The organism is Cryobacterium sp. N22, from assembly GCF_002929555.1.
Lineage (GTDB): Bacteria > Actinomycetota > Actinomycetes > Actinomycetales > Microbacteriaceae > Cryobacterium.
Genome location: NZ_PJJP01000037.1, coordinates 228,049 through 274,795, shown reverse-complemented (window position 1 = coordinate 274,795; position 46,747 = coordinate 228,049). Strand labels below are relative to the sequence as shown.

General features: G+C 68.9%; 44 protein-coding genes (1 of these 44 cut by a window edge). 12 read left to right on the top strand and 32 right to left on the bottom strand.

The window, feature by feature from the left end; all coding sequences use genetic code 11:
* On the bottom strand, positions 1–2,707 hold a 2,707-nt coding region (locus CXY76_RS19275; protein WP_199190311.1), incomplete at its 3' end, for a lamin tail domain-containing protein.
* 176 nt (positions 2,708–2,883) lie between these two features.
* Between CXY76_RS19275 and CXY76_RS13920 the strand changes: the two genes are divergently transcribed.
* A complete protein-coding gene (locus CXY76_RS13920) occupies positions 2,884–3,546 on the top strand; it encodes a histidine phosphatase family protein (protein WP_104165490.1) in 663 nt (220 codons plus the stop codon).
* 192 nt (positions 3,547–3,738) lie between these two features.
* Here the strand turns inward: CXY76_RS13920 and CXY76_RS13915 are convergent, their stop codons facing one another.
* From CXY76_RS13915 to CXY76_RS13870, 10 genes are read right to left on the bottom strand one after another with little or no spacing between them, the layout of a single operon-like run.
* A complete protein-coding gene (locus tag CXY76_RS13915) occupies positions 3,739–4,731 on the bottom strand; it encodes a DUF4862 family protein (RefSeq protein WP_104165488.1) in 993 nt (330 codons plus the stop codon).
* Positions 4,728–5,714 (bottom strand): sugar kinase, encoded by a 987-nt coding sequence (locus tag CXY76_RS13910; protein WP_104165485.1) that lies wholly within the window; start codon positions 5,712–5,714, stop codon positions 4,728–4,730. The genes CXY76_RS13915 and CXY76_RS13910 overlap by 4 nt, the downstream gene beginning before the upstream one ends.
* Positions 5,711–6,412: a bifunctional 4-hydroxy-2-oxoglutarate aldolase/2-dehydro-3-deoxy-phosphogluconate aldolase gene (locus tag CXY76_RS13905; protein WP_233199848.1), complete on the bottom strand. Its 702-nt coding sequence runs from the start codon at positions 6,410–6,412 to the stop codon at positions 5,711–5,713. Before CXY76_RS13905 ends, CXY76_RS13910 begins: the two co-directional genes overlap by 4 nt.
* An 11-nt stretch (positions 6,413–6,423) precedes the next feature.
* Complete coding sequence (locus CXY76_RS13900; protein ID WP_104165480.1) at positions 6,424–7,086, bottom strand: DUF624 domain-containing protein; 663 nt, start codon at positions 7,084–7,086, stop codon at positions 6,424–6,426.
* Positions 7,083–9,104: a DUF4962 domain-containing protein gene (locus CXY76_RS13895; protein ID WP_104165478.1), complete on the bottom strand. Its 2,022-nt coding sequence runs from the start codon at positions 9,102–9,104 to the stop codon at positions 7,083–7,085. The genes CXY76_RS13900 and CXY76_RS13895 overlap by 4 nt, the downstream gene beginning before the upstream one ends.
* Positions 9,101–10,975 carry a heparinase II/III family protein gene (locus CXY76_RS13890; protein WP_104165476.1) on the bottom strand — a complete coding sequence of 625 codons (1,875 nt, stop codon included), beginning with the start codon at positions 10,973–10,975 and terminating at the stop codon, positions 9,101–9,103. Before CXY76_RS13890 ends, CXY76_RS13895 begins: the two co-directional genes overlap by 4 nt.
* On the bottom strand, positions 10,972–11,781 hold the full coding sequence (locus CXY76_RS13885) for an SDR family NAD(P)-dependent oxidoreductase (RefSeq protein ID WP_233199846.1): 810 nt from the start codon (positions 11,779–11,781) through the stop codon (positions 10,972–10,974). The genes CXY76_RS13890 and CXY76_RS13885 overlap by 4 nt, the downstream gene beginning before the upstream one ends.
* A 46-nt stretch (positions 11,782–11,827) precedes the next feature.
* Positions 11,828–12,763: a carbohydrate ABC transporter permease gene (locus tag CXY76_RS13880; RefSeq protein WP_104165474.1), complete on the bottom strand. Its 936-nt coding sequence runs from the start codon at positions 12,761–12,763 to the stop codon at positions 11,828–11,830.
* Positions 12,760–13,716, bottom strand: coding sequence for a carbohydrate ABC transporter permease (locus CXY76_RS13875; protein WP_104165472.1), 957 nt, complete (start codon positions 13,714–13,716; stop codon positions 12,760–12,762). The genes CXY76_RS13880 and CXY76_RS13875 overlap by 4 nt, the downstream gene beginning before the upstream one ends.
* Before the next feature lie 2 nt (positions 13,717–13,718).
* Positions 13,719–15,089, bottom strand: coding sequence for an ABC transporter substrate-binding protein (locus CXY76_RS13870; RefSeq protein WP_104165469.1), 1,371 nt, complete (start codon positions 15,087–15,089; stop codon positions 13,719–13,721).
* Positions 15,090–15,371: 282 nt separating this feature from the next.
* Here CXY76_RS13870 and CXY76_RS13865 point away from each other — a divergent pair, with 282 nt between their 5' ends.
* Entirely contained in the window at positions 15,372–16,445 is a 1,074-nt protein-coding gene (locus CXY76_RS13865; RefSeq protein WP_233199844.1) for a LacI family DNA-binding transcriptional regulator, read from the top strand.
* A gap of 103 nt (positions 16,446–16,548) precedes the next feature.
* The gene (locus CXY76_RS13860) at positions 16,549–17,730 is read left to right on the top strand and encodes an MFS transporter (RefSeq protein ID WP_233199857.1); all 1,182 of its coding nucleotides are present in this window, start codon (positions 16,549–16,551) and stop codon (positions 17,728–17,730) included.
* A gap of 14 nt (positions 17,731–17,744) precedes the next feature.
* Here CXY76_RS13860 and CXY76_RS13855 read toward each other — a convergent pair whose 3' ends face one another.
* From CXY76_RS13855 to CXY76_RS13835, 5 genes are all read right to left on the bottom strand, one after another.
* On the bottom strand, positions 17,745–18,104 hold the full coding sequence (locus CXY76_RS13855) for an MmcQ/YjbR family DNA-binding protein (RefSeq protein WP_104165465.1): 360 nt from the start codon (positions 18,102–18,104) through the stop codon (positions 17,745–17,747).
* A 71-nt stretch (positions 18,105–18,175) separates the two neighbouring features.
* Complete coding sequence (locus CXY76_RS13850) at positions 18,176–19,174, bottom strand: LLM class flavin-dependent oxidoreductase (RefSeq protein WP_104165462.1); 999 nt, start codon at positions 19,172–19,174, stop codon at positions 18,176–18,178.
* Positions 19,175–19,215: 41 nt separating this feature from the next.
* Entirely contained in the window at positions 19,216–19,677 is a 462-nt protein-coding gene (locus CXY76_RS13845) for an isoprenylcysteine carboxylmethyltransferase family protein (RefSeq protein ID WP_104165460.1), read from the bottom strand.
* A gap of 148 nt (positions 19,678–19,825) precedes the next feature.
* Positions 19,826–20,752, bottom strand: coding sequence for a hypothetical protein (locus tag CXY76_RS19435; RefSeq protein WP_158253910.1), 927 nt, complete (start codon positions 20,750–20,752; stop codon positions 19,826–19,828).
* Between the two features lie 391 nt (positions 20,753–21,143).
* Entirely contained in the window at positions 21,144–21,641 is a 498-nt protein-coding gene (locus CXY76_RS13835; RefSeq protein WP_104165458.1) for a nitroreductase family deazaflavin-dependent oxidoreductase, read from the bottom strand.
* 162 nt (positions 21,642–21,803) lie between these two features.
* On the opposite strand from CXY76_RS13835, the gene CXY76_RS13830 reads away from it, so the two are divergent.
* Positions 21,804–22,976 carry a globin domain-containing protein gene (locus tag CXY76_RS13830; RefSeq protein ID WP_104165456.1) on the top strand — a complete coding sequence of 391 codons (1,173 nt, stop codon included), beginning with the start codon at positions 21,804–21,806 and terminating at the stop codon, positions 22,974–22,976.
* Between the two features lie 9 nt (positions 22,977–22,985).
* Here CXY76_RS13830 and CXY76_RS13825 read toward each other — a convergent pair whose 3' ends face one another.
* The 5 genes from CXY76_RS13825 to CXY76_RS13810 all read right to left on the bottom strand — a co-directional run bounded on the left by CXY76_RS13825 (position 22,986) and on the right by CXY76_RS13810 (position 27,939).
* Positions 22,986–24,647: an alkaline phosphatase D family protein gene (locus tag CXY76_RS13825; RefSeq protein WP_104165454.1), complete on the bottom strand. Its 1,662-nt coding sequence runs from the start codon at positions 24,645–24,647 to the stop codon at positions 22,986–22,988.
* A 95-nt stretch (positions 24,648–24,742) separates the two neighbouring features.
* Entirely contained in the window at positions 24,743–25,393 is a 651-nt protein-coding gene (locus tag CXY76_RS13820; RefSeq protein WP_104165452.1) for a PadR family transcriptional regulator, read from the bottom strand.
* 119 nt (positions 25,394–25,512) lie between these two features.
* Positions 25,513–25,674, bottom strand: coding sequence for a hypothetical protein (locus CXY76_RS19430; protein WP_158253909.1), 162 nt, complete (start codon positions 25,672–25,674; stop codon positions 25,513–25,515).
* Between the two features lies 1 nt (position 25,675).
* A complete protein-coding gene (locus CXY76_RS13815; protein WP_104165450.1) occupies positions 25,676–26,122 on the bottom strand; it encodes a DUF6325 family protein in 447 nt (148 codons plus the stop codon).
* Positions 26,123–26,250: 128 nt separating this feature from the next.
* Positions 26,251–27,939 carry a long-chain-fatty-acid--CoA ligase gene (locus CXY76_RS13810; protein WP_104165447.1) on the bottom strand — a complete coding sequence of 563 codons (1,689 nt, stop codon included), beginning with the start codon at positions 27,937–27,939 and terminating at the stop codon, positions 26,251–26,253.
* A 191-nt stretch (positions 27,940–28,130) separates the two neighbouring features.
* Between CXY76_RS13810 and CXY76_RS13805 the strand changes: the two genes are divergently transcribed.
* The gene (locus CXY76_RS13805; protein WP_104165445.1) at positions 28,131–28,952 is read left to right on the top strand and encodes an alpha/beta fold hydrolase; all 822 of its coding nucleotides are present in this window, start codon (positions 28,131–28,133) and stop codon (positions 28,950–28,952) included.
* 10 nt (positions 28,953–28,962) lie between these two features.
* Here CXY76_RS13805 and CXY76_RS13800 read toward each other — a convergent pair whose 3' ends face one another.
* Positions 28,963–29,763 carry a slipin family protein gene (locus tag CXY76_RS13800; protein WP_199190310.1) on the bottom strand — a complete coding sequence of 267 codons (801 nt, stop codon included), beginning with the start codon at positions 29,761–29,763 and terminating at the stop codon, positions 28,963–28,965.
* Between the two features lie 162 nt (positions 29,764–29,925).
* Between CXY76_RS13800 and CXY76_RS13795 the strand changes: the two genes are divergently transcribed.
* Complete coding sequence (locus CXY76_RS13795; protein ID WP_104165442.1) at positions 29,926–31,782, top strand: DEAD/DEAH box helicase; 1,857 nt, start codon at positions 29,926–29,928, stop codon at positions 31,780–31,782.
* 165 nt (positions 31,783–31,947) lie between these two features.
* A complete protein-coding gene (locus tag CXY76_RS13790; RefSeq protein WP_104165440.1) occupies positions 31,948–32,970 on the top strand; it encodes a TerC family protein in 1,023 nt (340 codons plus the stop codon).
* On the opposite strand, the gene CXY76_RS13785 is transcribed toward CXY76_RS13790, so the two are convergent.
* The 4 genes from CXY76_RS13785 to CXY76_RS13770 all read right to left on the bottom strand — a co-directional run bounded on the left by CXY76_RS13785 (position 32,967) and on the right by CXY76_RS13770 (position 35,370).
* Positions 32,967–33,242 carry a hypothetical protein gene (locus tag CXY76_RS13785; protein WP_104165438.1) on the bottom strand — a complete coding sequence of 92 codons (276 nt, stop codon included), beginning with the start codon at positions 33,240–33,242 and terminating at the stop codon, positions 32,967–32,969. The genes CXY76_RS13790 and CXY76_RS13785 overlap by 4 nt on opposite strands.
* Before the next feature lie 93 nt (positions 33,243–33,335).
* Positions 33,336–33,896 carry a hypothetical protein gene (locus CXY76_RS13780; protein WP_146073462.1) on the bottom strand — a complete coding sequence of 187 codons (561 nt, stop codon included), beginning with the start codon at positions 33,894–33,896 and terminating at the stop codon, positions 33,336–33,338.
* Positions 33,893–34,483 carry an RNA polymerase sigma factor gene (locus tag CXY76_RS13775; protein ID WP_104165434.1) on the bottom strand — a complete coding sequence of 197 codons (591 nt, stop codon included), beginning with the start codon at positions 34,481–34,483 and terminating at the stop codon, positions 33,893–33,895. Before CXY76_RS13775 ends, CXY76_RS13780 begins: the two co-directional genes overlap by 4 nt.
* Positions 34,484–34,683: 200 nt before the next feature.
* Positions 34,684–35,370, bottom strand: a complete 687-nt coding sequence (locus CXY76_RS13770; RefSeq protein WP_104165432.1) for a CoA pyrophosphatase — start codon at positions 35,368–35,370, stop codon at positions 34,684–34,686.
* A 114-nt stretch (positions 35,371–35,484) separates the two neighbouring features.
* On the opposite strand from CXY76_RS13770, the gene CXY76_RS13765 reads away from it, so the two are divergent.
* The gene (locus tag CXY76_RS13765) at positions 35,485–37,347 is read left to right on the top strand and encodes a glycoside hydrolase family 15 protein (protein WP_104165429.1); all 1,863 of its coding nucleotides are present in this window, start codon (positions 35,485–35,487) and stop codon (positions 37,345–37,347) included.
* On the opposite strand, the gene CXY76_RS13760 is transcribed toward CXY76_RS13765, so the two are convergent.
* On the bottom strand, positions 37,301–38,014 hold the full coding sequence (locus tag CXY76_RS13760; protein ID WP_158253908.1) for a CPBP family intramembrane glutamic endopeptidase: 714 nt from the start codon (positions 38,012–38,014) through the stop codon (positions 37,301–37,303). The two genes, CXY76_RS13765 and CXY76_RS13760, sit on opposite strands and share 47 nt — an antisense overlap.
* Positions 38,015–38,207: 193 nt before the next feature.
* On the opposite strand from CXY76_RS13760, the gene CXY76_RS13755 reads away from it, so the two are divergent.
* Complete coding sequence (locus CXY76_RS13755) at positions 38,208–40,574, top strand: arylsulfatase (protein ID WP_104165425.1); 2,367 nt, start codon at positions 38,208–38,210, stop codon at positions 40,572–40,574.
* Between the two features lie 27 nt (positions 40,575–40,601).
* On the opposite strand, the gene CXY76_RS13750 is transcribed toward CXY76_RS13755, so the two are convergent.
* A complete protein-coding gene (locus CXY76_RS13750; RefSeq protein ID WP_104165423.1) occupies positions 40,602–41,015 on the bottom strand; it encodes a Rid family hydrolase in 414 nt (137 codons plus the stop codon).
* A 134-nt stretch (positions 41,016–41,149) separates the two neighbouring features.
* On the opposite strand from CXY76_RS13750, the gene CXY76_RS13745 reads away from it, so the two are divergent.
* Positions 41,150–41,545, top strand: coding sequence for a DUF805 domain-containing protein (locus tag CXY76_RS13745; protein WP_199190309.1), 396 nt, complete (start codon positions 41,150–41,152; stop codon positions 41,543–41,545).
* On the top strand, positions 41,542–42,045 hold the full coding sequence (locus tag CXY76_RS13740; protein ID WP_104165419.1) for a histidine phosphatase family protein: 504 nt from the start codon (positions 41,542–41,544) through the stop codon (positions 42,043–42,045). The genes CXY76_RS13745 and CXY76_RS13740 overlap by 4 nt, the downstream gene beginning before the upstream one ends.
* An 18-nt stretch (positions 42,046–42,063) precedes the next feature.
* On the opposite strand, the gene CXY76_RS13735 is transcribed toward CXY76_RS13740, so the two are convergent.
* The 4 genes from CXY76_RS13735 to CXY76_RS13720 all read right to left on the bottom strand — a co-directional run bounded on the left by CXY76_RS13735 (position 42,064) and on the right by CXY76_RS13720 (position 45,823).
* A complete protein-coding gene (locus CXY76_RS13735) occupies positions 42,064–43,005 on the bottom strand; it encodes a pseudouridine synthase (protein WP_104165417.1) in 942 nt (313 codons plus the stop codon).
* Between the two features lie 52 nt (positions 43,006–43,057).
* A complete protein-coding gene (locus tag CXY76_RS13730) occupies positions 43,058–43,540 on the bottom strand; it encodes a heme-degrading domain-containing protein (RefSeq protein WP_104165415.1) in 483 nt (160 codons plus the stop codon).
* A gap of 70 nt (positions 43,541–43,610) precedes the next feature.
* Positions 43,611–44,810 carry an MFS transporter gene (locus CXY76_RS13725; protein WP_233199841.1) on the bottom strand — a complete coding sequence of 400 codons (1,200 nt, stop codon included), beginning with the start codon at positions 44,808–44,810 and terminating at the stop codon, positions 43,611–43,613.
* The gene (locus CXY76_RS13720) at positions 44,810–45,823 is read right to left on the bottom strand and encodes a zinc-dependent alcohol dehydrogenase family protein (RefSeq protein ID WP_199190308.1); all 1,014 of its coding nucleotides are present in this window, start codon (positions 45,821–45,823) and stop codon (positions 44,810–44,812) included. The genes CXY76_RS13725 and CXY76_RS13720 overlap by 1 nt, the downstream gene beginning before the upstream one ends.
* Before the next feature lie 131 nt (positions 45,824–45,954).
* Between CXY76_RS13720 and CXY76_RS13715 the strand changes: the two genes are divergently transcribed.
* A protein-coding gene (locus tag CXY76_RS13715; protein ID WP_104165412.1) for a helix-turn-helix transcriptional regulator crosses the window boundary here: on the top strand, positions 45,955–46,747 show its 5' portion. 74 nt of this gene lie beyond the right edge of the window; the window shows 793 of its 867 coding nt (coding positions 1–793); the start codon lies at positions 45,955–45,957; the stop codon falls past the right edge of the window.

Sequence of the window (46,747 nt, the reverse complement as noted above, 5' to 3'; positions counted from 1 at the left end):
GCACCGGCGTCGGCTCGCCCGTCGGCACCGGCGTCGGCGCGCTGGTCGGCACCGGAGTCGGCTCGCCCGTGGGCTCCGGCGTCGGCTCCGTCGGCGTCAGCGGCGTGCAGTCGATGCTGCCCACCCGGATCGCCTGGCCGCCGGTGTTGGAGTCATCGGCCCAGAAGACGGGCTTGGCTCCGGCGACGCAGGCGCTCTGCGGCGTCAGGGCGAATCCCTCGTTGTTGAGGTTCGGCATCGACGCCGGTCGTTCGTACACCGTCGTGACGCCGAAGCGCCCGTCAGTGGCGCCGGACTGCGCGATCTCCAGAACCGCGGAGCGGCCCGCACAGGTGTCGTCGCAGACGGCCCAGAACCGGCCGGTCGAGGCCTCGAACTCGAGGTCCATCACACCGGCGAATCCGCTGGCGAGCGTGGCGACGCGGGTGTACCCACCGGTGGCCTGGTCCAGCGCGTAGGCGTAGATCGCGCCGTTGGCCTCCAGGCCCACGAAGAACAGGCCGCTGCCGTGGCCGGCGTACACGGCCGGGTCGTAGGCGGCGTTGGTGCGCTCGTCGAGCATTCCCTGGGCCACCAGAAAGCTGTCCGGCACCCAGGCGATGGCCTCGAGGCCGGCGTTCGCGCCCACGACGGGCAGGTCGGCGGTGAGGTTCCACTCCATGCTCGCGGTGAGCTCGGCGCCGGTGGCGGATGCGTCGTAGCGCAGCACCGCGGGCCGGCTGACGCCGCTCACGTTGTTGTTGCGCTCGCTCGCGATGAAGAGCCCGCCGGCGGCCCCGGCCGAGGTCAACGTGACACCCTCGGCATCCACGTCGCCGGTGCCGTCGGTGTAGTGCAGCAGCTTGCCCGCACTCCAGCCGTTGCCGGTGTCCGGCGCCCAGCCGGCGCCGTCGGAGACGAGCCTGTGCAGCGCGCCGGGGCCGTTCTTGGCGGCCCAGAGCACATCACCGGCGCTGCCGGCGGCGCCCGCAGCCTCGTAGGCCAGTCCGCTCATGTTGCCGCCCAGCACGCCGGCGGGGTCCACCGTGCGCACGTCGGCCGAGCCGGGCCAGGCCGCGGTGACCAGGTCGCCGGCGCAGCTGTTGGCGGCGCCCTTGGTGGTCGCGGTCGTCGCGGCGAAGTCGCCGGTGCCGTCGGCGCACCGGCCGTAGCTGGTCGAGGCATGCGCGGTCCACGAGTAGCTGTCGAGCAGGGTACTGCCGTCGGCGGCGAAGAGGCGCGCGCTGTCGGCGCCGCCCAGGCCGAAACCGCCCGCGACGTCGACGTCGGCAGCCAGATAACCGCCGGCCGCGATGGTGGTGCCGGTGGGGAGAACCACGACGTGGCTGTCGTCGTTGTCCTTCAGCACGAAGCCGGAGACGTCGGCGACGGTGGCGCCGTTGTTGCGCAGTTCGATCCAGTCGCCGGGGGTTCCGCCGCTGGACTCGACCTCGTTCAGCCGCACCGGTGACCCGCAGTCGTTCGCGGCGGCCTTGGTCGACGACGTCATCTGCACCAGCTCGGTGCCGCCGGGGCAGATCCCCCAGGTCGTGGCCGCGTGGCTGGTCCAGCTCACCGAGGCGACGAGGGTGGATCCGTCGGGCGCGAAGAGGCGGGCCGAGTCGGCCGAACCCAGGCCGAAGCCGAGCATGCCCTCCTCCACGGTGAAGAAGCCACCGGCCGCGATCACGGAGCCGGCCGGGAGAACGGCGGTGTGGGTGTCGTCGTTGTCGCGCACGATCCAGCCGCTGAGGTCAACGTCGACGGTGCCGGGGTTCACCAGCTCCACCCAGTCGCCGGGGGTGCCGCCGCTGGACTCGGTCTCGTTGATGCGCACATCGGCCGTGGCGGGCACGACGCAGTCGTTGGCGGCGGCCTTGGTGGCGGTCGCCGTGTCGGCGAACGCGCCGACGCCGTCGGGGCAGCGGCCGTAGGTCGCGCCGGCGTGGGCGGTCCAGTCGTAGGCGTCGATCAGCGTGACGCCGTCGGTGCCGAAGAGGCGGGCGCTGTCGGCGCCGCCGAGGCCGAAGCCCAGGATCGGCGCCTCCACGACGAGGTAGGCACCGGCGGCGATCGTCGAGCCGGCCGGCAGGACGGCCGCGTGACTGTCGTCGTTGTCCTTCAGAACCAGGCCGGAGGCATCCACCGGCGCCGTGCCGATGTTGACCAGTTCGATCCAATCGCCGGCCGAGCCGTCGCTGGACTCCACCTCGTTGAGCCGCACGGTGTCGGCGGCCGACACGACGCAGGCGTTGGCGGCGCCGCGGGTGGCTGCCGTGGTCTCCCGGAATTCTCCGGTGCCGTCCGGGCAGCGTCCCCAGCTGGTGCCGGCGTGTGCGGTCCAGGCGTAGGAGTCGACCAGGGTGGTGCCGTCGGCGAGGAAGAGCCGGGCGATGTCGGCCTTGCCCAGGCCGAAGTTGGTGGCGCCGGCGCCGTCCACATCCACGGCGAGGAACCCGCCGGGCTCGATGATGGTGTTCGCCGGCAACGCGAAGGTGCGCTCGTCCTTGTCGTCCTTGACGACCCAGCCGGAGACATCCGCCGCCGCCTGGCCGGTGTTGGTCAGTTCGATCCAGTCGCCGGGCGTGCCGCCGTCGGATTCGACCTCGTTGATGCGCACGTCTGGAGCCTCGGCCGCCATGGCCGGGCTCAGGGTCGCGGCGAGTGGAACCGCCAGGGCGAGGGTGAGAATGGCGGCCAGGCTTGGCCGACGCCAGTGAGTGCGCACAGGGATGCCCCTTCGAGGCTGTGGGTGTCGAGCCTCGGATGGGCCCGGTCCACTGTGGCGATGCCGGGAAAACTCCCGGTGAACGGCGAACGAACGCTTTTGCTGGAGACCTCCGCACAATCGGCAAGGCCAACCGGCTATTGCTCCGAGCACCTCGTGCCTATGCTGGAACGACCATGCGACTCCTCCTGATCCGCCACGGCCAGACGCCCGCGAATGTACTCGGGCAACTCGACACCGCCCACCCGGGCCCGGGCCTGACCGAGCTCGGTGAACGCCAGGCCGCCGTCATACCCGAGGCGCTCCGGTTCGATTCGGTCGACACCATTTTCGCGTCCACGCTGCTTCGCACCCAGCTCACCGCCCGGCCGCTCGCGGTCGACCGGGGCCTGGACATCCAGGTGGCCGACGGCCTGCACGAGATCGAAGCCGGCGCGCTCGAGCGACGCAGCGATCACGCATCCATCCGCACCTACATGGAGACCGTGTTCGCCTGGGGAGCCGGCAACCTCGATGTGGGCATGCCCGGCGGGCCGGATGGGCACGCGTTCTTCGCCCGGTTCGACGCCGACATCGCCGTGGCCGCGGCCAGTGGAGCGACGGCGGCGGTGTTCAGTCACGGAGCGGCGATCCGGGTCTGGGCGGCGGCCCGCGCCACGAATGTGCCGCCGATGTTCGCCGGGCTGCACGACCTGGACAACACCGGTGTGGTCGAGCTGACGGGCTCGCCCGACGAGGGCTGGACACTGCTCTCCTGGGCGGGGGTGCCACTGGGCGGTATGCCCCTGGTCGACACGAATGCGGTGGACCCGACCGGCGAGGCACTCGACGCCTCGTAGTAGTCGTTCAGGACCCGCCGGCTGGCGACTCCGGCGGCGGTGACCAGCCCGCGCTCCTTCGTGGTGCAGAACCGCACCTCGATATAAGGAAGAAGTGCGTTGAGAAGGACGGAATTGGACGCAGCGTCCTTATTTCCGTCCGTTGTCCTGATAAACCGCCGCCGCTGGGGCCGTGCAGCCCAGACCGCGGAATCAGGACCCCGCCGGGGCCGCCTCGGTGAGCAGGGTGACGCTCTGCCGGATCATCGCCACCCGATCGGCGACCGACGCCTCGGCGGGCCGCCACGCGAACTTGATGCCGGAATAAAGCAGCCCGCCGGCTTCGAGGAGGGCACCGCGGGCCAGCCCGACGGTGAGCATCGAGGCCGGCTCGGAATACGCCGCGTGATCCGCCGCGTCGGGTTGCGGGGCGAACGGCAGGTGCGCATCCGCCCACGCGTCGCCGTAGGCACTCGGCCGGTCGGCGACGCCGGAGAACATCAGTGCGCGCAGCAGACCGGCGTCCCTCGCCTCCCTCAGGTGTTCGTGCACCCGGGACGACGAGCGCAGTTCAATGGCCGACCGCCCCCAGTTCAGGGCGACCCCCACCGGGGCGCCCGACGAGCGGATGGCGGCGATCTCGTCTCCGAGGGGCAGGAAGCCCTTGGCGTGGGCCTGGCCGGGCACCCGGGCGTCACAGTGCTCGAGCAGCACCGCGGCGCCCTCCCAGTTCCAGGCGCCGATCTCGGCCAGGGAGGTGGCGAGAGCGGCCGCACTGGCCGATGCGCTGTGGTGTGGCCCCGGGCCGGCCTGCAGTTCCACGGCCGTGACGACGGCGCTCCCGGCGGAGTCGTTGAGGCGGCGCACCCCGGCCAGCATCTCTGCCACGTTCGTCACGGCGGCGCGGCGGCCCCCGGCATCGTCGGAGGCCAGCCCGTGTGCGGGGTCCCTGGCCACCGCGGCAACGGTGTAGCCCACCGAGGTGAGCACCACCTGCCAGCCGGGCGGCAGGGTCGCCAGCAGCCAGGACTCGTCGTGCGGGTGCAGGCTGCCCAGCCAGGGCAGCTCGAGGCCCCGGATGCCGGCGACCCCGGCCAGCCCGTCGAGATACTCGCTCTCGACCGCCGGATCCCACCGCCCTGCCGTGGGGGAACCGGCATAGGCGCCGACGATGAAACCCGCATCCGCTTCGGCGGCCACCGTCATCGCGAGACCGGTTCGGTCGCGGCCAGGCCGGCCAGTTCGCTGCGGCGGGGCATGCCCTCCCAGTCGCCGGGAACCAGGCAGGCGTATGCGCCCACGGTCACGGCAGTGGTGAGGCGAACGGCCACGCTCTCCCCCGCCAGGTACTCGGCCAGGTAGCCGGCCACGAATCCGTCGCCGGCGCCGACGGTGTCGAGGGCCTCGACCGTGATGGCCGACCGCTGGTATTCCACGCCGTCGACCACGGCCACGGCACCGTGCTCGCCGAGTTTCACGATCGCCTGGCCGGCACCGGCGTCAACCAGGCGGTGCGCCAGATCCATCCCGCTGCCGCCCGCCGGCTGCTGGCCGGCGCCCACTGCGATTTCGGCTTCGCCGTCGCCGGCGAAGACCAGGTCGGCGAGCGGGATGAGCCGGCGGTAGACCTCGCGGGCCTCGGCGGCTGACCAGAGTTTGCCGCGGTAGTTCAGGTCGAACGACACCGGCACGCCGGCCTCCCTGGCCAGGTTCACCGCGGTGAAGGTGGCGTCGGCGGCGGATGGCGACAGGGCCGGGGTGATTCCAGTGACGTGCAGCAGCGCCGCCGACCGGATGGTGGCCGGGTCGATGTCGGCCGGGCAGAGCCGGGATCCTGCGCTGCCGCTGCGGTAGTACCAGACCCGGGTCTGGCGGCTGGTGCGGCGTTCCTTGATCATCACCCCGGTCTGCGCGTCCGGGTCGCGCACGGCGCACACCGCAACGCCCTCCGCCCCGATCTCGCGTGCCACCAGGTCGCCGAGCGAGTCCTCCCCGACCCGGCCGATCCACGTCACGTCCACGCCGAGCCGGCGCAGGGCGATGGCGACGTTGCTCTCCGAACCGCCGATGCCCATGGTCATTGCCCGGCTGTGCTGCAGTGGCCCGCAGGTGTCCGAACTCATCAGCGCCATGGTTTCGCCGAGGGTGACCACACCACCTCCACCACCACCTCCGCGAACCCCGTTCATGCCCCGCTCCCGGTCTGGCCGGGTTCGCGGCATTCCCGAACGATGTCGACGGCGCGTCTGGCCCGATCGGCCAGCGCGACCAGGGATCCCCCGGCGAGGGCGTCACCGAGCAGTGGGCCACCGAGGCTCACGGCCACGGCCCCGGCCCGCAGCCAGGCGGGCACGTCGGCCAGGCCGACCCCGCCGGACGGCAGGAATTGAAGGTCGGGAAACGGGCCCCGCAGGTGCGCCGCGTAGGCGCTGCCCACGGTCTGGGCGGGGAAGATCTTGACCGCGGTGACGCCGGCCGCCCACGCCGAGTACAGCTCGGTCGGCGTGAGTCCGCCCGCATAGATCGGTGTGCCGGCACGCACCGCCAGGTCGATGACCTCGAGGTCGACGACCGGGGTCACCAGGTAGCCGGCACCGGCATCGATCGCGCGGCGGGCCTGGTCGGTGGTCACGATCGTGCCGATACCGATCTCGACGCGCTCACCCAGGCTTTTCTGCAGGGCCGGTAGATGCTCGAAGGTGCCCGGTGTGCTCAGGGTCAACTCGATGGAGCGCACACCGTTGTCGGCGAGCACCGCGGCGACGCGGTCGTAGTCGGTCGCCCGCCCGGCGCGCAGCACGGCGATCAGCGGGTTCTGCCCGAGCAGGGCCGACGGGGTACGGCGGGCGGATGCCGCTGGTGCGGGCGCGACGGGGGTGCGGGTCATGGATGCTCCGGTCATGAGGATGTGCCGCCCGTGTTCCGGCCCAGGGTGACGAGGGCGAGGTAGACGGGCAGGGAGAGGCCGAAAAACGGCACCAGGGTGGGCAGCAGGTAACAGGTGAGGAAGAAGATGACGACGATTGCGAGCAGCAGCAGCGCCTGCACGGGGCGGCGGGCGATCAGGTAGCCCGCTTCCACCAGCCACTGGCGTGCGGTTCCCTCCCGGCTCCGGGCTGCGGCCACCGGCAGCGCCAGCAGCAGCAGGGTCACGGCCAGGGCAACGGGTACGGTGGCCGCGGCCAGAACCAGCGCCACCGGACTCGCCCCGGCGCCGGCGGCGCTGAGCTGCTGGCCGAGAAAGAAGCTGTCGACCGAAAGCAGCAGCACGACGGCAACACTGCCGACGCCCATCGGCAGGGTGCGCCGCCAGGTGGCGCCGAACTCGCGGAACGTGGCGGTGAAGACGGCGGTCTCGCCGTCCTGCAGCCAGAGGCGCAGGGCGCGAGCGGCCGCCACCGACGCGGGCAGGATGGTCACCACCGGCAGGGCCAGGATGAGCGCGGCCACCCCCACGAACGCGAGGTTCGCGGGATAGGCCATGGCCGCCAGCAGCCGGTGCTCCCAACCGCGGTCGGCCGGAGCGGGGCGGTTGCGCGGGAGCCGGGTTGCGGCGGTCATGGGGTGTTCCTTTCGTCGGGGCCGGTTTCGGCGGCAAATCCCGTGCCTCTCACCTGCGCCGCGCCGGCCGGGGCGGCCAGGGTGGCGGTCTGCCCGTCGAGGTGCAGGACGACGTGTTCGCTGCGGCCGGCCCGGCTCACCGATAGGTGCACCGTCCGGTCGTGAATGCGCGCGCTCACCTGTGAGGCTTCGGTGTCGTTCCAGGCGCGCGGTTCGAGCACGGTGACGAAGACGGCGGCCGTGACGGGCGCTGTCGTGCGGCGCAGGGTGTGTTGCTCGGTCACGATGGCCAGCGCGGGCGTGGACGAGGTGGGGTTGGCCTGCACCGTGGTCGTGGCGACCTCGGTGTGGGCCTCCGTCGGTTCCAGGAGCGTCACCAGCAGGCATCCGCTGCCCGCCTGGGCGAGGTAGCGCGCATCGCCCTGGGCCGCGGGCAGGTTGTCGGTCTGCAGCAGCCAGGTGAAGGCGCGCGGATCGCGCGCCACGCACTCGTCGACGGTGAAGACCGTGCCCGCCGGTGACATCACCAGGTGCCGGCGCAGCCGCTGCACGCCGAGGGCGGGGTCGTACATCGCGCCGATTTCGCTCACCGTGTGCACCCAGCCGCCGGCGAGGGTGGTGGTCAGGACCTCGGCGATGTGCCGCCGGTCGAGGTTTTCGAACACGTGGTAGCGGTCTTCGTTGACGAAGCCGTGGCCGTCCACGAGCACCCCGTTGTGGTGGTCGGTGCGTTTGCGGCTCGAGTAGCCCTCGTCGATGGCGAGGTAGGAGCCGTGCCCGAGGATCACGAAGCTGCCGGCGTCCGGGTGCTGGTGGCCGGCGTTCAGGGTGGTCCAGCCGTGTTCCCGGTCGAGCTTCGCCGAGGCGGCCCAGGCCTGGTGGCCGCCGCCGGGAGCCGCCTTCACGGAGACAAGCGTCGCATCCGGCTGCCAGGAGGTGCGCCCGACAACAAGCCCGAGGTCGGGGAAGAACCGGCTGGTCGGCAGGCTCTGCGGGTCGATCTCGGCCACGGTCGGGTCGAACCAGAGCAGTTCCTGGTAGGCCTCGGCGCGCACTCCGGGCCGCACGCCGCTCTCATACGCCTCCCGCCAGAAGAACCCGTCGGCCACCCGGCGCGCCAGCCACTGGGCCTGCCCGATGCCGTATTCGGCGGCGAGCTTGTAGTACAGGGCAACCGAGTGGCCGCTGCGCCGGTCGTGGCAGTCGCCGTGGTTGACGGTGCGTTCGAGGTCCGGCGCGGCCTGGTAGAGCCGGTACCAGAACGTCTCACGAAGGTAGTCGCTGCGGGCGAACCAGTCGGTGCCCTCCGCGGAGCGCAGCACGTCGAGGTAGCTCACCAGCCACGGCACGCCGTAGCGCCAGTACACGACGCCCTCGTTGTTCGAGCCGTCGTCGGGCAGCAGGTCGAGCACGGTGTCGAAGTTGGCCTTGGCCAGGTCGGACCAGGCGCGAGCGTCCGGATGCTCGGCGACGATGGCGTAGGCGGCCGTGGCCAGGCCGGCGAAGCAGATCCAGTTGTGGTTCTGCCAGTACGACGAGGCCCACCAGCCGCCCTCGGAAGCAACCGCGAACTCGTGCAGCCGGGCGCCCTGCAGGATGAGCTTGTCCCGCAGGCGGATCCGTTCGGGTTCCGGCAGGGCGTCGCCCGCCCAGGAATAGGCCAGGCCCAGGCCATGCAGCAGCCAGCCGGCGTCGAGGTCGTGGTCGGGCAGGTGCGCCTTGCCCCAGTGCGGGTAGCCCACGGCCACGTCGAGCCAGCGGCGGAGCTCGGTGAGGTAGTGCTCCTGGCCGGTCAGCCGGTGGGCCAGCGCCAGGTTGGCGGCGGCGGGGCCGAGGTAGGTGATCGAGGCGTCCGGATGTTCCGGTGCCAGCGGCAGGCCCCGGTACCGTTCGCACTCGTCGAGCAGCCGGCGGAACTGCGCGGCCTTCACCGTGAGGATCTCGGAGCGCAACCGGTCTTCCTGCCCGGCGAGCAGCAGCGGCCGGCTGCCCGCGACGGCGGTCCGCGCCGTGCTCATCGGGTCACCTCGTGATCGGTGGAGCGGCCGTCGGTGTGGAGGACCCGTACGGCGGTGAGGCCGGCCGCGCCGGTGTGCAGGATCACGTCATGCACGACGGCAGTGCCGGGGGCGTAGACCGAGACGAACCAGGCCTCGTGCCCGGTGACGGTCCAGTCGGCGATCGTGAGGGTGCGGGCCGGGTCGTCGGAGGGTCCACGGCCGGGTCCGGCCAGCAGCACGGCCGGCGCGGTGGCCCGGTGGAAGCCGTGCAGCAGGGCGGCGTCCGGCGCCGGGTCCGGCGCCGGTTTGCCGTCTCGCGTTGCCGCCCAGGTGGTGCGCCAGGCGCCGCCGTCTGCCGTGACCGAGAGGGGCACGGCGGGACGGAGGGCGAGGGTGATCCGACGTCCATCGCCGGTTTCGGCGGTGTCGTCGACGACAGCGTGCACGATGTCGAGCAGGTAGTCGTCGGTCATCACGAGCTCGCGGCGCAGCGCGACCCCGGCGATGGCGTCGGCGGCGCTGGCCACGACCCGCGTCGCCGAGAAGTCCTCCACCACGCCCGTTGTGGGCAGTTGGTCGAGGTCGTCGACCCGCACGGTGGGGTGCGCCAGGGTGCGGGCGTAGTAGCCGCGGCGCAGGGTGCTGGCGTACGGCGGCACACCGGGTGCGGGCTGCCAGGCGACACCGGTGCCGTAGAGGTAGAGGCCCAGCTTGTCGAGGTGCCCGTGCGAACCGCCGTGCGGGCCGGCGTCGAGCACGGCCTGCCAGGTGTCCCCCGGGTCGCGGAGCACCGCGTAGCCGGCGTTGGCGAACAACACGGATGGCCGAGGGCCGGAAGGTGCCGCTCCCTGGAGCGGCGCAGGCCGTGCCGGGCCGGCGAACCAGCCGGTCAGCAGGTCTTCGAGGCCGTCGTGGGCGGCCCCGAGGCACCGGCGGGTCGCCGCTTCCACCCTGTCGAGCGGGGAATCCGTCCAGAGCTGGCCGGCTAGCACGCACACCTCGAGCACTTCGAGGTGGGCGGGAACCCGGTCGTACGGTCCGTCGTGCAGCATCGGCAGGGTGCCGTCCGGTGCGGCCAGGCCGGCCAGCACCTGCATCATGTCGGCAAGCCGTTCGGCGGCGTCGGCGGGCAGCGCGGCCGGGTCGGTGCCGCGCAGGGCCAGCAGGTAGGCCCGCAGCACGAACAGGTGGTAGTAGGTGGATCCCTCCCACTCCCAGCCGTCGGCGCCGATGGCGAGCCGGGCGTGCTCGAAGGTGCGGTTGACCCAGTCCTGGCCGTCGTCGGCGTGGCCGAGGGCCACCAGGGCCCGGTTCAGGGTCGCTCCGGCCGCGTCGATCCACGCCACATAGTTGCTGGTCGGGTCGTTCCTGTCCACCACCAGGGTGTGCCGGGCCGACGTGATGGTCGCCAGGAGCCCGGTCAGCAGGGTGACCACCGGGGCGCCCAGGGCCGGCCTGATCGTGTCGTCGGTGACCAGCTCCGCCACGGCATCGGCCAGCTGCACCGCCCAGATCGCCTCGGTCAGGGCCTGGGCGAAGAGCTTGCCGCGCAGCATCCACGGTTCGCTCTGGGTGCTCCAGCCGGCGGCCGCGATGTCGGCATAGACCTCGGCGAACTCCGTCACGATGCGTGCGGCCTCGTCCCGGTCGGCCGGGTCGGCGGCTCCGCGTGCGCGGGCCCCGGTGTAGCGGTGGGCAAGCAACCGGGCCCGGCGGGCCCCGGCCTGGTGGGCGTAGACGGTCCAGGCCGAGGCGAACGGTTCGCCGGTGAACCGGCAGCCGTACCGGCACGGGTACGTGTCGCCGGAGCGGGGCTCCAGCTCGGTGCCGTGGGTGGGGCAGACGTAGTCGTGCCACCACCCTCCCCTGGCGTGCTGCACGGCGGTCACCGGAAGTTCGCCCCGCCGTTGATGTCGATCACTTGACCGGTGACGAACGACGAGAGATCCGAGGCCAGGTACAGCACGGCGCCGGCGACATCGTCGACCGTGCCCGGCCGTTGCAGGGGCAGGCCGGCCACGATGTTCTTCTGCGCGGCTTCCGGAGTGAAGGTGTTGTGGAAGGCGGTGTCCTCGATGAAACCGGGCGCGAGGGCGTTGACGGTGATGCCGTCTGCGGCGAGTTCCTTGGCCAGGCCGCGGGCGAACCCGACGATGGCGGCCTTCGCGGTGGCGTAGGCCACCGACCCGGCACCGCCGCCGTTCTCGCCGGCCAGCGACGACATCAGCACCACCCGGCCCGCGGCGGATTCGGCCAGGTGCGGCACGGCGGCACGGGTGACATAGAAGCTGCTGGACACGTTCACCGAGAGCACGCTCGCCCAGTGCTCGTCTGACATCTCGGCCACGGTGGCTCGCCCCACCAGGTGGCCGGCGTTGTTGACCACGATGTCGATGCCGCCCAGGTGCGCGGCTGCGGCGGCCACCACGGCGGATGCCTGGGCCGGGTCGGTGAGGTCGCCGCCGATCGCGATGGCGCGCCGCCCCGCTCCGACCAGTTCCCCGGCGACGGCCTCTGCGCCGTCCTTGCTGTTCGCGTAGTGCACGGCGACGTCGGCGCCGTGAGCTCCGAGTGCCCTGGCGATGGCGGCGCCGATGCCGCTGCCGCCGCCGGTGACCAGGGCGCGCCGGCCGGTGAGGTCGAGCTGCAGGCCGCCGAGGGTGGCGGGGGTCAGGAGTGCGGTGTCGTTCGGCATGGTGAGTCCTTTGGTGGGGTGTAGTGGTGTCGTTCTGGATGCCGGGCTATTTGATGCCGGCATGGGTGAATCCCTGGATGAAGTACTTCTGGCAGAAGAGGAACAGCACGACCATGGGCACGGTCGCCAGGGTGGTGCCGGCCATCAGGTAGTGCCACGAGGTGCTGTCCAGTTGCTGGAAGACCGCCAACCCGACCTGGATCACCCGCAGGTCGTCCCTGGTGGTGACCAGCAACGGCCAGAGGAAGTTGTTCCAGCTCTCCTGGAAGGTGAGCAGGGCCACGGTGGCCAGCGCCGGCTTGATCAGCGGTGTGTAGATCTGGGCGTAGATGCGGAACTCGTTCAGGCCGTCGAGCCGTGCGGCCTCTTCGAGTTCGCGGGGCAGCGAGAGATAGAACTGCCGGAACAGGAAGATCGCGGTGGCGCTGAGGCCGCCGGGGATGATGAGTGCCCACCAGGTGTTGAGCCAGCCCGTGCCGCCCTGGCCGAAGATGTCGTTGCCGCCGAAGAGGGGCATGAACTTCACCAGCAGGAACTGCGGCACGATCTTGGTGTACGTGGGGATCATCAGCATCGCGACGAAGCCCATGAACACCCACTCCCGCCCGCGGAACGGGATGCGGGCCAGCGCGTACCCGGCCATCGAGCCCAGCACCAGGGTGATGATGGTGTGACCGGCCGAGATCAGGAAGCTGTTGCGGAAGTACAGGTGGAACGGTGCCGCCTGCAGCGCCTCGCTGTAGTTGCTCCACTGCCAGACCTGCGGCAGCAGGGTGGGCGGGAACTGGGCCAGTTCAGCGGGTGACTTCAGCGATGTTGCGATCATCCAGAGGAACGGGATGACCATGGTGAAGGCGCCGAGGCTGAGGATCACGTTCAGCAGCAGGCGGCCCTTCCACGGCCTCCGCCGCTTGGTGCGCGGCTTCGGTGTCGCCGTCGGGGGCGTGCCCGGCGTGGCCGGGTGCATCCGTGTGGTGCTCATTCGTCATCACCTCGGGTCGCGCGTCGGCTGATCAGGGTCATCACGAGCAGGAAGGCGAACAGGCACACGGACTGCGCCGAGGCGAGGCCCATCTGGAAGTTCTGGAAGGCGGACCGGTAGACCTCGTAGGTCATCATGGTGGTCGCGTTCGCGGGGCCGCCGTCGGTGAGGACGTAGATCTGGTCGAACACCTGGAAGGCTCCGATGATCGAGATGACGAGCACGAAGAAGGTGGCGGGCTTCAGCATCGGCAGTGTGATGGCGAAGAACTTGCGCACCACCGAGGCTCCGTCCACGGATGCCGCTTCGTACAGGCTGTTGTCGACGTTCTGCAGGGCCGCGATATAGATGAGCATCTTGATGCCGATGCCCTGCCAGGCCCCGACGAGGATCACCGCCCAGAGGGACCAGTCCGGGTCGGCCAGCCAGGCCTGCCCGGGAATCCCGATGACCGACAGCGCCGCGTTGAGGAGTCCCTGTTGCGGGTTGTAGATCCACAGCCACACCATGGCGATCGCGACGGTGGCGGTCACCTGCGGCAGGAAGAATGCGGTGCGGTACCAGGTGCGCAGCCAGAGGTTCTGGTTGAGCGCCACGGCGATGACCATGGCGATGGCCATCGACACCGGCACCGTCCAGAAGGTGTAGACGACGGTGTTCCAGGTGGCCAGGCGGAAGGTGGGGTCGTTCCAGATCTGGATGTAGTTGTCGATCCCGATCCAGCGCGGGGCGTCAAAGATGTTGTAGTCGGTCAGGCTCAGGGCGAAGGTCGCGAGCACCGGCAGCGCGGTCCAGAGCCCGATGTGGGCGACGGCGGGCGTCACCATCAGCCAGCCGGCCCGGCTCAGCTTGCGCTGGGACCGTGACCGATCGGGCCGCCGGGGTGCGCTCTGCAGGGCACGGGCCGGTTGTACGAGGCTGGTTGCTGGTGCGTGGCGCGTGGGCGCGCTCATGGTCAACCGCCCATCTTGCCGGCGAATACGTCGGCGAGGTCGTCGAGGGCCTGCTTCGGTGTCTTCTGCGCCAGGAGCGCGGATTCGATGGCCGGCGCGATCTCGCCGCGCAGTCCGAGCCATTCGCTGGGTCCACCCTCACGTTTGGCCACGTCGAGGTTCTCCATCGAGAACTGAACCAGCCGGTTGCCCTGGGCGTACTCGCTGTCGAGCAGTTCGGTGAGGGCCGGGATGTTGCCACGCTGTTCGTTCGCGGCGAGGGCCGGTCCGGGGCTGGCGAGGAATTCAAGCAGGGCCTGGGCGGCTGCCGGGTGCTCGGAGCCCTTCGACATCGTGGCGAGGGTGCCGCCGACGAACATGCCGGGTGCGTCCCCGGGGATGAGGAAGGGTTCCAGTTCGGGCAGCAGTTCGGGGGCGGCCTCCAGGGTCTGGGTCCAGAGGTTGTTGTGCGCGATGCCCATGGCCGCCCGGCCGTTGATCAGGGGGTTGACGGTTTCCTTGGTCGAGGAGTACCCGGTGTCCTCCACCTTGCTGGTGTGGATGAGGTCGACCACGGATTCGAGCGCTTCGACGCCCTCGGCGGAGTTGAACGCCGGCGCCGTGTTGTCGTCGTTGAAGAGCGACCCGCCCGAGGAGAAGAGCATGGTCTCGTACATCTGGCGGGCGTCCAGGGACAGCACATCGAAGCCGGCGCGTTCGAGGGCACCGTTCTCTGAGCGCACGGTCAGGGCCTCGGCCATCTCCACCAGCTCAGCCCAGGTGCTGGGCGGGGCGTCGTAGCCGGCCTCCCGCAACAGGTCCATGCGGGCAACGCCGAAGCGTGCGTCGAGCATGATCGGCACGCCGTAGACGTCGCCCTCCCAGACGCCGGCCTGCACGATCTCCGGGGTGGTCGACTTCTCGAGGTCGGCGACGCTGATGCCCGACTCGCTCAGGTTGGCCAGCACGCCCTTGTCGGCGAAGGCCTCGACCCAGCCGACACCCATCATCATGACGTCGGGCACCAGGCCGGACACGACCCCGGTGGTGAGTTTCTCGTTCAGCCGGGCGAAGTTGGTGTAGTCCACGGTGACGGTCACGTCCGGGTACTGCTCGTAGAACTGCGGCAGCAGTTCATCCTCGAGCAGGCGCTGGCCGGCGGCGCCTTCGTAGATGGGTGTGAGCAGGGTGATGTCGCCGCTGACGGCATCGGAGTCGGCGCCCGCCGACCCGTCCTCGGCGGAGCAGGCCGAGAGGGCCAGAGCCAGGACGGCCGCGGTGCCGAGGCCGGTGTACCGAAGGGCCGCGCGCCGCCCGGCGGAGCGGTGTGGTGTCGAAGCGGGTCTCGTGGACGTCTGACTCGTGGAAGTCTGTCGTGCTGTCCGAAAGTTCATGAGCAATTTCCCTTCACGGGGAGTGAATTAGTTGGTGGCGACGCTGCCGCAAACTCAGACGTCTTCGTCGTCGTCGTACCGCGATTGGGGGCCATGCTCGTGGCGCCGGCCCAACAATCTGGTGTAACGATTTACTGACCATAACTGGCGCATTTCGATTCGTCAAGCATTCCTCAACGTGACAATGCGGGGCATGCCGCCCGGCCGGGTCGGGTACCGGTTACGGCATTGCCATCCCGTTGGTAGATCGTTACACTGCTGAAATCCCCCACTCTTCGACCCATGCCACGTGAACGGACAATGATGGAGAAGGTCACGATCCAACAGGTCGCCCGGGCCGCCGGTGTTTCGGCGAGCACCGTATCGAACCTGCTGAACGATCGCTCGGAGCGCATGCTGCCCGCCACGAGGGACCGCATCACCGAAGCGATCACTCAGCTGGGCTACCGGCCCAACCGGGCAGCCCGTGAGCTGCGAACGGGCCGCACCCGCACGGTCGGCCTCATCGTGCCGTCCGTGGGCAACCCCTTCTGGGGAGCATTCGCGAGGGAACTCGAGCATGCCGCGCTTGCCGAGGGCTACAACGTTCTGCTGTGCAACAGTGAACGAGATCCGGTCCGTGAGCGTCGCTATGTCGAGGAGCTCTGGGACGACGGAGTGCGCGAGATCGTGCTCTGCACATCGCTGCCGTCCTTGAATCACCTGGCCCACATCGTCGAGCAGGGCCTACGCCTGGTCACGTTCGACCGGCCCACCCAGGCCGACGACCCGTCCACCGTCGTGAGCATCAGCATCAACAACGTTGTGGGCGGCCATCTGGCTGCCTCCCACCTCACGAGCCTCGGCCATCGAAACCTCACGTTCGTCTCCGGCTCGCTCCGTTCGGTCAACCGCACGGGGCGGTATCAGGGGTTCTGCTCTGCCGTCGAGGCCGCCGGCCTCGCCGTAGCGGATATGACCCTGTGGGCCGGAGCCGACGAGGCGCCTTTCGGTGACGTCGAAGCGGCCGATGTGGGCCGCCGAGCCGCCCACGAGATCTTCGCCGCCGGCAACCCGCCTACCGGCGTTGTGGCCATCAACGACATGACCGCCCTCGGTGTCTGCCGGGGCCTGCGCGACCTGGGGCTCCAGGTCGGCCGGGACGTGTCGGTGGTCGGCTTCGACGACATCATCCTCGCCGATCTCTACGACCCGCCGCTCACGACGGTGCGCCAGCCGATCGGCCAGATGGCCCAGCTGGCCATCGCCGAGATCGTCTCGCACCACGGTCTCGCCGACGGTGAGCCGGGCCGGTCGGTGCTGTTGCGACCGGAACTCATCGTGCGTGGATCGACGGCGGCACCGCCTGTCGACTAGCACCCCACCTCCCCCGCCACCCGGCCGACGCCGGTGGGGAATCACCCTGGATTCCCTCACCGTCCCCAACTTCAGGTTGTTCACGATCTCCAACGTGATCGCCATGACCGCCACCTGGATGCAGCGCATCGCCCAGGGTTGGCTGGTGCTGCAGTTGACCGACAGTGTCGCTGCGGTGGGCGTGACCGTGGCCATGCAGTTCACCCCGATGCTCCTCTTCGGCCTCCTCGGCGGGGTCGTCGTCGACCGCTATTCCAAACGGATGCTGCTGATGATCACGCAGTCCGCCGCATCCGTGCTCAGTCTCACCCTCGCCGTGCTCACCCTGAGCGATGTCGTCGAGGTTTGGCAGGTGTGGGTGATCGCCTTCGTGCTCGGGCTCGTCACCGTCATCGACAACCCCACCCGGCAGGTCTTCGTCAACGAAATGGTGGGACCGCAGTTCCTGCGGAACGCCATCACCGTCAACTCTTCGGCATTCCAGCTGGGTGGACTCGTGGGCCCGGCGATCAGCGGCCTGCTGATCGTGGCCGTCGGCGCGGGCTGGTCCTTCGCCATCAACGGGATCGCCTGCCTACTCACCGTGCTCGCGCTTGTACTCCTGGACACCTCGGCGCTCCATCGAAAGCCGCCGACGCCACGTAGCAAGGGACAGTTGCGCGAGGGGCTCCGTTACGTCGCGTCGACGCCCACCATTCTCTGGTCGTTGGTGATGATGTCGTTCCTGTCGGTGTTCGCCCTCAACATGCCCGTGCTGCTCGTCGCGTTCGCCGGCGACATCTTCGCTGCCGGCGCGGGCGGCTATGGCCTGTTCAACTCCCTGGTGGCGGTGGGCGCGCTGGTCGGTGCGCTGGCATCGACGCGCCGGGTCACCATCCGGCTGCGCACGGTCATCTTCTGCGGCGGCCTGTGGGCGCTCATCCAGGCCTCACTCGGGATCATGCCCACCCAGCTGGCCTTCGGGGCCGTGCTGGTGGCCTCCGGCATGGCCAATCAGTTCTTCTTCATGGCCTGCAACCCGCTCGTGCAACTGTCGTCGAACCTGCGAATCCGCGGCAGGGTGATGTCGGTCTACGTGCTGGTTCTGCTGGGCGGGCAGGCTCTCGGCAGCCCGCTGATGGGGTGGCTGATCGAACATTTCGGCGCGCACACCGGCATGCTGGTGTCCGGCCTCGTTCCGGCGGCAGCGGCCGTCACGATCGCGATCGTGCTCGCCAGACGCCATCAATTGAGATGGGATTGGCGAGGCGGACATCCCGGCCGCTGGCGGATCAGGCGGCGGTGATGGTCTGGCGGTGATTACCCAGCGGTTCCCCGCGGCGCCCGGGGCACCTTCGGCCGCACGAGCGCGTGGCTGTCGCGCAGCAGCTGCTCCACGAGCTCGTTCTCCACGCCCCCGTCGAGCACGATGGTGATCCAATGCTTCTTGTTGAGGTGGTAGCCGGGGGTGATGTGCCCGGGGAATTCCTCCCGCAGCGCGCGCCCTTCTTCGGGGTCGCATTTCAGCGAGACCGTGAGTGGGTCACCGGCCAGGGCACTCAGGGCGAAGATCTTGCCGTTGCCGCTGGTCTTGAACACGCTGGTCTCCTCGCCGAACGGAAACGTCTCGGTGGCCTGGGGCAGGCTGAGGCAGAACTCCACGAGGGCATCCGGGGTCATCACAAGGCTCTCCTGCCATATCCGTGGGTGGCTTCAGTGTGCCTGCAATGCACGAACCGCACCAGGTCGGCTTAGGCCGGAACGCCGATCATGGCCCCGGCGGTCAGCTCCACGGAGCGCAGCCGGTCACCGATCTGCTGCGACGCGTGCGCGAGGATCAGCTCGTCGGCCTGGGTGGATGCGGTCAGGTCGTCGAGGAAGGTGCGCACGTCCACCGGAGTGCCCACGGCCGTGTACCGCATCATGTCGGCCAGGCGGCGCCCCTCGGTGGTGGTGAGGAAGGCATCGATCTGGTCGTCGGAGTACTCCGGCGACGCCGGTCCGCGGGCGATCATGCTGCGCACCCTGGAGCGACGCATGATCTCGAACTGCTGCCCGGCATCCGCCGCGTCGTCGGCCGCGATCACGTTGGCGGCCACCATCAGGTAGGGCTCGGCGAGCTGCGCCGACGGCCTGAAGTCGCGCCGGTAGGTGGCGACGGCCTCAAACAGGGAGTCGGGTGCGAAGTGCGACGCGAACGCGTACGGCAGGCCGAGCGCGGCCGCGAGGCCGGCGCCGAAGAGGGAAGAGCCCAGGATGTACAGGGGAACGTTGGTGCCGGCTCCCGGCACCGCCCGCACACCGGGGATGATCGATTCGCCCTGCAGGTACGCGGCCAGTTCCATCACGTCCTGGGGAAACTGGTCGGAAGCGCGCGGGTCGCGGCGCATCGCCCTCGCGGTGGTCTGGTCGCTGCCGGGAGCCCGGCCCAGGCCCAGGTCGATGCGGCCGGGGTACAGCTCCGCGAGGGTGCCGTACTGCTCGGCGATGGTGAGCGGCGAGTGGTTGGGCAGCATCACGCCGCCGGATCCGAGCCGGATGGTGGAGGTCTGGGAGGCGATGTGGCCGACGAGCACGCTGGTGGCCGACGACGCGATCGTGGGCATGTTGTGGTGCTCGGCGTACCAGACCCGCTCATACCCGTGCTTTTCGGCGGTCTGGGCGAGCGCGACACTGGCGGCGAAGCTTTCCCTGACGGTCTGCCCGGGGGCGATGGGGGCGAGGTCGAGTATGGAGAGCGGTGTCGTCATGTGTGGGGTAACGGTTTTCGGGGGCGAATCGATACCCGCATTCACCGAATCCGACCGACACCCGGCAGAAACCGGCCGACCCTGGCCGCGTAGTCCGAGTACGCGGGATGCTCCTGGACGAGCATTTGCTCCTCCCAGCGGGTCTTTCCGGCCAGGAGCCCGATCAGCGCCACCCACACCACGACGTGCATGAGGGAGGAGCCGATCAGGACCAGTCCCAGCCCTCCCGACATCAGCCCCGTGTAGATGGGGTTGCGCACCACGGCGTAGACCCCGTTGGTGGCCAGCGGGGCGTCATCGCGCGGTATCGGGCTGGCCGTCATGGCGGGGCCGAGAGTTGTGGATCCCTGCACGGCGAGAGCCACCCCTACCGCGATGAGCGCGATGGCGGTGGCGACGACAAAGCCGTTCACAGGCCACACTGTGCCGTGCGGCAGGACAAGAAGACCTATCAGCAGCAGGATCTGCACCAAGACGAGGCCGGAGGCGAACGCACGTTTCATGCCCCGAGAGTACGCCCGCCGAACCGTGCTGGGCAGGGCTCCCGGCGTGATCCGCCCGCATGAAAAACGGCCCGCGGGCCAGGTGCAGGGAGCAGAGCTCCCTCAACCTGGCCCACGGGCCGGTCAGGTGGCGAAAGTGCCTGGTCGGTTAGTACCAGCCCACAGACTCGGACTTGGCCCAGGCCGCGCACGGCGTGCCGTACGAGCCCGAGATGTAGCCCAGGCCCCAGGAGATCTGCGTGGAGGCGTTCGTCGCCCAGTCCGACCCGGCCGTGGCCATCTTGCTGCCGGGCAGCGCCTGCGGAATACCGGTGGCACCGCTCGAGGCGTTGTACGCGTTCACGTTCCAGCCGGACTCCTTGTCCCACAGGCTCACGAGGCAACCGAACTGGTCGGCACCCCAGCCGTACTTGGCGGCCATCATGTCGCGGGCGACAGCCTGAGCGCCGCTCGGGTTGGAGGGCGCCGACGGGGCCGGAGCGGTGCTGGCCTTCGGGGCAGCCTTAGCTGCCTGCGCAGCCTGGGCAGCCTCTGCGGCGGCAGCGGCCTCCGCCTCGGCGGCCTCCTGGGCTGCCGCCGCAGCCTCGGCGGCCGCAGCAGCGGCAGCCGCCTCTGCGGCGGCCTGCTCGGCGGCGACGCGGTCGAACTCGGCTGTTGCGGCCTGCAGCGGCGGGAGCTCTTCGTTGGTTTGGCTGACGAGCTCGTAGATACGCTCCGGTGCCAGGTACTTGTGGTTATTGAGCATCGCGACGGGAGTGCTCACCGGCGTGGCGTCGGCCTTGTTCACGGCCGCGGTGATCACGGGTGTCGCACCGGCGATGGTGTCGGTGGCCGCCTTCTCAGCGCGGGCCTGCTTGATCTCGCTGTAGGCCTCGAGCTGCTCCGTGTGCGCGGCCGAGACGGCCGCGGTTTTCTCCGCGCGATCGTTCTGGGCGGCCATCGCCGGCTCCAGCACGAATCCTGTTCCGACCATCGCTCCGATGGAAAGCACCGCGAGCGCGGCGGCTGAGCGGCGGGTGACGCGGGTGCGATGGTTCTTCGACGCGCGGGTCTCAAGGGGCGCTGCGGGGATCACGGCTGTAGCGGATGTCTCGGGTGTTGCTGGAGTGCTGGAGTTCGGGGTAGTCACAGTTCTGTATGTCTCTCACTGAGCGAATCGCCTGTACGAGTGCGCATAGCGGTTCTTATTCGACGTTCCACAGGCGGGGGCCCGCCCGGGCGAAGTCACTACCCTGCAATATGTTTCTGCATGGATCCTCACCTTTTACCGGGAAGGTCCCCTTAATCCGTGTGCCCCTGTTGCATCCCGAATGGAGAACTGGATCACTTCTCGAGGGCCGGTGAGGCTACGATTCGACCCTCCCCAAGTGGGTCAATCCAGCGGATATGGCACCTCGCCGCATCCCCAAAACCTGTTGAATGTTTTTTTACAACCCCTTGAAAAAACAGCCGCGAGGTGGTTCAGATCACAGCTCGCTGGGAGAAACCGGCCGCAGGAGGAACAGTCGCACCACCCGTCCGGAGTCGCGCTCGTAGGCGCGGTAGCCCGGCCATACCGCTTCGATGCGGTGCCAGGCCGCGTCGCGGGACTCGGGGCCGATGAGGGTGGCCCGCACGTGCAGCCGGCGACCGCGCACCACAATGTCGGCCTCCGGATGCGCAAGCAGGTTGTGCGTCCAGGCCGGATGGCGTTCGCGGGCAAAGCTCGTGCCGGCCACGATCGCCCGGCCGCGCCCGTCTGGTGTGTACATCAGTGCCGACTCGCGCGGCAGGCCGGATTTGGCGCCGGTGGAGTGCAACACGAGCGAAGGAACGAGCAGCGCGCTCAGCTGTACTCGTCCGCCGCTGAGCCGGTGCAGAACGCGTTCGATCGGCGGCAAGACCGACGGCGCGAGGACCCTGAATAGTCGGGTGCGGGTGAGCGGGGCGGCGAGCGAGCGAACCAGGTGCACGACGGTGGCCATGCGGCCAGTCTGGACCCGTTGCTCCGGAGCCGCTGGCGGTCCGCTTCCGGTATCGGCCGTCGGCGTCACTAGAGGCTTTAGCCTCCCCCGCACGGGGGTGGCGGTTGCTACCGTGAGACTCCCCGTCCACCCGTACTACTCCCCCACACACCAGGAGCCGGCATGCTGTCCCCCCAGTCCCACCCCCTCATCGAAGCCACGCTCCCCCTGGTCGGTGAACGGCTGCCCGCCATCGCCAACGGGTTCTACGCCCGCATGTTCACCGCGCATCCCGAACTCTTCGACGGCCTGTTCAGCCGCTCGAACCAGAAGAGCGGCGTGCAGCAGCAGGCCCTCGCGGGCAGCATCGCCGCGTTCGCCGCGCATCTCGTGAAAGACCCCACCAGCGCGCCGGAGATCATGCTCTCCCGCATCGCGCACAAGCACGTCTCCCTCGGCATCCTGCCCGAGCAGTACGACGTGGTGTACAAGTACCTCTTCGAGTCCATCGCCGCCGAGCTCAGCGACGTCATCACGGCCGAGATCGCGGCTGCCTGGACCGAGGTCTACTGGCTGATGGCGCACGCCCTGATCAAGCAGGAGACCGGCCTGTACGCCGCCGCGGCCAGCGACAAGCCGCTCGCGCCGTGGACGGTCACGCACCGGGAGCCCGCCGGCAGCGACGCCGTGACGTTCACCCTCGTGCCGTACGATGACACCCCGCCGTCCGCGTCCCGGCCCGGCCAGTACGTGGGAGTGACGGTGCGGATGCCCGATGGGATCCACCAGGTGCGGCAGTACTCCCTCTCGGCCGGCACCGATACCGCGACCCGGGTGTTCACGGTGAAGCTGGACAACGACGGGGAGGTATCCCCCGTCTTGCACCGCGAGGTGCAGGTCGGCGACCAGCTGACCCTCTCCAACCCCTGCGGCGACATCACCCTGAGCACGGGCGACGGACCTCTCGTGCTGGCGTCGGCCGGCATCGGCTGCACCCCGCTGGCGTCGATCCTGCGCTCGCTGGTCGAGACCGGGTCGGAGCGGAAGGTGCTGGTGCTGCACGCCGAGAGCACCATCGAGCGCTGGGCGCTGCGCGAGCAGATGCGCGCCGACGTCGCCATCCTGGAAACGGCCGAACTGGAGCTCTGGCTCGAGGCTCCGAGCGCCCAGGACAGCGCGCATGACGGTTTCATGTCACTGGATTCCGTGACGATCCCCGACGACGCGTCGGTGTACCTGTGCGGGCCGCTGCCGTTCATGCGGGCGATGCGCGCACAGGCGCTGGCATCCGGGGTCCCGGCCGCCCGCATCCACTACGAGGTCTTCGGTCCCGACCTCTGGCTCGCGAGCGCGTAGAGCCAATTCTCAGCGGCGCGGCGCCACGGTGATGACAGCGATTTCCTTCACCCGGGGCCGCGCCCGGCCATCGCCTCGAACGATCCCGGTGATCCAGCGGAACCGCAGCCCCGCCGGCGTCACCGAGACGCTGGCGAGGCAGTTCTCGAACCACGGACCGCGGAGCCCCCGCCACCGCAGCGGCGACGCGGGCACCCCGGCCGAGCGGGCAAGCAGTTCGCTGAGACGGTTTGCAATGGCATAGGACAGCACGGCCGAAAATGACCGGAGCGGCAGGGCCAACGGGTTGCGGATCGGCGAACAGACGGCCTGGATGATGCGGCTGCCCGAGCTGCGCTCCACCTCGGCGACATAGGAGTAGTGCACGTCACCGGAGAGAAAGGTGATGGTGTCCGGGGCCGGGCCACGTTTGCCGTCGGCCACCTCGGTGGCCATCTGCGCCACCCGGCGAAAGCTCGACTGGAAGGCAGCCCAGTGTTCGAGATCGAGGGCCTGGCGGAGCTTCTCGCTGACGGCGGCCATCGGCCGGCCCCAGGCGCCCTCGGCTGTCGCCTCATTCCAGGCCTCCAGGTGGTGCAGGCCCGTCGGCAGTAGGAAGGGCAACGAGGTGCCGACCAGCAGATGGCGGAAGCCGCCGCGCATCCGTTGGTCGAGCCAGCCGGATTCGGCATCGTCGATCAGGGCCCGGTCTTCGGGGTCGAGCCTCCGTGCGACGCGGGAATCGATCACGATCAGCCGGCTGTCGCCATGGTCCCGGCAGTAGCTCCAGCGATAGCTGGCCGGCTCGGCGTCGGCACGCTCGACGAAAGCGTCGAGTGCGTCACTGAGGTCAAGCTCGGCGTCGCCGTCATGGCCGGCGATGAGCCGCCAGATCACATCGGCTGCCAGCTCGGCGGGCGACAGGTTGCCCAGATGCTGGTACACCCAATACGAGGCCAGCCCGGCGACCAGCCGCCCGCGCCACCAGGTGGTTTGCTCCATCTCACGCTTCCAACTGAGCGATGCGTTCCAGTCGTCACGAATATCGTGGTCGTCGAAAATCATCGCGGTGGGCACCGTCGACAGCAACCACCGATTCGCCGGGTCGGACCAGGCCAGGCCGTAGAGGTGCGCATACTCCTCGAAGTCGGCCAACTCCTCGCCTGGGGGCTCGTTGAGGTCCCGCCGGGCACGAATGAACTCCTGCATCTGCTCGCTCGTCGTGTCGGCGTAGACCTGGTCGCCCAGGAAGAGCACGAGGTCGGGCCAGGAGAATCGGCCGGGCTGCGCCGCCATCTGCAGGGCGTAGCTGCGCAGGGCGTCCACACCGTGGGTGCGGTTGCCTGTCGCGTCGTGCGGCACGCTGGTGCGGCACGAGCCGAACGCCAGTTGCAAGGCTGCTCCGGGCGTGAGCGTGCTGATGACGGATGCCGGAAATCGCGACGGCGCCGGCGGCCAGGCCTGTAGACCGTCGACGTCGACCGCGTAGGGGGTGGTCGTGCCCGGTGCCAGCCCGTCGACCTGCACCAGCGCGTAGTGATGCGCGTGCACGGCGAAGGTGTGCGCCGACCAGGTTCTGGCGCCGGCCCGCACCGTGACCCGCGCGGCCCGCGCGGTCTCGACCCAGACACTGGCGGAGTCGGTATCGACGTACCGCAGCATCGGACCGAGGATCAGCGCCGAGGCGGTCATGGCTGCGGGGTGGCGCTGTCTGCTGGGCTCGTGGACATGCCGCCATTCTGGCCCGGTCGCCGACCGGGCGCAGGGAATGTCCGCGCCCGAACGGTTCAGTCGGCGAGGATCAGGTACAGCGCGCGGCGTACCTCGTCGAGTTTCTCGGTGGCGGCGGCACGCTGGGCGTCGGTCGCCGAGGAGCGGAACTGGTGCACAACGCCGAAAAGCTTGCCGACACTCTCGTGGAAGGCGGTGTCGGCGTCGGACTGCCCTGGAGTGGCTTCCCACGCCTTCTTGAGGTCGTCGGCGTGCTCGGCCAGGTAGGCCCGGCCGGATTCGGTGAGTTCGTAGTCCGTTCGGCGTTCGGTGCCGGTCGGCGAAATGAGCTCCTCGTCGACGAGCTGCTGCAGGGTCGGGTAGATGGAGCCGGGACTGGGACGCCAGGCGCCGCCGGTCTTCTCCTCGATGGCCCGGATGAGTCCGTAGCCGTTGGAGGGGCCGTCGGCCAGCAGCGAGAGGATCGCGGAACGAACGTCGCCCTTGTTGGCGCGACGTGAGCCGCGGGGACCGCCGGGGCCGAATCCCGGGCCGAAACCGCCGAAGCCGGGCCCAATGGGACCGCCGGGACCGAATCCCCGGCCGAAACCACGACCGTGACCCTGGGGCGAGTCGTGGTGGGCACGGCTCATCCCCGGGCCGCAATCAGGGGCGCCGAATTCAGGGGCGCCGGACTCTGGATGGTGTGTGTGGTGAAAGCGCTTCATGATCGCATTCGTCCTTTCACGAGGTCGTGCGTCGCTGGTCTTGCGAGCACGCGTCGCGGAACTTCCACGACACTCAACGATATATCGCTGAGTGTCATGGAGTCAAGGAACTCAGCGGATCAACGGCGGTCGTCCCTGTCGTCGCGCCGGTCGTCCCGCCGGTCTCCGCGGCGGCGAACTCCGTGGGCGACGACGGCCGCCGTGCCCACTGTGGCGGCGGTGCGGGCCACGGGGGCCCCGATCACTCCGGGTCGACCGACCCGTCTGCGTGCGAGAGGCATCTCAGGCTCCTTCAGTGTCATCGGCTTCAATTGCGGCGAACAGAGCCTGCACCGGGATACGGCCGCTGGCCACCAGCTGACCGCCGGCGTGCCGCACCGACGCGCCGAACGGAGCGGCCCAGAGGTTCTCCCAGACCAGGAGCGCTGCGGTGCTTCCGGGCTCGATGGCCTCGGCCGCGGAGATCACGTCGTCCTCGCTGAGGAGGGTGGCCAGTTCGGTCTCGAAGGCCCGCAGCTCCCCGAGTTCGCCGTCTTCGAGATCCGAGAGTTCGGCGATTTCCAGGACGCCGTCGGCGTCTTTCTTGAGGATCAGCAGGTCCAGGATCTTCACCAGGCCCCGGTCAACGAGCTTCGTGAGCTCCGGGGCGATCGAGCCGTTGAAGGTGCTGCCCGGAAACTCCACGACGATCCAATCGACCGGCCCGAGTTCGTCGATGCTCTCAGTCATATTGCACTCCACTTCGCTCGATGATGCGAACGATGGGCACGCAGGTGCGCCGTCGTCTCCGGCTGCCGGAGGTCTCAGTGTCCAGCCCTCCGGCAGCGCTCGCGTCACCCGCGACGGGTGAAGGTGGTTCAGAGGGTCGGCAGCACCCGCTCGCGTACCTTGCGGCGGAGGACCTTGCCGAGCATCGTGCGGGGGGTGTCGGTGATCTGCACGATCCGGCGGGGAATCTTGTAGGCGGCCAGGTGCTCCCGGCAGTGGTCCTGCAGGGCCTTCTCGTCCAGCGTCGCGCCGGGTTCGAGCTCGACCGCGGCGACGACCATTTCGCCGCCTCGCTCCAGCGGCTTGCCGAACACGGCGGCATCCGTCACCGAGGCGTGCAGTCGCAGCACGGTCTCCACCTCGGTGGGCGCCACGTTGAAGCCACCGGTGATGATCAGGTCCTTGGCCCGGTCGACGATGGTGGAGAAGCCGTCCTCGTCCACGGTGACGATGTCACCGGTGCGCAGCCAGCCGTCGGGAGTGAGGGTCTTGGCGGTCTCCTCAGGGTTGTTCCAGTAGCCCTGGAACACCTGCGGGCCCTTGAGCAGCAGCTCTCCCGGCTGTCCCTTCTCCACCTCGGTTGTCGGGTCATCGGGGTCGGTGACCTTCATCAGGGTCGACGAGAACGGGATGCCGACGGTGCCGGGGCGGCGGGTCGGGTAGAACGGATTACCCATCGCCACCGGGGACGCCTCGGTCATGCCGAAGCCCTCCACGAGCAGTCCGCCGGACACCGATTCCCACAGCTCCACCACGTGGTCGGGCAGGTTCATCGCCCCCGAGATGCAGAACTTGCAGGAGCGCAACGAGATGCCGCGTTCCTTCGCGGCGAGCGCGGTGCGCTCGTAGATCGGCGGCACTGCGCAGTACACCGTGGCCGGGGTCTTCTTCATCGTGTCCAGCACGGTTTTCGGATCGAACTTGGGGAACAGCACGATCAGGGCCTGCTTGTGGATGCCGTAGGTCAGGTACAGCGTGAGGCCGAAGGAGTGGAACATCGGCAGGATCGCGTAGAAGACCTCCTTGCGGTACTCGGCGCCATGCATCCAGGCCTCGCCCTGCAGCGCATTGCAGTGCAGGTTGTAATGGGTGAGCATGGCACCCTTGGGCCGGCCGGTGGTGCCGGAGGTGTACTGGATGGCCGCGAGGTCGTGCATTGCCGGACGCGGGTGGGTCGGGTCTACCCGTCCATGGCTGAACAGGTCCTTCCACGGGGTCGTGCCGGCCGCCGAGCCGGTCAGCGCCGCGCGGGACTCGCGCAGGCTCTTCACGGGAAGGTACAGGGCCAACCGCTTGACGGTCGGGAACGCCTGCAGCAGGTTGACCGAGACGATGTGGTCGATCTCGATGTCGGCCGGGAACGCGCGTACCGTCGGGGCGACCTTGTCCCAGGCGATCACGATGCGGGCCTGGTGGTCTTCGAACTGGTGCCGCAGCTCCGGTGAGGTGTAAAGCGGGTTGTGCTCAACGACCACGCCGCCCAGGCGCAGAACGGCGTAGAACGCCACGACGTGTTGCGGGCAGTTCGGCAGGATCAACGCGACCCTGTCGCCGGCGCGCACCCCGAGCAGGCGCAGCCCCTCGGCCGCCTTGTCGATCTGGGCGCCGAGCTCGGCGTAGCTGGTGCGGCGCCCGAAGAACTCCAGCGCCGGCGCGTCACCGGCCTCCGCGACCGCGTGCTCGAGCATCTCGACGAGTGAGGTGGTGGGGTAGTCAATTTCTGCGGGCACCCCCGGCTGGTAGTGCTTAACCCAGGGCTGTTGCTCAGTAATGGCCATGCAGCCATACTCCCGCGAACAGCTCCCGTGCGGGGGCACAACACGGCACCGGGTGGAGCACGTCTGTGCAGACCCCGCAGATCATCCGGCGCAAGCGGTTGACCGCTCCCCTCACCCGGTGGCACGGTGTGAGCGAGCAGCTGCGCCGTCGCAGGCCATTCCGACCCCGCCGAGATTTCGAAGGAGACACCATGCCCACAGTCAGGTCGCGCGATGGCACCACCATCGCCTTCGACAGTCTCGGCACCGGCCCAGCCCTGATCCTGGTCGACGGCGCCACCTGTTACCGCGACGCCGGGCCGATGCGCCCCCTGGCCGCGCTGATGGCCGACAGCTTCACCGTGTACGTCTACGATCGCCGCGGCCGCGGCGCCAGCAGCGACACCATGCCGTTCGCGGTAGACCGGGAGATCGACGACATCGCAGCGTTGATCCAGCTGGCCGGCGGCACCGCGGCCCTCTTCGGCATGTCAAGTGGCGGAGCCCTGGTCATCGCTGCCGCGGCCCAGCTCGACGGGTCGGTCAGCGAGCTGGCCGTCTACGAGGTGCCGGTGAGCATTGACCTGGATCCCGTCGTCACCGCATACTCCCGGAATCTGGCCGCGGCGCTGGCCTCAGGACACCGCGGTGACGCCATGGCCCTCTTCCTGGCCCGGGTGGGCATGCCGGCCGAGCAGATCTCGGGGATGCGGCAGACGCCGATGTGGGCCGGATTCGAGGCGATCGCGCCCACCCTCGCGTACGACGATGCGGTTCTCGGCGACGGGTTGCTCCCCTACGACCGGATTGAAGCCATCCAGGTTCCCGCGGTGGTGCTGAGCGGCGAATTCGCACCGGAGTCCATCCGTGAGTCAGCCCGGGCCCTGGCCACCGCACTGCCGAACGGAAGACACGTCGAGCTGCCCGGCCAGTCCCACGATGTGGACATCGCCGTTCTCGCCGCCGCCCTGCACCGGAGCCTGCACTCGGGCGCACCGGCATCGGGCACCGCGGCCAGCGCGGTCGACGACTGACGGTCCGGGCTCAGTCCGTGTCGGCGGCGGATGCGGCCGCGTTCCGGGACTCCCGGGCCAGGAAGGCGCCGAGTTCGCTGATGGTGCTCATCAGCGGGGCGGGGAACACGACGATGGTGTTCCTGTCGACGCCGATCTCCACGAGTGTCTGCAGGTTGCGCAGTTGCAGAGCGATCGGATGCGCCAACATGATGTCCGCCGCCTGGCCGAGTGTCGCGGCGGCCAACTGCTCACCCTCGGCGTTGATGATCTTGGCCCGCTTCTCCCGCTCGGCCTCGGCCTGCTTGGCCATCGACCGCTTCATGGTGTCCGGCAACATGATGTCCTTGAGCTCGACAAGGGTCACCTCCACCCCCCAGCCGAGGGTTTGGGCATCCAGGATCTCCCGCACGCTCACATTGAGCACCTGGGTATTGGTCAGGGTCTCGTCGAGGGCGTGCTGACCGACCACCTTGCGAAGAGTGGTCTGGGCGATCTGTTCAATCGCGCTCCGCACGTTCTCGATCTCCACGACCGACTTCACCGAATCGATCACCCGGTAGTAGGCCACCGCCGAGACCCCGACACTGACGTTGTCCCGGGTGATGATGCCCTGCGATTCGATGGGCAGGGTCACGATGCGCAGGGAGACCCGGTGCATGACGTCGATGAACGGGATGATGAGATGCAGGCCCGGCTTCAACGTGCCGACCAGCCGGCCGAAGCGCAGCAACACGCCCTGCTCGTATTGCGTCACCACTCGGATCGACAACGCCGCCAGCACGATCAGCAGGATCACCGCGAGTGCCAGCAGCACCCAGAACGCCACCATCAGGAGCACCTTCCACAGAACGGGGATACCTCAGTCACATCCACCGTCTAGGGTCATTTTGCGCCTGTCCGGACCCTTCCACCAGTGCCGGCAGCCGGCCCGTATCCGGCCGATTTGGTGCTCCCGAACTGGGTGAGCACTTCGACCGGCTACCGTAGTACTATGACGCCTCCTGATTCAACTGCACCGACCGAGGCAGCCACTGCCCCTCCGACCATCACGTTCTCCGAGCTTGGGCTCAGTGACTCCGTTCTCAAGGCCCTCAAAGATGTCGGCTACGAGACCCCGTCGGCCATCCAGGCTGCCACCATTCCCCCGCTCCTCGACGGCCGCGACGTCGTCGGACTCGCCCAGACCGGCACCGGCAAGACGGCAGCGTTCGCGCTGCCGATCCTCTCCCGCCTCGACATGTCCCAGAAGAGCCCCCAGGCCCTGGTGCTCGCCCCCACCCGCGAACTCGCCCTGCAGGTCTGTGAGGCCTTTGAGAAGTACGCCTCCCACATGAAGGGTGTGCACGTGCTGCCCGTCTACGGCGGGCAGGGCTACGGCATCCAGCTGTCTGCGCTGCGCCGTGGCGTGCACGTTGTCGTCGGTACTCCCGGCCGCATCATGGACCACCTCGAAAAGGGCACCCTCGACCTCACCCAGCTCAAGTACCTGGTGCTCGACGAGGCCGACGAGATGCTCAAGATGGGCTTCGCCGAAGACGTCGAGACGATCCTCGCCGACACCCCGGACGACAAGCAGGTGGCCCTGTTCTCCGCCACCATGCCCGCTGCGATCCGTCGCATCTCCAAGCAGTACCTCAACGACCCCGAAGAGATCACGGTCAAGAACAAGACCACGACCTCGGTGAACACCACCCAGCGCTACCTGCTGGTCTCGTACCCGCAGAAGGTCGATGCGCTCACCCGCATCCTCGAGGTGGAGAACTTCGAGGGCATGATCGTCTTCACCCGCACCAAGAACGAGACCGAGACGCTCGCCGAGAAGCTGCGTGCCCGCGGCTACTCCGCCACCGCCATCAACGGCGACGTGCCCCAGGTGCAGCGTGAGCGCACCGTGGAGCAGCTCAAGAGCGGCAAGCTGGACATTCTCGTCGCCACGGATGTCGCCGCGCGCGGCCTCGACGTGGAGCGCATCAGCCACGTCATCAACTACGACATCCCGATCGACACCGAGTCCTACGTGCACCGCATCGGCCGCACCGGCCGCGCGGGCCGCAGCGGCGCCGCGATCAGCTTCGTCACCCCGCGTGAGCGTCACCTGCTCAACGCCATCGAGCGCGCCACCCGCCAGCCGTTGACCCAGATGCAGCTGCCGAGCGTCGAAGACGTCAACGTGACCCGGCTCGCCCGGTTCGACGACGCGATCACCGCCGCGCTGGAGGAGACCGCGCGCATCGCCGCGTTCCGCGACATCGTGGGCCACTACGTTGAGCACCACGATGTGCCGGAGGCCGACGTGGCCGCCGCCCTCGCCGTGGTCGCCCAGGGTGAGACCCCGCTGCTGCTCAACGCCGACGACGTGCGCGCCGCAGCTCGGTTCGACCGTGAGCGCACCGAGCACCGCGACCGTGACCGGCCCGCGCGCAACGACCGTCGGGACGACCGCGGCAGCCGCGACGACCGCGGTAGCCGCGATGACCGGGGCAGCCGCGACGACCGTCCGCTGCGCAGCGAACGGCCCGAACGCCGCTCGCGCGACAGCAGCCGGGCCATGGCCTCGTACCGCATCGAGGTCGGCAAGCGCCACAAGGTGGAACCGCGCCAGATCGTCGGCGCCCTCGCCAACGAGGGTGGCCTGAGCCGGGAAGACTTCGGCGCGATCCAGATCCTGCCCGACTACTCCCTGGTGGACCTGCCCGCCGACCTGACCGGCGACGTGCTGGGCCGTCTCTCGGCGACCCGGATCAGCGGCAAGCTCATCGAGATCCACGCCGACAACGGCGCCTCGGCCGGCCGCAACGACCGTCCGCAGCAGGGCGACCGTTCGGAGCGCCCGCCGCGCCGCTACTAGCGGTCTAGCCTCGCTGGTTGAGCTTGTCGAAACCTCACGGTCTCGACAAGCTCGACCAGCGGATGGGGCTGTTCCCCGAGTCGGCCCTTAGCGTGTTCGTGAGCAATGCTTTAGTCTGGGACGTGCACGGGGAGCACCGAGCGATCCCCGGTCCTGGAGCCCTCCTTGAACATCACTCCCCTGACCTGGATCATCACCATCGGCGTGACGATCGCATTCTTTGCCTACGAGTTCTTCGCGCACGTGCGCAAGCCGCACGAGCCCACGGTGGCCGAATCCGCCCGCTGGTCGGTGTTCTACATCAGCCTCGCACTGCTGTTCGGCGTCGGCATCGGCCTGGTATCGGGCTGGCGGTACGGCGGCGAGTACTTCGCCGGCTACCTCACCGAGAAGGCGCTGTCGATCGACAACCTCTTTGTGTTCCTCATCGTGATGGCCGCGTTCTCGGTGCCCAAGGCGTACCAGCAGAAGGTGCTGATGTTCGGCATCATCATCGCCCTGATCATGCGCGGCGCGTTCATCGCCGTGGGTGCGGCCCTGATCGAGAACTTCTCCTGGGTGTTCTATCTCTTCGGCGCGCTGCTGTTCGTGCTGGCGTACATGCAGGTGCGCGGCCATGAGAGCAACCCCGCCGACAACCTCTTCGTGCGCCTGGCCCGCCGGGTGTTGCCCGTCACCGAGGAGTACGACCGCGACAAGCTCACCACCAAGATCAACGGCAAGCGCTACGTCACCCCGATGCTGCTCACCATCATCGCGATCGGCTTCATCGACCTGGTCTTCGCGATCGACTCGATCCCCGCGATCTACGGACTCACGTCGGAGGCGTACATCGTCTTCACCGCCAACGCCTTCGCTTTGATGGGCCTGCGCCAGCTGTTCTTCCTCATCGGCGGACTGCTCGAGCGCCTGGTCTACCTGTCCCAGGGCCTCGCCGTGATCCTCGCCTTCATCGGCGTCAAGCTCGTCTTCCACGCCCTGCACGTCAATGAGGTGCCGTTCATCAACGGCGGCGAACCGGTGCTGTGGGTGCCCGAGATCCCGATCTGGTTCTCGCTGGTGTTCATCGCGGCCACGGTCACCGTGGCAACCATTGCGAGCCTGGCCAAGACCCGCGGGGACGCCGCCAAGGCCGACCGCGCCCAGGTCGACGGCGAGCCCACCACCAAGGCCGGGGACTCGAACTAGCCGAGCAGGATCGCCTCGAGGTTGTCCACGCTCACGCTGTGGTAGTCGCTGTACGCCTGGGGAACCTCGATCACCGTCGTCCACGGGATGCTGGGTTCGTTGCAACCGGCATGGCCCGCGGGAATGATGACCTCGCTGACGATCTCCAGGCTGCCGGTCGGCGCATCGTGCCGGTACTGCGTCGGCCTCGAGGCACAGCCAGACCCGAAGATCACCAGCGTGAGCTCGTTCGGGCCCGGAAAGTAGCAGTCGTCGGGCGTGCCCGCCGCCATGGCGGCCTCGGTGCAATCCGACTCGGCGGGCGGTATCGCGGTGACGACGGCCCGCTCAAGTCGGCAGCGTCGCTGCCCCGGCCCGGGAGCGCCTCACGGGGTCAACCCGGCCGGGTCGAGGTATCCGAGCACGGTAGCGCCGTCGGCGAGATAGATCGGCACTCGACTGTCGCCGCCCGCTGATTCGGCGGCATCGGCGGTGGCGCCGAGGAGAGCGAGCTTCGCCGCCTGGAGATCGCTGCGGTAGGCGTACCCGGTCTCGCCGTTGAGCTCGAGCACCGCCGTAAGCTCGTCAGCATCGGGCTCGGTGCCGCCGGGATCTGTGTCCGCCGATGCGGCGAAGCCCGGGCTCGCGGCGCTCTGACCGGGCAGCTCACCGATCGGGCCCTCCGCGAGCTCGGGCCCACTGGAATCCTGGGCGACGACAGTGTCTGACCACCGGTCGTAGGCGACCACCGAGCCGGCTCCGACACCGCCGGCGAACAGGAGTGCCGCGGTCGCGGCCAGCGCGAAAGCCGTGCGGGAGAGCCGTGCGGCGCGGGGCCGCGGGGTTGCAGATACCGTTCGGAGGAGCAGGGCCCGGATCTCGGCGCTGCGACCCGGGTCCATCTCGGGGTGGTCAGTGCGTTCCGGCGGCAGGTCGGGGGTCATCACAGGCTCCATCCTTCTCGCACGTCCGGTGCGCTCTGCAGCATCAGCTCGGCCATCCGGTTCTTGGCCCGGTACAGCCGGGACTTCACCGTGCCGACCGGGATCCGCAGCGCCAGGGCCGCCTCGGCCGTGGTCAGCTCCTCCAGAACGCAGAGTGTGAGGATGTCCTGGTCGCGGGCGCTCAGCTGCGCGAAGATCTCCCGCACGCCCGGGGCCTTGCGGTCGCGGTCCAGCTCGGCACCCAGCTCATCCGACGGGTCCGGATGCGAGCGTTCGGGCGAGAGCTTCGACAGGGCCAGGCGGTAGCGCCGGGCCGAGCGAGCCTGGTTGCGGCAGACGTTGTTGGTGGTCACGAGCAGCCAGCCGATCACCGAACCGTTCACGACCCGCACCCGGCGCCGGTGGCGCCAGAGCTCGAGGAACACGATCGCCGTGGCGTCTTCGGCGTCATGCCGCGAGGCGAGCGCGCGCAGGGCGTGACCGAAGACCCGGTCACGATGCTCGTCGAAGAGCTCCCCGAACGCCCCCGCATCCCCCTCGACGGCGCGCCCCCACACCTCGTACTCGTTGGTCCCCCGGGCGGCCGTCATACCTAATAATGTCCACAGCCCGCGATTGGTTCCATCCGGCCGGATAACGTTCCGACCTCGCCCTTCCCCGCCCGCAGGCCGTCACTACACCCCCTGTGGCCGAGCGCGCCCGCTATAGCGGGCGCGGTGGGCCACACGAGGTGCGCCGAGCACCCCTAAGCCCCCGAGAGCACCGCCGAGCACCACGGCACAAGCGCCCGCTATCGGCCGGGCTGCACGAGGCGATCGTGGTCCCACGGCTCGGCCCAGCCGAGTTCGTCGAACATGCGTGAGAGCACAATCGCGGTGAAGCCCCAGACGAGCCGCCCGCCCACGGTGAACGCCGGCGCCCGGTAGACGGTGCCGCCGACGGTGTGCTCGGTGTTGGCCCGGTTGGCCGGGTCGAGCAGATCCGCCACGGGCACCCTGAAGACGTCCACGGTTTCGGCGTGGTCCATCGCGGCCACCTGGGAGGGTCGGGTCCACCAGGCCGGCACCGGGGTGACGAGATGGTTGCTCACCGGCACCGGCATCGCGGGCAGTGTGCCGAGCGGTTCGAGGCCGGCGACATCCAACCCGGTTTCTTCGACGGCCTCCCGTAGCGCCGCCGCGATCGGGCCCGCATCGGATGCTTCGAGCCGGCCGCCCGGAAAGGCGATCTGACCCGGGTGACTGCCCAGGGTGGAGGCACGGCGCAGCAGCAGAACGTCGAGGTCCCGCGGAACCCGGACCGGCCCGGCCGGCGCCTCGGCCGGCACCGCGTCGAGCACACCGAACAGCACGAGAACCGCGGCCCGGCGAGCGCTGCGCATATCGGGGAGGTCACGGCTTCGGCCGGTCCCCCAGTCCAGCCCACGCTCGCAGAGTGCCGTGAGCTCGGCGCGCGGGTCGTTCGAGACAACGAGCATGCTTCCACCATACGCAGCCCGGTCGACGTTGACAGTGCTGCCATCGGGGGCAACTGTGGTGCAGAGCCACGCCCGCAGCCCGGCACCGTCGCCCAGAACCGGAGGTCCCCTCTCATGGAATTCCCGCCGATCGCCGACTACGCGTTCCTCTCCGACTGCGAAGTGAGCACCCTGATAGCGCCGAATGGCGCCGTGGAGTGGTTGTGCCTGCCTCGCCCAGACAGCCCGAGTGTCTTCGCCGCGCTACTCGACCGCACCGCCGGCCTGTTCAACTTTTCCCCGACTAACACTGCGGTGCCCGAGCAAAGGCGCTACCTCCCCGGCACCATGGTGCTGGAGACCACCTGGCACACGCCGACCGGCTGGACGACGATCAAAGACGTGCTGGTGATGGGTCCGCTGGCCGAGCACCGCCGCGAGGGTTTCCGGCGCTCCCCCGGAGACTCCATATCGCAGCGCACCCTCTTGCGCATTGCGACCTGTTTCGACGGCCGCGTGGAACTCCAGGTCAACTGCTTTCCCCTGTTCGACTACGCCAGGCAGCAGGGCGTCTGGAATTTCGACGGCCCCGGCTACACCAGGGCGAAGGTCGTCAACGGGGACCTCTCGCTCATCCTCAGCGGCAGTGTGCCCCTCGGGGTCGTCGGTGGACGGTGCACCGGACGCACCACTTTGGAGACCGGTGAATCCGCCTTCGTGGCCCTGAGCTGGGACGACACGGTTCCGCAGGATCTCGCGGAGGCGAACGGCCAGCTCGAGCAGACCGAGAAATACTGGCGCAACTGGATGAGCATGGCCACGTTCCCCGATCACAGGTTCCGCCCGTACATCGAGCGCAGCGCCCTGGCCCTCAAAGGCCTCAGCTACGCGCCGACCGGGGCGATCATGGCCGCCGCCACCACGTCGCTGCCCGAAACACCGGGCGGTGAACGCAATTGGGACTACCGGTACAGCTGGATCCGGGACACCGCCTTCATGTTGCGGGCGCTGCACGGCCTCGGCTTCAACGGCGAGGCCTACGACTACTTCGCGTTCATCATGGATGCTGTCGTGGCCGGCAAGCCGAAAGGCCCGTGGGACCTGCAGATCATGTACGGCATCGGCGGCGAACTGGACCTCACCGAACAGACCCTCGACCACCTCTCCGGCTACCGCGAGTCCCGGCCGGTGCGCATCGGCAATGGCGCCTTCAACCAGCACCAGCACGATGTCTGGGGCATGCTGCTCGACTCGGTCGAGGAGCATCTGCGCGGCGGCGGCCAGATCGCCCCCCTCGTCTGGGAACGGTTGGCCGACCTGGTCGACATCGCCATCAAGCGAAGCGCCGAACCCGACCAGGGCATTTGGGAGATGCGCGGCGCACCGCAGCATTTCGTGGCCTCGAAGGTGATGTGCTGGGTCGCCGCCGACCGTGGCGCGCGCATCGCCGAGAGTCGCGGGGATACCGTTCGCGTCGAGAAGTGGCGCCTGGCCGCCAAGAGAATGAAGGCCGAGATCTGCGAACGCGGGGTGAGCGAGCGCGGGGTGTTCACGCAGCACTACGACAGCACCGAACTGGATGCGTCGCTGCTATTGCTGCCGATCATGGGGTTCCTGCCACCGGATGATGAACGCGTGCGCGCGACAGTGCTCGCGATCGCCGACGAACTCACCGAGAACGGCTTGGTGCTGCGCTACCGGGTCGCCAGCACCGACGACGGTCTCAGCGGTGCGGAGGGCACCTTCAGCATCTGCTCGTTCTGGCTGGTGTCGGCGCTGGTGATGATCGGCGAACACGCCGCCGCGGCGGCCCTGTTCGAGAAACTGCTCTCGTTTGCCGGGCCGATGCTGCTCTACGCCGAGGAAATCGACGCCAGTACCGGGCAGCATCTGGGCAACTTCCCGCAGGCGTTCACCCACCTGTCCCTGATCGATGCCGCCACCCGGCTGATCAAGGCCGAGCGTCGGCGGGACGAGGCAACGAGCGGACTCGGCTGAGGATGGGCGGTAGTCGCAGGGCGGTCCAGCCCACGGCAATGAACACGACCAGCGTGACGGCAATCACGGGGTCAGGCAGCGGGCGCGACGACAGGATCGTGGTGTAGTCCGCCGCGGCATGCAGAAGCACAAGCGGCCCGAGCCAGCGAAACCGGTACTGGAAGCCGGCCAGAGCGAAGCCGTAACACGCCGAGACCAGCACGTTCAGTAACACGTCGTCGAGACCACGGCCGGTGGTCGCCAGGGCGGACAGGTGCTGTAGACCGAACAGCGCAGCGGTGACTGAGACGGCGGCCCATGGTCCGAACGCCATCCGCATCCTCTCAAGCACGACAACCCGACTGGTGAGCTCTTCGTTCAGCCCCACCATCAGGAGGGTGAGCGCCCAGAGCCCGTAACCCGGAGGTTGCTCCACCAGCCCGGCCGGCACTGCCCACAGCAGCACCTCAACGACAAGCGGCACCAGCAGCAGCAGTGCGCGCGGACCACGCCATACGACGAGGATCCCCGATGCCCGCCACAGCTTTTTTCCCGTGACCAGCGCGACAGCGAAGATCACGCACGCCGCGTTTGCAGCGAGCCCCAGGTACCAACCGGAGATTCCCACCAGCGGCGCCACGGCGAGCGTGACCATGATGACGCCGAAGCGTGCCGCGTGGACCCCCACGCCAAAACCGATCGCTCGCCATTGCTGGTTCCCCATATGGCGGATGATACCGACACCAGGTGAAGTGGGGGCGCGCCCCGGCCCTCCCCCGGGCACGAGCTGACCGGTGCCCGACCCGACCTCATCCCTACAGGGTGATGTCGCCCTGAACCCCGGCGGGCTACCTTCACCCGAAAGACCAGGAGGCCCCGTGATGAATCCCGACCGCCACGCCCGCTCCATGCTGCCGATCCCCGACCGCCCTGCACCCGGTCTCACCACCTACGACGCGAAGGACCCCGATACGCACTACCCGCCGATTGAGCAACTGCGACCGCCGGCGGGCGCACCGAACGTGCTGGTCATCCTGATCGACGATGCCGGCTTCGGTGCGTCGAGCGCCTTCGGCGGCCCGTGCGCCACTCCCAACGCCGAGAAACTCGCCGCCAACGGGCTCAGCTACAACCGTTTCCACACCACGGCGCTGTGCGCACCCACCCGGCAGGCGCTGCTCACCGGCCGCAACCATCACTCGGTGGGGATGGGCAGTATCACCGAGACAGCCACATCGGCGCCGGGCAACAACTCGTTGCGGCCGAACACCAAGGCGCCGCTGGCGATGACCCTCAAACTGAACGGATACTCCACCGCCCAGTTCGGCAAGTGCCACGAGGTGCCCGTCTGGCAGTCATCACCGATGGGCCCGTTCGACGCCTGGCCGTCGGCCGGTGGCGGCTTCGAGACCTTCTACGGTTTCATCGGCGGGGAGAACAACCAGTGGGATCCCGCGCTCTACAACGGCACAACGCCGGTGGAACCGCCCGCGACACCTGAGGAGGGCTACCACCTCACCGAAGACCTGGCCGATCACGCGAGCAACTGGATCCGCTCACAGAAGGCCCTGATGCCCGACAAACCGTTCTTCGTGTACTTCGCGCCCGGCGCCACGCACGCGCCCCACCACGTTCCCAAGGAGTGGGCGGACAAGTACGCCGGAAAGTTCGCCGACGGCTGGGACGTGCAGCGCGAACGCACCTTTGCGAAGCAGAAGGAACTCGGGGTGATCCCCGCCGATGCGCTCCTCACCCCGCGGCACGCGGATATTCCCGCCTGGGACGACATGCCCGCCGCGCTCAAGCCGGTGCTGGAACGAGAGATGGAGGTCTACGCCGGGTTCATGGAGCACACCGATCATCACGTGGGCCGGGTGATCGACACCATCGCCGACCTCGGCATCCTCGACGACACGATCATCTACTACATCATCGGCGACAACGGGGCGTCCGCTGAAGGCACCCTCAACGGGGCCTTCAACGAAATGGCGAACTTCAACGGGATGGCCGCGATCGAGACCCCGGAGTTCCTGGAGTCGAAGATGGACGAATTCGGCAGCCCCACCTCGTACAACCACTACGCGGTGGGGTGGGCGTGGGCGATGGACACTCCGTTCCAGTGGACCAAGCAGGTGGCCTCGCACTGGGGCGGCACCCGCAACGGCACCATCGTGCACTGGCCCACCGGGATCGCCGAGAAGGGCGGGCTGCGGGAGCAGTTCATCCACTGCATCGACATCGCACCGACCATCCTCGAGGCCGCCGGCCTGCCCGAGCCGACGATGGTCAACGGCGTGCAGCAGTCGCCCATGGAGGGCGTGAGCATGCTGTATACCTTCGACGACCCCGCGGCCGCGGAGCGTCACGACCTGCAGTATTTCGAGATGTTCGGCAACCGCGGGCTGTACTACAAGGGGTGGAGCGCCGTCACCAAGCACCGCACGCCCTGGGTCATGGTCGGCGGCACCATTGCGGCCTTCGACGACGATGTCTGGGAGCTCTACGACGGCCACACCGACTACAGCCAGGCGCAGGACCTGGCCGCGACGAATCCGGACCTGCTCGCGAAACTTCAACGACTGTGGCTGATTGAAGCCACGAAATACAACGTGCTCCCGATCGATGACCGTGTTCTGGAACGGGCCACCCCCGAAACCGCCGGCCGGCCGACACTGATCCAGGGGAACACCCAGGTTATGTACGCCGGTATGGGCCGCCTGTCCGAAAACAGCGTGGTCAGTATCAAGAACAAGTCGTTCTCGGTCACGGCCGAGCTGGTCATCCCCGAGGGCGGAGCGGATGGCGTGATCATCGCTCAGGGCGGACGGTTCGGCGGCTGGAGCCTCTACGCCAAGGCCGGCAAGGCGAAATTCGTCTACAACGTGCTCGGCATTCACGAGTTCGCCACCGAGGCGGAGCAACCGATCCCGCAGGGTCAATGCCAGGTGCGGATGGAGTTCGCCTACGACGGCGGCGGGCTGGGCAAAGGCGGCGACGTGACGCTCTACTACGACGGCAAGCTCGTGGGAACCGGCCGGGTGGGCGCCACCCAGGCCATGATCTTCTCGGCCGACGAGACCACCGACGTGGGCTACGAATCCGGTACCCCCGTCGCGGCCGACTACACCACGAAGGACAGCCGGTTCAGCGGCCGGATCAATTGGGTGCAGATCGACCTGGGCGACGACAACAACGACCACTTCATCGACCCTGAGGAGCGCTTCCGCATCATCATGGCCCGGCAGTGAGCCGTGAACCGACTGCCGACCGCGCGGCTACTGCGCCTCGGGGAGCGCCGCCCCGATGATCGCGTCCAGCTCGATCTCCACGAGGAGGTCGGGGGCGGCCAGGGCACCCACCGCCACCGCAACCAGAGCCGGGCGGATGGCGCCGAAGATCTCACCGTGCACCGCCCCGACGGTGTCGAAGTCGGCGATGTCCTTCAGGTAGACGCGGCTGCGCACGACCTCGCCGAAGCTCGCGCCGGCCTGTTCCAGGGCAGCGCCGATGCGCACGAAGATCTCGCGGGCCTGCGCCGCGGCATCCGCCCCGCCGACGGCCCCGTCGGGCGAGCTGGCGGTGGTACCGGCGACGAAGACGAAGGCGCCAGCGCGCACGGCCCGGGAGTAGCCGACGACGGGCTCCCAGACGGAGCCGGACGAGATGTTCTGACGGGTGTACTCGGTCATGGGGTCCTCACTGGTGGAGATGGGTCGTCACACGCACCGCAGCGAAACACCGTGGCGAATCACCGACATTACCGGGTGGCGGGAGTGAGGCGGCGGGGTCAAGACTGAATTCGTCGCATGGCTAGGCTGGCGGCATGAAACAACCACCTGTAGCAGCCCCGGTCATGCCCCCGATGCCGTTCGGCACCGCGATCAGCACTGGCTTCCGGAAGTACGCGGAGTTTGACGGCCGGGCCACCCGGGCGGAATTCTGGTGGTTTATTCTCTTCACCGTGCTGGTCAGCAGTGCTCTGGGCGCGTTCAACGTGGTCACACCGTCGGGCCAGATCACCGTCGGCACGAGCCTGGCCTCGGTGTGGTCGATCGCGACCTTCATCCCCACGCTCGCTGTCGCTGTGCGCCGCCTCCGCGACGCCGGGCGACGCTGGCCGGAACTGTTCTGGATCCTGCTGCCGATAGCCGGGATCATCGTTCTCGTTATGCGCTGGTGCGAGCCGACCTGGCCTGACGGACGAACGGACCTGAAATGACCCCACGCAGTGAGAGAACCCTCATCGTGCTCCGGCACGCCAAGTCCGACTGGTCGGGCGGCGAGGCCGACATCGACCGCACTCTCAACCCCCGTGGACAGAGGCAGGCACCGGAGGCCGGCAGCTGGCTGGCCGAGCATGTCCCCGCCATCGACTTAGCCGTTGTCTCCCCCGCGACTCGCGCCCGCGCCACCTGGGCGCTGGCCTCGGCAGAACTCAACGAGAGCCCCGAGGCACGCATCGATGACCGTGCGTATGCCGCATCCGTGAACGATCTGCTCCAGATTGTGCGGGAACTGCCCGACGAACTCCAAAACGTGATCCTCGTGGCTCACAATCCCGGACTCGAAGACCTCGTCTCCGTGCTCACCGGCGAGAGCGTCACTCTGCCGACCTCGGCCCTGGCCGTGCTGGGCGTGCCCGGCACCTGGGCGGAGCTCGACGCCTCGACGGCGGTTCTCGTGACCAGCGGCCGTGCCACCCGGGCCGGCCTCACCTAGGCCCGCGCCAGACCAGGGTCAATTCGTTCCGGCATCCTCCGCCGTCAGCGGGAGCCGGCGCACACTCTCGAACCGGTGCGCCCCACCGTCGATCGGATCGGTGAAGGCCAGTTCGCTGGCCAGGAGCTGGAGCGGCCGCCTGAAATCATGCACCGAGACATCCCGCACCACGGGGTAGAGCGGGTCGTCGATGATCGGGATGCCGAGACCCAGCATGTGCAGGCGCAACTGGTGGGTGCGCCCGGTGCGGGGTGTCAGCCGGTACTGTGCCGTATCGCCGTGTGCACCCTCTCGTTCGATCAGGGACTCGGCGTTGACCGGGGCGCCGGGCACAACCTCGCCCTGCCAGAGACCCGGCCGGGTACGGAGGTGGTTGCGCACGGTGACGGGCAGCTCGAGGTGCGGTCGCAGCGGCGCCAGCGCCCGGTACACCTTTTTCACCTCGCCGCGTTGGAAGAGAGTCTGGTATGCCCCTCGCCAGCGGCGTTCGGTGGCCAGGACCAGCAGGCCGCTGGTCACCCGGTCCAGGCGGTGCAACGGGGAGAGTTCGGGCAACTCCAGTTGGGCACGCAGGCGGACCACGACGCTTTGAACCACATGCCTTCCCCGGGGGATGCTGGAAAGAAAGGGCGGCTTGTCGATCACCACGATCCGCTCATCCCGATAGATCAGGTGCAGCGGGCCCGGAACCACCGGTTCGTCGGCCAGGTCGCGGTGAAACCAGACGAAGGTGGTGGGCCGGTAGCGATCCGCGCCGGCAACCGGGGCGGCGTCCCCGTAGACGAACCGCCCGTCGGCCAGGAACTCGGCCACATTCACGGACTCGGCCAGCCGTTCCTGGAGCCAGGCGCCCATGGTCGGCCAGGTCGGCTTCGGAAGGCCGGGGCGGTCGCGCTCCGGGGTGCACACCCACGCCGCATCGAGCCCGTGTCGTTGTGGAAGGGGCGAGCGCGGGGGCATCCCCCGATCGTACGTGCTGAGCGCCTCGGCCGGGGTCGGCTCGATCCGCCCGTCAGCGCGCCCTGGCGGCCTCGAGCGCCCAGACCACCAGGTCGTGGTCGAGGTTCTCGACCAAGCCCGACACCCCGACGGCCCCGATGAGAGACCCGTTCACTCGCAGCGGGAAGGCGCCGCCGGCGGCCACGTATTCGGTAATCGGCAGACCGGTGACCTCGTTGAAGTCCTGGCCCCTGGCCCGGTACTTGGTGCTGATCAGGAACGACGGCGCGTTGTACCGGGCCACCACGCGGAACTTCCTGGCCAGCCAGTCGTCGTTGTCAGCCGTCGTGCCCGGCCGCGCCGCGTGGAACACGCGCTGCTGGCCGAAGGACATCGCCACCGTGATCCTCAGGTCGTCGGCGGCCGCACGAGCCATGATCGCGCTGCCGAGCCTGTAGGCATCGTCATAGTCGAAGGAGCTGAAACCGATGCTGGAGTTCTGTTCCTCCAACAGCGGGAGGAGCGCCTGGGCAGCGGGGTCAGGGGTGAGCGACATGGCAGAGTCCGTCTTCGTTAGGGTAGCGACAGCGGCGCGCCGCACTACCGAGCACGATACCGGTTGCGGATCACAGGTGGGCGGGAAAGGCCGACCGGCGCCCGTAGACCGTCAGCAGCAGCGCGGCCAGGCCGAAGACGATCATGACGACCGGAAGCACGAGGCCGTCGAACGCGGTGAGCAGCCCGGCGCCGAGGATCCCGGCGGCGAAGATCGCGAGGTTGAACGCCACGGGCAGGAACGCATTTGCGACATCCGAGTCGGCTCCGCCCGTGGTGGTGAGCGCGGCCTGGAGCTGGGCGGATGCTCCGCCGAAGGTGAGTCCCCACAGCACTGTCGCGGCGATGATCGCGGGCGTCGACGCGTGGCCGGCCCAGAGGATCACGGCGGCCGCGATGAACAGCAGAACGCTGCCGTGCAGCAGGGCGCGCGGGTGCCGGTCGAGGAGCGCTCCGGTGAGAACGATGCCGACGATCGAGGCCACGCCGAAGATGAATAGCTGAACCTCCACCGTCAGGTCGCTGCCGGTAGCCCGCAGGTACGGGGCGATGTAGGTGTAGATAGTGTTGTGGGCGATCATCCAGGTGAAGATCACGGCCAGGATCACGGCGATGCCGGGGATCCGCAGCACCCGCATCAGGGGCAGTCTGGCGGTTCCCGGTTGGCCATCGGCATCCGGGGCGACCAGTGCGATCAGCAGGCCGGCGACCACCGCCACCACGGTGAGACCGGCGAAGGCCCAGCGCCAGTCGAACGCGGACCCCAGCCACGACCCGAGCGGGGTGCCGAGCGCGAATCCGACGGGGGCCCCGGCGGACACGATCGCCAACGACAGGCCGGCCTGCCGGGGCGGACTGATTTTGCGTCCGTAGGCGGCGAGCATCCCCCACACGATCCCCGAGAACGCCCCGGCGACAAAGCGTGACCCGAGCGACAGGGTGACGTCACTGGAGACCGCAGTGACGGTATTCGCCACGATGAGGCCGAGGATCGCGCCGAGAAGCAGCGGCTTCCGGCGCATCCCCCGGGTCAGCGTGATGGCGGGAATCGTCACGAGAACCGTGCCGAGCGCGTAGGCGCTGACGAACAGGCCGACGGTGCCCTCACTGGTACCCAGCCCGCTGGCGATCACCGGCAACAGGCCGGCCGGCATGGTCTCCATCGCCACCAGGACGAAGCCGATGGCGGCCAACAACATCAGGGTGAAGACCGGCAGGCGCTGCGTCTTCTCGGCGGCCGCCGAGGCCGGCACTGTCGTGACGATGTGCATCAGAAGGTGAGCAGGACCTTGGTGGCGCGGCGTTCGTCCATGGCCTTGTAGCCCTCGGCGGCCTCTTCGATGGGGAGGGTGAGGTCGAAGACCTTGCCGGGGTCGATGGTGCGGTCCCAAATCAGCTGGATCAGGTTGGGCAGGAACCGGCGCACCGGGGCGGGTCCGCCGAGGGTGTGGATGCCGGCGAAGAACAGCTGGATGCCGGGGATTTGCACGTCGTAGTTGACTCCGACGTAGCCCAGGTGTCCGCCGCCACGGGTCGCGCCGACGGCCTGCATGAACGACTCCTGGGTGCCGACGGCCTCCACCACCGAGTGGGCGCCGAGGCCGCCGGTGAGTTCCTTGATTCTGGCCACACCCGCGTCGCCGCGTTCCTCGACGATGTCGGTCGCGCCGTAGAACCTGGCGAGCTTCTGCCGTTCGGGGTGACGGGACATGGCGATGATGCGCTCCGCGCCGAGTTGTTGGGCGGCGAGGATCGCCATCAGGCCCACGGCGCCGTCTCCGACGACGGCGACGGTCTTACCCGGGCCGGCCTCGGCGGCCACGGCGGCGAACCAGCCGGTGCCGAGCACGTCGGAGGCGGCCAGCAGCGACGGGATCAGATCGGCGTCGGGCTGGCCGGGGGTCGCCACCAGTGTGCCGTCCGCGAGCGGGATCCGCGCCTTCTCGGCCTGCATCCCCGACGCGAACTCGGCGTGCTCGCACTTGGACTGGAACCCGGTCTGGCAGATCTCGCAGGTGTTGTCGGAGATCACGAACGACCCCACGACGAAGTCGCCGACCTTGACAGAGCGCACCGCGTCGCCGATCTCTTCGACGATGCCGACGTACTCGTGGCCCATCGCGGTGTGGTCCACGGGCTCGACGCCCCGATACGGCCACAGGTCCGACCCGCAGATGCAGGTGGCCGTGAGGCGGATGATCGCGTCGGTGGGCAGGATGATGGTCGGGTCCTGGCGGTCTTCGACCCGGACGTCGCCGGGCGCGTACATGATGACTCCACGCATGTGGATGCTCCTTCGGTTGCTGTTGGTACGACTCCCAGTGAACCGGCGACCGAGCGCGGGTGGGAGTCCCTGCCAAGGGGTGTACCAGCAGAGCACCCCACGCCGGCTCCGGGGGACGTACTGTCGTCGCTATGGACAATCAAGCCGAGGTGCGCGAATTCCTGATGTCGCGGCGCGCGAAGATCACCCCCGAGCTGGCCGGCCTGCCCGCCGGCGGCAACCGGCGGGTGTCCGGGTTGCGTCGCACCGAGGTCGCCACGCTGGCCGGCGTCAGTGTGGAGTACTACGCCAAGCTCGAGCGTGGTGCGATCGCGGGCGCGTCTTCGTCGGTGCTCGAGGCCATCGCCCGGGCCCTGCAGCTTGACGACACCGAACGCACACACCTGTTCAATCTCGCCCGGGCCGCCGACGGCATCCCGCTGTCCGGGCGCGTCCGTCGACGAGCGACGCGGAACCCGGTGAGCCGGCCGAGCCTGCAGTGGGCGCTCGGCACGATCACCGAAGGTATCGCGTTCGTGCGCGACCAGCACCAGGACCTCCTGGCGACCAACGAGCTGGGCCGCGCCTTCTACTCCCCCGTCTTCGGTGACGGCGGGCGCACCCCCAACCTCGCCCGGTTCCAGTTCCTCGATCCCGCGTCACGCGACTTCTATCCGGACTGGCAAGTGTTCGCTGAGATGTGCGTCTCGATCATGCGCGCGGAGGCCGGCCGGGACCCCGACGACAAGGGCCTCCAAGACCTCGTGGGCGAGCTGTCCACTAAGAGCGACACGTTCCGCACGCTCTGGGGCGCCCACGACGTGCGCACCCACGGTGCCGGCACGAAGCGGTTCAACCATCCGGTGGTCGGCGAGCTCACCCTGGCCTACGAAGAACTCGCCATCACCGCCGATCCCGGCTCGGTGCTGTTGATTTACACCGCCG

Bases quoted from the DNA above. Each gene is read 5' to 3' on its own strand.
- CXY76_RS13920 (WP_104165490.1), top strand. From the start codon at position 2,884: ATGCGACTCCTCCTGATCCGCCACGGCCAGACGCCCGCGAATGTACTC.
- CXY76_RS13915 (WP_104165488.1), bottom strand. From the start codon at position 4,731: ATGACGGTGGCCGCCGAAGCGGATGCGGGTTTCATCGTCGGCGCCTAT.
- CXY76_RS13910 (WP_104165485.1), bottom strand. From the start codon at position 5,714: ATGAACGGGGTTCGCGGAGGTGGTGGTGGAGGTGGTGTGGTCACCCTC.
- CXY76_RS13905 (WP_233199848.1), bottom strand. From the start codon at position 6,412: ATGACCCGCACCCCCGTCGCGCCCGCACCAGCGGCATCCGCCCGCCGT.
- CXY76_RS13900 (WP_104165480.1), bottom strand. From the start codon at position 7,086: ATGACCGCCGCAACCCGGCTCCCGCGCAACCGCCCCGCTCCGGCCGAC.
- CXY76_RS13895 (WP_104165478.1), bottom strand. From the start codon at position 9,104: ATGAGCACGGCGCGGACCGCCGTCGCGGGCAGCCGGCCGCTGCTGCTC.
- CXY76_RS13885 (WP_233199846.1), bottom strand. From the start codon at position 11,781: ATGCCGAACGACACCGCACTCCTGACCCCCGCCACCCTCGGCGGCCTG.
- CXY76_RS13880 (WP_104165474.1), bottom strand. From the start codon at position 12,763: ATGAGCACCACACGGATGCACCCGGCCACGCCGGGCACGCCCCCGACG.
- CXY76_RS13875 (WP_104165472.1), bottom strand. From the start codon at position 13,716: ATGAGCGCGCCCACGCGCCACGCACCAGCAACCAGCCTCGTACAACCG.
- CXY76_RS13870 (WP_104165469.1), bottom strand. From the start codon at position 15,089: ATGAACTTTCGGACAGCACGACAGACTTCCACGAGTCAGACGTCCACG.
- CXY76_RS13865 (WP_233199844.1), top strand. From the start codon at position 15,372: ATGCCACGTGAACGGACAATGATGGAGAAGGTCACGATCCAACAGGTC.
- CXY76_RS13860 (WP_233199857.1), top strand. From the start codon at position 16,549: ATGACCGCCACCTGGATGCAGCGCATCGCCCAGGGTTGGCTGGTGCTG.
- CXY76_RS13855 (WP_104165465.1), bottom strand. From the start codon at position 18,104: ATGACCCCGGATGCCCTCGTGGAGTTCTGCCTCAGCCTGCCCCAGGCC.
- CXY76_RS13850 (WP_104165462.1), bottom strand. From the start codon at position 19,174: ATGACGACACCGCTCTCCATACTCGACCTCGCCCCCATCGCCCCCGGG.
- CXY76_RS13845 (WP_104165460.1), bottom strand. From the start codon at position 19,677: ATGAAACGTGCGTTCGCCTCCGGCCTCGTCTTGGTGCAGATCCTGCTG.
- CXY76_RS13835 (WP_104165458.1), bottom strand. From the start codon at position 21,641: ATGGCCACCGTCGTGCACCTGGTTCGCTCGCTCGCCGCCCCGCTCACC.
- CXY76_RS13830 (WP_104165456.1), top strand. From the start codon at position 21,804: ATGCTGTCCCCCCAGTCCCACCCCCTCATCGAAGCCACGCTCCCCCTG.
- CXY76_RS13825 (WP_104165454.1), bottom strand. From the start codon at position 24,647: ATGACCGCCTCGGCGCTGATCCTCGGTCCGATGCTGCGGTACGTCGAT.
- CXY76_RS13820 (WP_104165452.1), bottom strand. From the start codon at position 25,393: ATGAAGCGCTTTCACCACACACACCATCCAGAGTCCGGCGCCCCTGAA.
- CXY76_RS19430 (WP_158253909.1), bottom strand. From the start codon at position 25,674: ATGCCTCTCGCACGCAGACGGGTCGGTCGACCCGGAGTGATCGGGGCC.
- CXY76_RS13815 (WP_104165450.1), bottom strand. From the start codon at position 26,122: ATGACTGAGAGCATCGACGAACTCGGGCCGGTCGATTGGATCGTCGTG.
- CXY76_RS13810 (WP_104165447.1), bottom strand. From the start codon at position 27,939: ATGGCCATTACTGAGCAACAGCCCTGGGTTAAGCACTACCAGCCGGGG.
- CXY76_RS13805 (WP_104165445.1), top strand. From the start codon at position 28,131: ATGCCCACAGTCAGGTCGCGCGATGGCACCACCATCGCCTTCGACAGT.
- CXY76_RS13800 (WP_199190310.1), bottom strand. From the start codon at position 29,763: ATGGTGGCGTTCTGGGTGCTGCTGGCACTCGCGGTGATCCTGCTGATC.
- CXY76_RS13795 (WP_104165442.1), top strand. From the start codon at position 29,926: ATGACGCCTCCTGATTCAACTGCACCGACCGAGGCAGCCACTGCCCCT.
- CXY76_RS13785 (WP_104165438.1), bottom strand. From the start codon at position 33,242: ATGGCGGCGGGCACGCCCGACGACTGCTACTTTCCGGGCCCGAACGAG.
- CXY76_RS13775 (WP_104165434.1), bottom strand. From the start codon at position 34,483: ATGACGGCCGCCCGGGGGACCAACGAGTACGAGGTGTGGGGGCGCGCC.
- CXY76_RS13770 (WP_104165432.1), bottom strand. From the start codon at position 35,370: ATGCTCGTTGTCTCGAACGACCCGCGCGCCGAGCTCACGGCACTCTGC.
- CXY76_RS13765 (WP_104165429.1), top strand. From the start codon at position 35,485: ATGGAATTCCCGCCGATCGCCGACTACGCGTTCCTCTCCGACTGCGAA.
- CXY76_RS13755 (WP_104165425.1), top strand. From the start codon at position 38,208: ATGAATCCCGACCGCCACGCCCGCTCCATGCTGCCGATCCCCGACCGC.
- CXY76_RS13750 (WP_104165423.1), bottom strand. From the start codon at position 41,015: ATGACCGAGTACACCCGTCAGAACATCTCGTCCGGCTCCGTCTGGGAG.
- CXY76_RS13745 (WP_199190309.1), top strand. From the start codon at position 41,150: ATGAAACAACCACCTGTAGCAGCCCCGGTCATGCCCCCGATGCCGTTC.
- CXY76_RS13740 (WP_104165419.1), top strand. From the start codon at position 41,542: ATGACCCCACGCAGTGAGAGAACCCTCATCGTGCTCCGGCACGCCAAG.
- CXY76_RS13735 (WP_104165417.1), bottom strand. From the start codon at position 43,005: ATGCCCCCGCGCTCGCCCCTTCCACAACGACACGGGCTCGATGCGGCG.
- CXY76_RS13730 (WP_104165415.1), bottom strand. From the start codon at position 43,540: ATGTCGCTCACCCCTGACCCCGCTGCCCAGGCGCTCCTCCCGCTGTTG.
- CXY76_RS13725 (WP_233199841.1), bottom strand. From the start codon at position 44,810: ATGCACATCGTCACGACAGTGCCGGCCTCGGCGGCCGCCGAGAAGACG.
- CXY76_RS13720 (WP_199190308.1), bottom strand. From the start codon at position 45,823: ATGCGTGGAGTCATCATGTACGCGCCCGGCGACGTCCGGGTCGAAGAC.